54 protein-coding genes (1 of these 54 only partly in view) are annotated in these 56,229 nt (G+C 65.3%); 41 read left to right on the forward strand and 13 right to left on the reverse strand.

The features are described from left to right. Positions 1-28 precede the first annotated feature (28 nt). The 13 genes from pyrH to lpxB are packed head-to-tail and all read left to right on the forward strand — an operon-like array spanning position 29 to position 12,666. A complete protein-coding gene (pyrH, locus tag ABJO18_RS02525; RefSeq protein WP_348508659.1) occupies positions 29-823 on the forward strand; it encodes a UMP kinase in 795 nt (264 codons plus the stop codon). A 16-nt stretch (positions 824-839) separates the two neighbouring features. Next, complete coding sequence (gene frr, locus ABJO18_RS02530) at positions 840-1,406, forward strand: ribosome recycling factor (RefSeq protein ID WP_271186729.1); 567 nt, start codon at positions 840-842, stop codon at positions 1,404-1,406. Positions 1,407-1,430: 24 nt separating this feature from the next. Beyond that, positions 1,431-2,168 carry an isoprenyl transferase gene (locus ABJO18_RS02535; RefSeq protein WP_348508658.1) on the forward strand — a complete coding sequence of 246 codons (738 nt, stop codon included), beginning with the start codon at positions 1,431-1,433 and terminating at the stop codon, positions 2,166-2,168. Then, complete coding sequence (locus ABJO18_RS02540; RefSeq protein ID WP_348508657.1) at positions 2,152-2,955, forward strand: phosphatidate cytidylyltransferase; 804 nt, start codon at positions 2,152-2,154, stop codon at positions 2,953-2,955. The genes ABJO18_RS02535 and ABJO18_RS02540 overlap by 17 nt, the downstream gene beginning before the upstream one ends. Next, positions 2,952-4,166: a 1-deoxy-D-xylulose-5-phosphate reductoisomerase gene (gene dxr, locus ABJO18_RS02545; RefSeq protein WP_348515718.1), complete on the forward strand. Its 1,215-nt coding sequence runs from the start codon at positions 2,952-2,954 to the stop codon at positions 4,164-4,166. Before ABJO18_RS02540 ends, dxr begins: the two co-directional genes overlap by 4 nt. After that, entirely contained in the window at positions 4,163-5,341 is a 1,179-nt protein-coding gene (locus tag ABJO18_RS02550; RefSeq protein WP_348508520.1) for a M50 family metallopeptidase, read from the forward strand. The genes dxr and ABJO18_RS02550 overlap by 4 nt, the downstream gene beginning before the upstream one ends. A gap of 26 nt (positions 5,342-5,367) precedes the next feature. After that, the gene (bamA, locus tag ABJO18_RS02555; protein ID WP_348508521.1) at positions 5,368-7,749 is read left to right on the forward strand and encodes an outer membrane protein assembly factor BamA; all 2,382 of its coding nucleotides are present in this window, start codon (positions 5,368-5,370) and stop codon (positions 7,747-7,749) included. A 4-nt stretch (positions 7,750-7,753) separates the two neighbouring features. Next, positions 7,754-8,353, forward strand: coding sequence for an OmpH family outer membrane protein (locus ABJO18_RS02560; protein WP_348508522.1), 600 nt, complete (start codon positions 7,754-7,756; stop codon positions 8,351-8,353). A gap of 13 nt (positions 8,354-8,366) precedes the next feature. Then, positions 8,367-9,404, forward strand: a complete 1,038-nt coding sequence (gene lpxD, locus ABJO18_RS02565) for a UDP-3-O-(3-hydroxymyristoyl)glucosamine N-acyltransferase (RefSeq protein WP_348508523.1) — start codon at positions 8,367-8,369, stop codon at positions 9,402-9,404. Between the two features lie 5 nt (positions 9,405-9,409). Then, entirely contained in the window at positions 9,410-9,853 is a 444-nt protein-coding gene (fabZ, locus tag ABJO18_RS02570; RefSeq protein WP_291885747.1) for a 3-hydroxyacyl-ACP dehydratase FabZ, read from the forward strand. Then, positions 9,853-10,644, forward strand: a complete 792-nt coding sequence (lpxA, locus tag ABJO18_RS02575; RefSeq protein WP_348508524.1) for an acyl-ACP--UDP-N-acetylglucosamine O-acyltransferase — start codon at positions 9,853-9,855, stop codon at positions 10,642-10,644. The genes fabZ and lpxA overlap by 1 nt, the downstream gene beginning before the upstream one ends. Then, positions 10,637-11,494: a UDP-2,3-diacylglucosamine diphosphatase LpxI gene (gene lpxI / locus ABJO18_RS02580; protein ID WP_348508525.1), complete on the forward strand. Its 858-nt coding sequence runs from the start codon at positions 10,637-10,639 to the stop codon at positions 11,492-11,494. The genes lpxA and lpxI overlap by 8 nt, the downstream gene beginning before the upstream one ends. Further along, entirely contained in the window at positions 11,491-12,666 is a 1,176-nt protein-coding gene (gene lpxB, locus ABJO18_RS02585; protein ID WP_348508526.1) for a lipid-A-disaccharide synthase, read from the forward strand. The genes lpxI and lpxB overlap by 4 nt, the downstream gene beginning before the upstream one ends. Before the next feature lie 48 nt (positions 12,667-12,714). On the opposite strand, the gene gltA is transcribed toward lpxB, so the two are convergent. Together gltA and gltX are read right to left on the reverse strand one after the other, a co-directional pair. Continuing rightward, positions 12,715-14,019 carry a citrate synthase gene (gltA, locus tag ABJO18_RS02590; protein WP_348508527.1) on the reverse strand — a complete coding sequence of 435 codons (1,305 nt, stop codon included), beginning with the start codon at positions 14,017-14,019 and terminating at the stop codon, positions 12,715-12,717. A 27-nt stretch (positions 14,020-14,046) separates the two neighbouring features. Further along, positions 14,047-15,477: a glutamate--tRNA ligase gene (gene gltX, locus ABJO18_RS02595; RefSeq protein ID WP_348508528.1), complete on the reverse strand. Its 1,431-nt coding sequence runs from the start codon at positions 15,475-15,477 to the stop codon at positions 14,047-14,049. A gap of 130 nt (positions 15,478-15,607) precedes the next feature. On the opposite strand from gltX, the gene ABJO18_RS02600 reads away from it, so the two are divergent. Then, complete coding sequence (locus ABJO18_RS02600) at positions 15,608-17,659, forward strand: ComEC/Rec2 family competence protein (protein ID WP_348508529.1); 2,052 nt, start codon at positions 15,608-15,610, stop codon at positions 17,657-17,659. Positions 17,660-17,985: 326 nt separating this feature from the next. Here ABJO18_RS02600 and lexA read toward each other — a convergent pair whose 3' ends face one another. The 4 genes from lexA to ABJO18_RS02620 form a co-directional block, all read right to left on the reverse strand. Continuing rightward, a complete protein-coding gene (gene lexA, locus ABJO18_RS02605; RefSeq protein WP_348508530.1) occupies positions 17,986-18,681 on the reverse strand; it encodes a transcriptional repressor LexA in 696 nt (231 codons plus the stop codon). A gap of 93 nt (positions 18,682-18,774) precedes the next feature. Beyond that, positions 18,775-19,590, reverse strand: a complete 816-nt coding sequence (gene trpC, locus ABJO18_RS02610; RefSeq protein WP_348515719.1) for an indole-3-glycerol phosphate synthase TrpC — start codon at positions 19,588-19,590, stop codon at positions 18,775-18,777. 2 nt (positions 19,591-19,592) lie between these two features. Further along, positions 19,593-20,612, reverse strand: coding sequence for an anthranilate phosphoribosyltransferase (gene trpD, locus ABJO18_RS02615; RefSeq protein WP_348508548.1), 1,020 nt, complete (start codon positions 20,610-20,612; stop codon positions 19,593-19,595). 270 nt (positions 20,613-20,882) lie between these two features. Continuing rightward, positions 20,883-21,473: an aminodeoxychorismate/anthranilate synthase component II gene (locus ABJO18_RS02620; RefSeq protein ID WP_348508549.1), complete on the reverse strand. Its 591-nt coding sequence runs from the start codon at positions 21,471-21,473 to the stop codon at positions 20,883-20,885. Positions 21,474-21,573: 100 nt separating this feature from the next. Here ABJO18_RS02620 and ABJO18_RS02625 point away from each other — a divergent pair, with 100 nt between their 5' ends. Then, positions 21,574-22,581 carry a divergent polysaccharide deacetylase family protein gene (locus tag ABJO18_RS02625; RefSeq protein WP_348515720.1) on the forward strand — a complete coding sequence of 336 codons (1,008 nt, stop codon included), beginning with the start codon at positions 21,574-21,576 and terminating at the stop codon, positions 22,579-22,581. On the opposite strand, the gene trpE is transcribed toward ABJO18_RS02625, so the two are convergent. Both trpE and ABJO18_RS02635 read right to left on the reverse strand, forming a co-directional pair. Beyond that, complete coding sequence (gene trpE / locus ABJO18_RS02630; RefSeq protein ID WP_348509125.1) at positions 22,567-24,063, reverse strand: anthranilate synthase component I; 1,497 nt, start codon at positions 24,061-24,063, stop codon at positions 22,567-22,569. The two genes, ABJO18_RS02625 and trpE, sit on opposite strands and share 15 nt — an antisense overlap. After that, positions 24,060-25,997, reverse strand: a complete 1,938-nt coding sequence (locus ABJO18_RS02635; protein WP_348509126.1) for a peptidylprolyl isomerase — start codon at positions 25,995-25,997, stop codon at positions 24,060-24,062. Before ABJO18_RS02635 ends, trpE begins: the two co-directional genes overlap by 4 nt. A gap of 189 nt (positions 25,998-26,186) precedes the next feature. Here ABJO18_RS02635 and tpiA point away from each other — a divergent pair, with 189 nt between their 5' ends. The 5 genes from tpiA (at position 26,187) to ABJO18_RS02660 (ending at position 30,948) form a co-directional block, all read left to right on the forward strand. Next, positions 26,187-26,936, forward strand: a complete 750-nt coding sequence (gene tpiA / locus ABJO18_RS02640; RefSeq protein WP_348509127.1) for a triose-phosphate isomerase — start codon at positions 26,187-26,189, stop codon at positions 26,934-26,936. Between the two features lie 75 nt (positions 26,937-27,011). Beyond that, positions 27,012-28,079 (forward strand): response regulator receiver protein, encoded by a 1,068-nt coding sequence (locus ABJO18_RS02645; RefSeq protein WP_348509128.1) that lies wholly within the window; start codon positions 27,012-27,014, stop codon positions 28,077-28,079. A 116-nt stretch (positions 28,080-28,195) separates the two neighbouring features. Then, positions 28,196-28,522: a preprotein translocase subunit SecG gene (gene secG / locus ABJO18_RS02650; RefSeq protein ID WP_348509129.1), complete on the forward strand. Its 327-nt coding sequence runs from the start codon at positions 28,196-28,198 to the stop codon at positions 28,520-28,522. Between the two features lie 82 nt (positions 28,523-28,604). Further along, positions 28,605-30,233 (forward strand): CTP synthase, encoded by a 1,629-nt coding sequence (locus tag ABJO18_RS02655; protein WP_348509130.1) that lies wholly within the window; start codon positions 28,605-28,607, stop codon positions 30,231-30,233. Between the two features lie 73 nt (positions 30,234-30,306). Continuing rightward, the gene (locus ABJO18_RS02660; protein WP_348509131.1) at positions 30,307-30,948 is read left to right on the forward strand and encodes a glutathione S-transferase family protein; all 642 of its coding nucleotides are present in this window, start codon (positions 30,307-30,309) and stop codon (positions 30,946-30,948) included. A gap of 173 nt (positions 30,949-31,121) precedes the next feature. Here ABJO18_RS02660 and ABJO18_RS02665 read toward each other — a convergent pair whose 3' ends face one another. Further along, positions 31,122-32,525, reverse strand: a complete 1,404-nt coding sequence (locus tag ABJO18_RS02665) for a pyridoxal-dependent decarboxylase (protein WP_348509133.1) — start codon at positions 32,523-32,525, stop codon at positions 31,122-31,124. Positions 32,526-32,667: 142 nt separating this feature from the next. Between ABJO18_RS02665 and ABJO18_RS02670 the strand changes: the two genes are divergently transcribed. The 6 genes from ABJO18_RS02670 (at position 32,668) to ABJO18_RS02695 (ending at position 39,123) form a co-directional block, all read left to right on the forward strand. Further along, the gene (locus ABJO18_RS02670) at positions 32,668-33,303 is read left to right on the forward strand and encodes a head GIN domain-containing protein (RefSeq protein WP_348509132.1); all 636 of its coding nucleotides are present in this window, start codon (positions 32,668-32,670) and stop codon (positions 33,301-33,303) included. A gap of 141 nt (positions 33,304-33,444) precedes the next feature. Next, a complete protein-coding gene (rpmF, locus tag ABJO18_RS02675; protein ID WP_271186700.1) occupies positions 33,445-33,627 on the forward strand; it encodes a 50S ribosomal protein L32 in 183 nt (60 codons plus the stop codon). 112 nt (positions 33,628-33,739) lie between these two features. Then, positions 33,740-35,410, forward strand: coding sequence for a formate--tetrahydrofolate ligase (locus ABJO18_RS02680; RefSeq protein ID WP_348508487.1), 1,671 nt, complete (start codon positions 33,740-33,742; stop codon positions 35,408-35,410). A 125-nt stretch (positions 35,411-35,535) separates the two neighbouring features. Continuing rightward, positions 35,536-36,807: a phosphopyruvate hydratase gene (gene eno / locus ABJO18_RS02685; RefSeq protein ID WP_348508486.1), complete on the forward strand. Its 1,272-nt coding sequence runs from the start codon at positions 35,536-35,538 to the stop codon at positions 36,805-36,807. A gap of 81 nt (positions 36,808-36,888) precedes the next feature. Next, positions 36,889-38,508, forward strand: coding sequence for a HAMP domain-containing sensor histidine kinase (locus ABJO18_RS02690; RefSeq protein ID WP_348515721.1), 1,620 nt, complete (start codon positions 36,889-36,891; stop codon positions 38,506-38,508). A 9-nt stretch (positions 38,509-38,517) separates the two neighbouring features. Further along, positions 38,518-39,123, forward strand: coding sequence for a response regulator transcription factor (locus tag ABJO18_RS02695; protein WP_348508484.1), 606 nt, complete (start codon positions 38,518-38,520; stop codon positions 39,121-39,123). On the opposite strand, the gene nhaC is transcribed toward ABJO18_RS02695, so the two are convergent. Next, a complete protein-coding gene (gene nhaC, locus ABJO18_RS02700; protein ID WP_348508483.1) occupies positions 39,120-40,565 on the reverse strand; it encodes a Na+/H+ antiporter NhaC in 1,446 nt (481 codons plus the stop codon). The genes ABJO18_RS02695 and nhaC overlap by 4 nt on opposite strands. Then, positions 40,562-41,725 (reverse strand): aminotransferase class V-fold PLP-dependent enzyme, encoded by a 1,164-nt coding sequence (locus tag ABJO18_RS02705; protein WP_348508482.1) that lies wholly within the window; start codon positions 41,723-41,725, stop codon positions 40,562-40,564. The genes nhaC and ABJO18_RS02705 overlap by 4 nt, the downstream gene beginning before the upstream one ends. Positions 41,726-41,911: 186 nt before the next feature. Between ABJO18_RS02705 and ABJO18_RS02710 the strand changes: the two genes are divergently transcribed. From ABJO18_RS02710 to ABJO18_RS02750, 9 genes are all read left to right on the forward strand, one after another. Beyond that, positions 41,912-42,217 carry a septum formation initiator family protein gene (locus ABJO18_RS02710; RefSeq protein WP_348508481.1) on the forward strand — a complete coding sequence of 102 codons (306 nt, stop codon included), beginning with the start codon at positions 41,912-41,914 and terminating at the stop codon, positions 42,215-42,217. Positions 42,218-42,485: 268 nt separating this feature from the next. Then, the gene (pdhA, locus tag ABJO18_RS02715) at positions 42,486-43,502 is read left to right on the forward strand and encodes a pyruvate dehydrogenase (acetyl-transferring) E1 component subunit alpha (RefSeq protein ID WP_348508480.1); all 1,017 of its coding nucleotides are present in this window, start codon (positions 42,486-42,488) and stop codon (positions 43,500-43,502) included. Between the two features lie 94 nt (positions 43,503-43,596). Next, entirely contained in the window at positions 43,597-44,007 is a 411-nt protein-coding gene (locus tag ABJO18_RS02720) for a nuclear transport factor 2 family protein (protein WP_348508479.1), read from the forward strand. Next, positions 44,000-45,112: a serine hydrolase domain-containing protein gene (locus ABJO18_RS02725; protein WP_348515722.1), complete on the forward strand. Its 1,113-nt coding sequence runs from the start codon at positions 44,000-44,002 to the stop codon at positions 45,110-45,112. The genes ABJO18_RS02720 and ABJO18_RS02725 overlap by 8 nt, the downstream gene beginning before the upstream one ends. An 8-nt stretch (positions 45,113-45,120) precedes the next feature. After that, a complete protein-coding gene (locus tag ABJO18_RS02730; RefSeq protein ID WP_348509548.1) occupies positions 45,121-45,570 on the forward strand; it encodes an aldehyde-activating protein in 450 nt (149 codons plus the stop codon). Positions 45,571-45,582: 12 nt separating this feature from the next. Further along, entirely contained in the window at positions 45,583-46,995 is a 1,413-nt protein-coding gene (locus ABJO18_RS02735) for a pyruvate dehydrogenase complex E1 component subunit beta (protein ID WP_348515723.1), read from the forward strand. 5 nt (positions 46,996-47,000) lie between these two features. After that, positions 47,001-47,663 carry a hypothetical protein gene (locus tag ABJO18_RS02740; RefSeq protein WP_348508497.1) on the forward strand — a complete coding sequence of 221 codons (663 nt, stop codon included), beginning with the start codon at positions 47,001-47,003 and terminating at the stop codon, positions 47,661-47,663. Then, entirely contained in the window at positions 47,660-48,064 is a 405-nt protein-coding gene (locus ABJO18_RS02745) for a GFA family protein (RefSeq protein WP_348508498.1), read from the forward strand. Before ABJO18_RS02740 ends, ABJO18_RS02745 begins: the two co-directional genes overlap by 4 nt. Before the next feature lie 15 nt (positions 48,065-48,079). Continuing rightward, positions 48,080-49,411 (forward strand): pyruvate dehydrogenase complex dihydrolipoamide acetyltransferase, encoded by a 1,332-nt coding sequence (locus ABJO18_RS02750; protein WP_348508499.1) that lies wholly within the window; start codon positions 48,080-48,082, stop codon positions 49,409-49,411. A gap of 37 nt (positions 49,412-49,448) precedes the next feature. Here the strand turns inward: ABJO18_RS02750 and ABJO18_RS02755 are convergent, their stop codons facing one another. After that, positions 49,449-50,537, reverse strand: a complete 1,089-nt coding sequence (locus ABJO18_RS02755) for a serine hydrolase (RefSeq protein ID WP_348508500.1) — start codon at positions 50,535-50,537, stop codon at positions 49,449-49,451. A gap of 163 nt (positions 50,538-50,700) precedes the next feature. On the opposite strand from ABJO18_RS02755, the gene ABJO18_RS02760 reads away from it, so the two are divergent. The 3 genes from ABJO18_RS02760 (at position 50,701) to ABJO18_RS02770 (ending at position 53,806) form a co-directional block, all read left to right on the forward strand. Further along, the gene (locus tag ABJO18_RS02760; RefSeq protein WP_348508501.1) at positions 50,701-51,177 is read left to right on the forward strand and encodes a hypothetical protein; all 477 of its coding nucleotides are present in this window, start codon (positions 50,701-50,703) and stop codon (positions 51,175-51,177) included. Positions 51,178-51,366: 189 nt separating this feature from the next. Further along, the gene (locus tag ABJO18_RS02765; RefSeq protein WP_348508502.1) at positions 51,367-52,806 is read left to right on the forward strand and encodes an alpha/beta fold hydrolase; all 1,440 of its coding nucleotides are present in this window, start codon (positions 51,367-51,369) and stop codon (positions 52,804-52,806) included. Positions 52,807-53,017: 211 nt separating this feature from the next. Continuing rightward, entirely contained in the window at positions 53,018-53,806 is a 789-nt protein-coding gene (locus ABJO18_RS02770; protein WP_348508503.1) for a hotdog domain-containing protein, read from the forward strand. A gap of 109 nt (positions 53,807-53,915) precedes the next feature. On the opposite strand, the gene bamE is transcribed toward ABJO18_RS02770, so the two are convergent. Continuing rightward, entirely contained in the window at positions 53,916-54,410 is a 495-nt protein-coding gene (bamE, locus tag ABJO18_RS02775; RefSeq protein ID WP_348508504.1) for an outer membrane protein assembly factor BamE, read from the reverse strand. A gap of 119 nt (positions 54,411-54,529) precedes the next feature. Here bamE and ABJO18_RS02780 point away from each other — a divergent pair, with 119 nt between their 5' ends. The 3 genes from ABJO18_RS02780 to ABJO18_RS02790 all read left to right on the forward strand — a co-directional run. Further along, positions 54,530-55,066 (forward strand): ubiquinol-cytochrome C chaperone family protein, encoded by a 537-nt coding sequence (locus tag ABJO18_RS02780; RefSeq protein WP_348508505.1) that lies wholly within the window; start codon positions 54,530-54,532, stop codon positions 55,064-55,066. Positions 55,067-55,162: 96 nt separating this feature from the next. Next, a complete protein-coding gene (gene plsX / locus ABJO18_RS02785; RefSeq protein WP_348508506.1) occupies positions 55,163-56,218 on the forward strand; it encodes a phosphate acyltransferase PlsX in 1,056 nt (351 codons plus the stop codon). Continuing rightward, positions 56,215-56,229: the start of a beta-ketoacyl-ACP synthase III gene (locus ABJO18_RS02790; RefSeq protein WP_348508507.1), read on the forward strand. Its footprint extends 963 nt past the window's final position; the window shows 15 of its 978 coding nt (coding positions 1-15); it begins with the start codon at positions 56,215-56,217; its stop codon lies beyond the right edge, outside the window. The genes plsX and ABJO18_RS02790 overlap by 4 nt, the downstream gene beginning before the upstream one ends.

Raw genomic sequence — 56,229 nt, forward strand, 5'->3', positions numbered from 1 at the left:
GGCGCTTTAAAGCGCCGCCGCTTTCTATATGCTGCACGCCGTGACTGATTCATCTCCATCCGGGCCGGTTTCAGGCCAAGAGAACCCGCCGCAATTCCGGCGGGTTCTGCTCAAGATTTCCGGCGAAGCCCTGATGGGCGACCAGAATTACGGGATCGATATGCCGACGGCAGATCGCATCGCGTCAGAGGTCGCCGAGGCCGTGCGTGCCGGCACCGAAATCTGCCTGGTGATCGGCGGCGGGAATATCTTCCGCGGGCTCACCGGCGCCGCCAAGGGCATGGACCGGGCCGCTGCCGACTATATGGGCATGCTGGCGACCGTGATGAATGCGCTGGCCATGCAGACCGCGCTGGAACGCATCGGCGTCCAGACGCGCGTCCAGTCCGCCATTCCGATGACAACGGTGTGCGAGCCCTATATCCGGCGCCGCGCCACCCGCCATATGGAAAAGGGCCGGGTGGTGATCTTTGCCGCCGGCACGGGCAATCCCTTCTTCACAACCGATACCGCTGCCGCCCTGCGCGCGGCCGAGATGGGCTGCGACGCGCTGCTCAAGGGCACGCAGGTGGACGGTGTCTATTCCGACGATCCGCGCAAGAATCCGGACGCGGAACGCTATGATCAGCTCGACTATCTCGATGTGCTGACGCGCGATCTCAAGGTGATGGATGCCTCGGCGGTGACGCTGATGCGGGAAAACGCCATTCCGATCGTCGTCTTCAGTATTCACGACAAGGGCGGCCTGGCCCGCGTCCTGGCTGGCCAGGGCGTGTGCACCATGATCGGCAAGCCGCGGCCTGCACCGTCAGCTGGCAAATAACAGGAAAGAGCAAGCCATGAGCGACGATATCGATTTCGACGAAGCCGACCTCAAGCGGCGCATGGACGGGGCGATAGAGGCCCTGCGCAAGGAATTCGGCGGTCTGCGCACCGGCCGCGCCAGCGCCGGCCTGCTCGATCCGATCAAGGTCGAGGCCTATGGCACGCCGACGCCGATCAACCAGGTCGCCACGGTCTCGGTTCCCGAACCGCGCATGATCTCGGTCCAGGTGTGGGACCGGACCATGGTCGCCGCCGTGGACAAGGCAATCCGCAATTCCGGTATTGGCCTCAACCCGGTGATGGAAGGCCAGCTGCTGCGTATTCCGATCCCGCCGCTCAATGAGGAGCGTCGCGCCGAGATTGCCAAGCTGGCCGGCACCTATGCCGAGCATGCCCGTGTTGCCGTGCGCAATGTGCGCCGCGACGGCATGGATGCGCTCAAGAAGATGGAAAAGGATGGCGTGCTGTCCGAGGACGAGCACAAATCCTTTGCCGAGGATGTGCAGAAACTGACGGACGATGCGATCAAGCGGATCGATGAGAGCCTGAAGACCAAGCAAGAAGAAATCATGCAGGTCTGATCCCCCCGCTTGCGGAGCGAACCCATGACCGACGACGCTTCCGCTTCCCAGCCGGGGCCCGCCCATGTGGCGATCATCATGGACGGGAATGGCCGCTGGGCGAAATCCCGCGGCCGGCCGCGGGCCTTCGGGCACCGGCGCGGTGTCGAGACCGTGCGCAAGGCGGTCGAGACCGCCGGCGATCTCGGCGTGCGCTATCTGACACTGTTCTCGTTCTCGACGGAAAACTGGAACCGTCCGGCCGACGAGGTCGGGGCGCTGTTCCAGCTTATGAAGACCTATGTCGAGGCCGACCTCGAACAGCTGGCCGCACGCGGCGTGCGGATCCGCATCATCGGCCGGCGCGACAATCTGGGCGAGGACCTCAAGGCGATCATCGACCGCGCCGAAACACAAACCGCCGCAAACGACCGGTTTCACCTCACCATCGCCTTCAACTATGGCGGCCGTGACGAGCTGGTGCGCGCGGCGCGCACGCTGGCCCGGGCCGCGCGGGATGGCGGGATCGATCCCGACACCATTGACAATGCGGCCTTCGAGCAGGCGCTCGACACGCACGGTCTGCCCGATGTCGACCTGTTGATCCGCACCAGCGGGGAAGAGCGCATTTCCAACTTCCTGCTCTGGCAGCTGGCCTATGCGGAACTGCTCTTCCTCGATGTGCTGTGGCCGGACTTTTCGGCCCGGCATTTCGCCGAGGCGGTCGATGCCTTCAAGCAGCGCAGCCGGCGCTATGGTGGGCTCGATGCCGGCGCGGCGTGACCCTGTTTTCCGGCGCCGTCTGATCTCGGCGCTGCTGCTGGGACCGCTGGCGCTGGTCCTGTTGTGGATGGGCGGGCTGGTATTCACGGCCTGGGTGGCGGCCTTCGCGGCGGCCATGGCCTGGGAATGGACCCAGATGTCCGACCCCAAGGCGCCGCCTGTCGCCTATGCCATCGCCTGCGCCACAGCCTCCGGTGCCGTCCTGCTGGCCGGCGAGACCTCGACCCAGGATGCGCTGTTCTGGGGGGCGGCCGGCACGCTGGCAGCCGGTATCGAACGCTGGCGGCGCGGCTGGTCGATCGAGGTGCTGGGTGTGCTCTACGTGTCGCTGGCTGCGGGATTGCTCGCGTCCATGCGCGCCGAACCGGAGCACGGCCTGCAGATGGTGGTGCTGCTGTTTGCCATCGTTTGGGCTGCGGACAGTCTGGCGTATATTGCCGGGACCTGGCTGGGCGGTCCGAAACTCGTGCCCCAGGCCAGTCCCAACAAGACCTGGTCCGGCTTCATTGCCGGGCTTGCCGCCGGAACCGCTGCGGGCGTGGCTGTCGGCGCGGTCTTTGACCTCAACCTGCCGGTGGTGGCCGTTTTTGCGGCGGTCGTCGCCGTCGCATCCGTGCTGGGCGATCTGGCGATGTCCCTGTTCAAGCGCAGTTTCAACGTCAAGGATTCCGGAACGCTGATTCCGGGCCATGGCGGCGTGCTGGACCGTGTCGATGCGCTGATGCTGGCCGTGATCACCGCCGTGCTGTTCCAGCGTGTGATCCCGCTGGGCTGGGGGGCGGCATGACCGCGCCGCGCCGCATCAGCGTTCTCGGTGCCACCGGTTCGGTCGGACTGGCAACGCTCGACCTGGTCGCCCGGGCTGTGCCGGGGGCATTTGACGTGGTCGCTCTGACCGCGCGGACCAACGCCGTGGAACTGGCGCGTCAGGCGATCCGGCACCGCGCCTCGCATGTCGCGATCGCAGACCCCGCTGCCGCGCCTGAATTGCGCGAGGCCCTGGCCGGTCATCCCGGTATCGCGATCGGTGTCGGTGAGGACGCCGTATGCGAGGCGGCAGCAGTACCGGCTGACTGGACCATGGCCGCCATTGTCGGTGCCGCCGGCTTGCGGCCCACACTGGAAGCCGTCCGCCAGGGCGCAGCGCTGGCCTTTGCCAACAAGGAATGCCTGGTCTGCGCCGGTCCCTTGTTCATGCAGGAAGCGGCGCGCTGCGGCGCCACGCTGCTGCCGGTGGACAGCGAGCACAATGCCGTCTTCCAGGTGTTCAACGGGGCGCACAGATCCGCGATCCGCTCGATCACGCTGACCGCGTCCGGCGGACCGTTCCGCACCTGGCCGCTCGAACGCATGGCGGCGGCCAGCCGCACCGACGCGCTGACCCATCCGACCTGGTCGATGGGCGCCAAGATCACCATCGACAGCGCGTCGATGATGAATAAGGGGCTGGAGATCATCGAGGCCTGCTGGCTGTTCGATCTGCCGCCCGAACAAGTCGAGGTGGTGGTGCATCCCCAGTCCATCGTGCACGGCCTGGTCGAGTATGCCGACGGCAGTCTGCTGGCCCAGCTGGGCTCGCCGGACATGCGCACGCCGATTGCCAGCGCGCTGGCCTGGCCGGAGCGCATGGAGGCGCCGGTCGAGCGTCTCAGACTGGACCAGATTGCGCGGCTGGAGTTCGAGGCACCCGATCCTGTGCGGTTTCCGGCCATCCGCCTGGCCCGCGATGCGATCCGGGCAGGGGGGATTGCCCCCGCCGTGCTGAACGCCGCGAATGAAATTGCAGTCGAGGCTTTCCTGGCCGGGCGGATCGGCTTCCTTGACATCACGGCGAGTGTTGCAGAGGTTCTGGCGCTCGCTCAGGCGGATGCGGACATGCCGCGCGCGCTTGCGGCCTTCGAGGATGTGTTCGCCATCGACCGGCGGGCCCGCGAGCTGGCACGCGACTTGATTGGTGGCCTGTCAGTGGAAACGAGATCACGGAACACGATGTCATGAGCCTGATCGGCACCGGCTTTCTTACGATTTTCTCATTCGTCTTCCTGATCTCGATCGTCGTCGTGATCCACGAGCTCGGCCACTACTGGGCCGGCCGTATCTGCGGTGTGCATGCAGAGGCCTTCTCCATGGGGTTCGGCCCGACCATCGCCTCCTGGCGCGACAAGCGCGGCACGGTCTGGCGCATCGCGGCCTTTCCCCTTGGCGGTTATGTGAAATTCTTGGGCGATGCCGGCGCTGCCAGTGAGCCCGATACCGAAAAGCTCGAGGAAATCCGCAAGCGGATGGGGCCGGATGCCGACCGCTGCTATCACTTCAAACCGCTCTGGCAGCGCGCTTTCGTGACGGCAGCCGGGCCGATCGCGAACTTCATCCTGGCGATTTTCATCTTCGCCAGCCTTGCCCTGGCGCTGGGCGGCCCGGCCTACCAGCCGCCGGTCGTCGGAACCGTGGCCGAAGACAGCGCTGCTGCAGACGCCGGCTTCCAGGTCGGTGACCGCATTGTCGCGATCAACGGCACGGGCATCGATTCCTTCGATGACATCGTGACGGAAGTCGTCTGGCGGCCGGGTGAGGAGATGCGCTTCGATATCGAACGGGCCGGCGAGATGATGGTGCTCCGGGCTGCTCCGCGATCCACCGAGGTGGAAGACCGTTTCGGCGGCACACGCACGCTCGGACGGATCGGCCTGGGCTCGGTCACGACGCCGCCGCTGCGCGACAGCTACAACCCCATTACCGCCATCGGCTATGGTGTCGACCGGACCTGGACGGCGGTGTCGATGACGGCGCGCTATGTGATCCGGGTCGTCACGGGCCGGGTCTCGCCGGAATTGCTCAACGGCCCGGTGGGAATCGCAACGGCGGCCGGCCAGACCGCCGTGACGAGCGTGGAAGCGGGCGGAAACGCCGGCGAAAGCACTTTCTTGCTGCTTGTTAATCTCGTGCATCTGGCAGGCTTCCTGTCGGTTGGACTGGGTTTGGTGAATCTTCTACCGATCCCCATCCTCGACGGCGGCCATCTGGTGTATTACGCCTATGAGGCGGTTGCCCGGCGTCCGCTGAGCATGAAAGCGCAGGCCATCGGATTCCGGGTGGGACTTGCACTTGTGCTCGGTATGATGCTTGTAGCGACTTGGAATGACTTGAATTACCTGCTCGGGCAGATTTTCTGACCGGGCCCAGCAAGCGGCGATCTTCCATGGCGAGTGTTCTGCGTATTCTCTTCGCAGCCCTTTTGACTGTGACATTGCCGGCCATCGCGCCGGCCCAGCAATCCGGTGTGGAAGAGACTCCGCAAGCGGCCCCGGAAGCCGAGGCCCAGCCGGTGATCCGGCAGATCCTGGTTGAGGGCAATCAGCGGGTCGAAGCCGATACCGTTCTGTCCTACCTGCTGATCCAGCCGGGGCAGACCTTCGATACCCGCCTGGTGAACCTGTCGATCCAGACCCTGATGGCGACCGGCCTGTTTTCCGATGCGCAGTTCGAGAACCGCGGCGAGCAGGTTATCGTGCGTGTCCAGGAAAATCCGATCATCAACCGGGTGATCCTTGAGGGCAACAGCGCCATCGACGACGACAAGATCACCGACGAGATCGAGGCCCAGCCGCGCGCGATCTTCACGCGGGCGCGGGTCCAGTCGGACGTCCAGCGCATCATCGAGGTCTATCGCCGGTCCGGCCGTTTTGCGGCATCCGTGACGCCGAAGATCGTCGAGCAGCCGCAGAACCGCGTCGACCTGATCTTCGAGATTTCCGAAGGCCCGGTGACCGGCGTGCGCCGGATCAATTTCATCGGCAATGAAAGCTTCTCCGACCGCCGTCTGCGCCGCGAACTGGTGACGCGCGAATCGCGCTGGTGGCGGTTCTTCTCGTCGAACGACAATTACGATCCGGATCGTCTGGAATACGATCAGGAATTGCTGCGCCAGTTCTACATGAACCAGGGCTATGCCAATTTCCGGGTGCTTTCCGCGGTCGCCGAGCTGACGCCGGACCAGGAAAGCTTCTACATCACGATCACGATCGACGAGGGCGAGATCTTCAACTTCGGCGAAGTCACCGTGTCGACCGAGATCGAGGACCTCAACGAGGAATTCCTCGCCGCGACACTGCCGATCCGCGAAGGCGATCTCTATCGCGGTGAACTGATCGAGAGCGGGATCGACCAGCTGACCTTTGCGGCCGGTGCCGCGGGCTATGCCTTCGTCAACATTTCGCCGCGCACGACGCGCAATCGTGAAGACCGGACTGTGGATATCGAGTTCGTGATCGATGAGGGCCCGCGCGTCTATATCGAGCGCATCGATATCACCGGGAATACCCGCACGCTCGACCGCGTGATCCGCCGCGAGCTGGACATTGTCGAGGGCGACGCCTTCAACCAGGTCCTGATCGACCGGTCGCGCAACAATGTGCGGCGTCTGGGCTTCTTCGAGGACGTCGAAGTCAACGAGACGCCGGGATCCGCGCCGGACCGGGCGCGTGTCCAGGTGGCCGTGACCGAGCAGCCGACCGGCGAACTGGCCTTCGGCGCCGGCTTCTCCTCGACCGATGCCTTCCTGGTCGACCTGTCGATCTCGGAGCGGAACCTGCGCGGTCGCGGGCAGTTCCTGCGCTTCCGCATCTCGGCCAGCTCGAACCGCGAGTCGATCGATATCCGCTTCACCGAGCCGCGCTTCCTGGACCGCAATCTGGCCGCCGGCTTCGACCTGTTCCGCGTCAATTCGGACTTCCTGTCGGAAGCCTCCTTCCAGACGGAATCGACGGGCGCCAGCGTGCGTCTCGGCTTCCCGGTGACGGCGTCGACCAACCTGCAGCTGGGCTACACGCTGCGGACCGACAATGTGCTGGTCTATTCGTCGGCTTCGCAGGCGCTGCTCAACCAGGCCGGAGAGCGCAGGACGTCCGTGCTCACCTATACGCTCAACTGGTCGCGTCTGAATGACCCGATCGAGCCGAGCCGCGGCTATCGCCTGCAGTTCTCGCAAGGTTTTGCCGGTATTGGCGGGGATGTCCGCTATGTCCGGTCTGAAATCGAGGGTGCCATCTACCGGCCGGTTCTCCCGCGCCTGTTCGACAACAACATCATCGCGAGCTTCACGATGAATGGTGGTTTCGTTCAGCCGTGGGGCGGAGATACCGTCCGCATTAATGACCGCTTCTTCAAGGGCGGCAATTCGTTCCGGGGTTTCGAAGTGGCCGGTATCGGTCCGCGTATCGTGACCCGGGACGCAGAGACAGGCGAGCTTAACCGGGGCGATGCCCTGGGGGGCCGCCTGTACGCAGTCGGGGCGTTCGAGGTGTCCTTCCCGACCGGGTTGCCGGAGCAGTACGGGGTTCGAGCCAGTGTCTTCACCGAGTTCGGTACCCTGGGTCTACTGGATACTCCCGACCAGATCGACGAAGGGGCCGCCGGGACAGCTTTCACGATCGACGACATGGCCCTTCGGGCCTCCGCCGGCGTGAGCATTTTCTGGGATTCACCTTTCGGACCGGTGCGGTTTGACTTTGCCGAGGCCTTCATTCGCGAGGACTACGACAGGGCCGAATTCTTCCGGTTCAGCACGAGAACAGGGTTCTAAAGTTATGAAGTTTATCAAGTCTCTCCTTCTTCTTCCGGTGATGATCGCCGGGCTGGCCGCGCCGGTGCTGGCGCAACAGCCGAACATCGCGGTCATGAACGAGGAACGTGTCCTGCGCGAAAGCTCTGCCGGTCAGCACATCCAGACCCGCATGCAGGAAATCGCCCGGGAAATCGATGCCGAGCTGACCGCCATGGGTCAGCCGATCCAGCAGGAGACCGAGCGTCTGAACGCGGAAACCGCGTCCATGACGCCGCAGGCCATCCAGCAGCGCCCGGACCTGATGCAGCGCATCGAAGCACTCAATCAGCAGGCCCAGCAGTTCGAACTGGCCCGCCGCGCACGCCAGCAGGAAATCGTCCAGACCGAGCGTCAGGCGATGCGTCCGATCTATGATGCTCTGGGTCCGATCCTGGAAGCCGTCGTGGCCGAACGCGATATCGACATCCTGGTCGACCGCGCCAACCTCGTCTTCGCGTCGCCGGACGTCGACATTTCCGCCGATGTGATCAGCCGCCTCAATGCACAGGTGCCGACCGTGACCGTGACGCGCGTCCGCGTGTCTCAGGAAGCGGCGGCCGGGGCTGGCCAGCAACAGCAATAAGACGGCACGGACCATGGCCGATCCGCGTTTCTTCGACGGACTTGGACCGCTGACGCTCAACGAGATCGCCGCACTTTCGGGTGCGGCGATTTCCGATTCTGCCTCCGGTTCAGACACTGTGTCCGAGGTCGCACCGATCAGCGAAGCCCGTCCGGGGTGCCTGTGCTATCTGGAAAACGGGCGTCTTCTCAAAGCCCATCCGGACATCCGTCTGGACGATGTGGTGATCCTGGCACCGGCGAGCCTGACCGAGGCCCTGATGGAGCGCGGCGCCAAAGTGCTGGTGCACGCGCAGCCGCGTGCCGCATTCGGGCGCGCGGTTCCCGGTCTCTTCCGGCCGCGCGCGATGCCGATCGAGCATGCCATCGATCCATCCGCCCGCATCGCGCCCGGCGTCCGCCTGGGTGCGGGAGTGGTGGCCGGCGCGGATGTGCAGATCGGCGAGAATGTCTCGATCGGGCCGGGCAGTGTGATCGGGCCCGGCTGCCACATCGGTGCCGGCTGCCGTATCGGTCCCCGTGTGGTTATCCAGTGCGCGGATTTGGGCGAAAACTGCAACATTCTTTCAGGAGCCGTGATTGGCGAGGCGGGCTTCGGTGCCGCAGTATCCCACGAGGGTCTCGTGGACATGCCGCATCTGGGCACGGTCGAGATCGCGGCGTCGGTGACCATCGGTGCCAATAGCTGCGTTGATCGGGGCCTGTTCGGTCCAACGCGGATCGGGGAGGGCACCAAGATCGATAATCTCTGCCATATCGGTCACAACTGCCAGGTCGGCCGCAATGTCGCCATGGCGGCCTTTGCCGGCGTATCGGGCAGCTGCGTGATCGAGGATGATGTGATGTTCGGCGGCCGGGTCGGCCTGCAGGACCACATCACCGTGGGCAAGGGCGCGAGGATCGGCGGAAATTCGGCCCTCGCGGAAAGCGTGCCGGCCGGCGAAACCTGGATGGGCGACCCCGCCCAGCCGCTGCGCCAGTATCTGCGCCAGGTCTCCGAAGTGCGCCGCCTGGCCCGGCGCGACACAAGAACATCAAAAAAGAAGGACTGACCGGCGTGTCCGACCGGATTGAACACAACGAAATCCTCAAACTCCTGCCGCACCGTTATCCTTTTCTCCTCATCGACGCTGCCGAGGACTACCGCGCCGGCGAATCGATCGTGGGGCTGAAGGCCGTGACGGCGAACGAGCCCTTCTTTCCGGGCCATTTCCCCGGCAATCCGGTGATGCCCGGCGTGCTGATGATCGAGGCGATGGCCCAGGCCGGTGCCGTGCTGATGTACAAGACGCTGAAGGCCGCCCCCGATTCGGCGACGGTCTATTTCATGGGTGCCGACAAGGTGCGGTTCCGCTCGCCGGTCCGTCCCGGGATGATGCTGCGCATGCCGGTCTCGGTGACGGCGGCGCGCCACGGCGTCTTCAAGTTCAAGGGCGAGGTCTTTGCCGACGGCGTGCGCGCCGTGCAGGCGGAGTTCTCTGCCAAGGCGGTGGAACACTGATGAGCGCAACCATTCATCCCACAGCGATTGTCGACCCGGCCGCCCATCTGGGCGAGGGCGTCGAGATCGGTCCCTTCTCGATCATCGGTCCGAAAGTGAAGCTGGGCGATCGCGTGCGGCTGATGTCGCATGTCACGATTGCCGGCAATACGACGCTGGGCGAGGACTGCGTGCTCTATCCGGGCGTCCATCTGGGCCATCCGCCGCAGGACTTCAAATACCAGGGCGAGGACACGCGCCTGATCATCGGAAAGCGCAATATCATGCGCGAGAATGTCACCATGCACCCCGGGACCACATTCGCACGCAGCCAGACGGTTGTGGGCGATGACGGCTACTTCATGGTCGGCTCACACGTCGCGCATGACTGTATCGTCGGCGACCGGGTGGTGTTTGCCAATTGCGCGGCCATTGGCGGTGAAACCACGGTGGCCGATCACGTGATCCTGGGCGGCTATGCCGGCATTCACCAGAAAAGCCGGATCGGACGTCACGCCTTTGTCGGCGCGATGGCGATGGTGACGGCGGATGTCATCCCCTACGGCTCGGTGATCGGAAATCACGCCCATCTGGCGGGGCTGAACGTGGTCGGGCTCAAGCGCCGCGGCATGCCGCGCGAGACCCTGCGCGACCTGCGCGCCGCCTACCGGCTTCTGTTTGCCCAGGAAGGCACGTTCGAGGAACGGGTCGACGACGTTGCGCACCTCTATCGCGACAATGCGCCGGTGATGGAGATCATCGGCTTCATTCGCGAAGACGCAAAACGCTCCGTCTGCATGCCTCATGACTGACACGCAGAGCGCGGCATCCTGGACCCGTCTCGGCCTGATCGCCGGCGGTGGCGGGCTGCCGCGTGAAATCCTCAATGCGCTCGACCCGCAGTCGGTTCTGGTGATCCGGCTGAAAGGCTTTGCCGACGATCCCTTCGACGATATCGAACATGTCGAGCATTCGGTCGGCGAGATCGGGGCGATCACGCGCTCGCTCATATCGGCCGGGTGCGATGCGGTGTGCTTTGCCGGCTATGTCACACGGCCCGACTTCAAGGCGCTGCGCCTGGACGGGGCCGGGCTGAAACTCCTGCCGCGCGTGCTGGCGGCCGGCCGCAAGGGCGATGATGCGATCCTGCGCGTGGTGGTCGAGGCCTTCGAGCGCGAGGGCCTGACCGTTGTCGGTGCCGACAGCCTGCTCGCCCGGAACCGTCTGGAGGCGGGGCGTCTGGGGCGGATCGAGCCGGACGCCAATGCTCAAGCCGATGCCGACAAGGCGATGCATGTGGCCGCCGAGATCGGCCGGCTGGATATCGGTCAGGGCGCCGTCGTTGCCGACGGGCTGGTGCTGGCCGTCGAGGCCCAAGAGGGCACGAACGCCATGCTGGAGCGCGTTGCGGGGCTTCCGGCGGCGCTGCGCGGATCGCCGGATGAGCGCCGCGGTGTGCTTGCCAAACGGCCCAAGCCGATCCAGGAGCGACGCATCGACATGCCGGTCGTCGGCGTCGACACGGTGCGCCTGTGCGATGCGGCGGGACTGGCGGGGATCGTGCTGGAGGCGGGCGGTGCGCTGGTGGTGGACCGCGAGGCGGTGATCCGCGAGCTCGATGCGCGCGGTCTCTTCCTGGTGGTGAGGGACGCGGAGGCATGACCGGCACGCCGCTCATCTATGTCGTCGCGGTCGAACGCTCCGGCGATCTTCTGGGCGCTGCCCTGATGCGCTCCCTTCAGGCGAAGACCGGGGGCGAGGTCCGCTTTGCGGGCATTGGCGGCCGTGCCATGGCTGAGGAAGGCGTGAGCTCGGCGATCGATATCTCCGACCTCGCCATTTTCGGCTGGATCGACGGGTTGATGGCCTACAAGCGCGTGAAGGCGGCCGTGGCGGCCAGTGTCGAGGACATCCTGCGGGTCAAGCCCGATGCCGTCGTCCTGATCGACAGTTGGGGCTATACGCTGCGCGTGGCGCAGGGCGTGCGGGCGGCCGATCCGTCCATCCGGCTGATCAAATATGTCGGACCGCAGGTGTTTGCGACACGGCCCGGGCGGGCGGCAACCCTGGCGGCGGCGGTCGATCGGCTGCTGACCATTCTCGATTTCGATGCGCCCTATTACGAAGCCCACGGCCTGCCGGTGACCTTTGTCGGCAATCCCACGCTGGAACGCCTGGAAGCGGGCGACGGCGCGGCCTTCCGGGCCCGGCACGCCATCGCGGCCGATGCGCCGGTACTGACCGTGCTGTTCGGCAGCCGGACATCGGAGATCAGGCGCATGTTCGCGCCGTTTGCCCGGGCAGTTGCACGGCTGCGGCAGCGCTATCCCGGACTGTCGATCGTCATTCCCATCGCCGATCCGGTCGAGGCCGATCTGCGGGCGCGGCTGGAAAACGAGCGCTGTTTCGACGGTGCCGTCCTGCTCGAGGAGACCGAGAAGGCCGACGCCTTTGCCGCGGCGGACGCGGCGCTGGCCTGTTCCGGCACGGTGGTGACAGAGCTGGCGACGGCCGGTGTGCCCACCGTGGCGAGCTATCGACTGGGCTGGATCACCTGGGCGCTGGCCCGCGCCTTCAACCTGATGAAGGCGAAATATATCAGCCTGGTGAATATCTCGGCCGATGCGGAACTGGTACCCGAACTCGTCCAGACCCGCGCCACCGGCGCCAATCTGGCAGAGGCTGTCGGTGCCCTGATGGACGATGCCGGACGCCGGGAAACACTGTCCCGCAAACTCATCGAGACCACCGCCCGGATGCGCGGGGACGGCAAGGCCAGCGACCGGGCCGCCGATGCGGTGCTCGAGACGCTGGACGTGTCGACCGGATCATAAAAAAGGCCGCTCCGGAGAGCGGCCTTTTCTGTGTCGGAGTTCCAGCGTCTAGCGCTTGGAGAAATCCACATAGTCGCGCGGCGTGGCGCCGGTGAAGAGCTGGCGCGGACGGCCGATCTTCTGGGACGGATCCTCGACCATTTCGGTCCATTGCGCGATCCAGCCGACGGTGCGGGCCAGGGCGAACAGAACCGTGAACATCTCGGTCGGGAAGCCCATCGCCTTCAGTGTGATGCCCGAATAGAAGTCGATGTTCGGATAGAGCTTCTTCTCGACGAAGTAGTCGTCTTCCAGTGCGATGCGCTCCAGCTCCATGGCGACCTGCAGGGTCGGGTCGTTGCGCACGCCCAGCTCGTCGAGCACCTGGTGGCAGGTGTCGCGCATGACTTTGGCGCGCGGGTCGTAATTCTTGTAGACCCGGTGACCGAAGCCCATCAGGCGGAACGGGTCGTCCTTGTCCTTGGCGCGCTTCACATATTCCGGAATCTTGTCGACCGAGCCGATCTGGTTGAGCATGTTCAGTGCGGCTTCATTCGCGCCGCCATGCGCCGGGCCCCACAGCGAGGCGATGCCCGAAGCGATACAGGCGAACGGATTGGCGCCGGACGAACCGGCCAGGCGTACCGTGGAGGTCGACGCATTCTGCTCGTGGTCGGCGTGCAGGATGAAGATCTTGTCCATCGCCTTGGCGAGCACGTCGGAGCCCTTGTAGTCCTCGGCCGGCACAGCAAAGCACTGACGCAGGAAATTCCCCGCATAGTCCATGTCATTGCGCGGGCTGATGAAGGGCTGGCCGATGGAGTATTTGTAGGCGCGGGCCGCGATCGTCGGCATCTTGGCGATCATGCGATGCGAGGCGATGGTGCGCGCCTCCGGATCGTTGATGTCCGTCGAGTCATGGTAGAAGGCCGACAGCGCACCGACCGTACCGACCATGATGGCCATCGGGTGGGCGTCACGGCGGAAGCCGCGGAAGAACTGGTCGAACTGGTCGTGCAGCATGGAATGCCGGCGGATCGTCCAGTCGAAATCCTCGAACTCGTCGGCCTTGGGCAGCTCACCGTGCAGCAGCAGGTAGCAGACTTCCATGAAGTTGGAGCTCTCGGCCAGCTGGTCGATCGGGTAACCGCGGTAGAGCAGGGTGCCTTCGCCACCGTCGATATAGGTGATCTGGCTTTCACAGCTCGCCGTCGAGGTGAAGCCCGGGTCGAAGGTGAACAGGCCGGTTTCCGCATAGAGTTTGCGGATGTCGATCACATCCGGGCCGATCTCGCCGCTCAGCACCGGCAGGTCAACGGACTTGCCGTTATACGAGAGCGTGGCCGTCCCGTTCGGTTTGGCTTTGTTTTCCATCACGTCATCCCCTAGGTTCGCGGCCGCTTACGCGTCCGCCATCATCTGGTCCTTGATCCGATCGAGCGCTTCATCGCGGCCCAGATAGGCCATGACAAGCGACAGATCGGGGGCGGGGGCCCCGCCGGTCAGGGCCGCACGCAGCGGCTGCCCGACCTTGCCGAAACCGACCTCCTCGGCTTCGGCGAAATTCTTCAGTTCTGCGGCCAGCGCCTCGTCCGTCCAGCCATTCAGATCGCTCAGACGGGTGAAGAGCCGGTAAAGACGCTGCCGGGCCTCGTCGTCCAAGGGCTTGGCGGCCTTGCCTTCCAAGTGGAACGGGCGGGGTTTGAGCAAGAAATAGCTCTGCCGGGCGAGTTCTTCCAGTGTTGCCGCACGGGTCTTGAGCACCGGCATGGCGGCCAGAAGTCGCTCACGCGTTATCTGGGGATCGGCGATACGGTCTTCAAGCACATCGAGGAAGGGCATCACCAGTTCGACCAGCCGTGCGTCAGCCGCCCGGGCGATGTGGTGCCCGTTGATATGGTTCAGCTTGTCCAGGTCCATGCGGGCCGGCGCCTTGTTCAGACCGTCCAGCGTGAAGGCCGCAATCGCCTCCTCGTCGCTGAAGATTTCCTGGTCGCCATGGGCCCAGCCCAGGCGCAGCAGATAATTGCGCAGGCCTTCGGGCAGATAGCCCATGTCGCGATAGGCTTCCGCGCCCAGCGCGCCATGGCGTTTGGACAGTTTCTTGCCGTCCTGGCCGTGGATCAGCGGCACATGGGCAAAGACCGGACGGGCCCAGCCGAGCGCGTCATAGATCTGGCTCTGGCGGCCGCCATTCACCAGATGGTCGTCACCGCGCACGATGTGGGTGATGCCCATATCGTGATCGTCGACCACCACGGCAAGGTTGTAGGTCGGGCTGCCGTCCGAGCGCAGCAGGATCAGATCGTCGAATTCCTTCGCGGCCCAGCGCACCGTACCCTGGACGGCGTCTTCCAGCACGACATCGCTGTCCGGCGCACGGAAGCGCACCACGAAGGGCGTATCGGCGGGCGCATCGCTGGGCGGGCGGTCGCGCCAGGGCGAGCGCAGGGCGCGGCCCTCGGCGAACGCCTGGTCGCGCAGCGCCTGCACGTCTTCTGGCGTGCAATAGCATTTGAAGGCCTTGCCGGCGGCCAGCAGCTCGTCGACGACCTCGACATGGCGCGGGGCGCGTTCGAACTGGGAAACGACATCGCCGTCCCAGTCCAGACCCATCCAGGTCAGCCCCTCCAGGATCGCGTCGATCGCGGCCTGGGTCGAGCGGGCGCGGTCGGTATCCTCGATGCGAAGATAGAAGGCGCCGCCGTGATGGCGGGCGAAGAGCCAGTTGAAAAGCGCGGTACGGGCGCCGCCAATATGCAGGAAGCCCGTCGGCGACGGGGCGAAGCGGGTGCGGATGGGGTTGTCGTTGTTTTGCACGTGCGAATTCATGCTGCGCTGCGGGAAGGGAAAGTCGTGTTAGCATGAATATCAGCTTTTGCGATAGACCGAAGGCTGCTTCGTGCTTCATCTCGCCGCAAGCCTGCCCCGACCGGCGGCAGGCCGCTTTAAAAAACCGGTATTGAGCGCTGGGACTGAAAACTATTTCAGTCCTGCGATCCTCTTCGCGCTCGGGCTGGCAGCGGGAGCAATTCTCGCGCTTGTGACCCCGCTTTCCGCCGGCGTGCCGGCGATTGCCGGTGCTGTCCTGGTCGCAGGTATGGCTGCGACATGGCGCGGTCCGGACCGGTACCGGCGTTTCGCCCTGCTGACCGCTGTCCTCGCCGCGGGGCTTCTGGCGGGGCAGATGCGGACCGAGGCGCGGATCGCCGGCGCGGCGGCCATTCCAGCGATCGATACACGCGACGATGTCGTGCCGCTCACCGGCTGGCTGGGTGCGATCGAGCGCAGCGGCAGTGGCCGGCAAAGGCTGGTGATCCGGGTTCCGGCCGGGGATGAGATGCCTGGCTATTCGGTCCGGGTGCTTGGCGATCCAGGGAATTTGCGGCCCGGTGATCCGGTTTCGGTGGAGGCCGTGCTGTCGCCGCCACGTGCGGCTGCGATGCCCGGCGGCTATGATTTCGCCTTTCACGCCTTCTTCGCCCGTATCGCGGCAACCGGATACGCGGTCGCACCGGCGCAGCCGGGGCCGGATCTTGCGGCCGATGGCGTACAGCGCTGGATCGCGCAACTGCGCTGGCGGATGGCCGAACGTATTGCGCGGCAGGTTCCGGGCCGGTCCGGCGCGCTCGCGGCGGCCCTGCTGACGGGCGACCGTTCGCGGCTGGACCCGGCCGATGTCGACGCCCTGCGCAATGCGGGGCTGGGGCATATGCTGGCGATTTCCGGCATGCATATGGGCCTCTTCGCCGGTGGTGTGTTCTTTGCGGTGCGCATGATGGCGGCCGGGCTGGGCGGCTGGTCACGGCGCTACGATCCCGCCATCCCGGCCGCCCTCGCGGCCCTGATCGCGGCGGCGCTGTATCTGGCGGTATCCGGCGGGGCCATCCCGACCCAGCGCGCCTTCATCATGACGGTCTCGGCGCTGGGCGCGGTCCTGGCCCGGCGCCGGGTGCTCTCCTTCCACACGCTTGCCATCGCCATGACGGCCGTTCTCCTCCTGACGCCGGAAGCCGTCGTCACGCCGGGTTTCCAGATGTCCTTTGCCGCCGTGGCAGCCCTGATCGCTGCAGCGCAGATCTGGCAGGCGAAACGCCCGCCGCCCGCGCCGCTCGATCCTGGCCGGGGCCTGCGGCAATTTTTCGGCGGGCTGGGCATGACCAGCCTGGTCGCCGGTGTCGCGACATCGGGCTTTGCCGCCTTTCACTTTCACCGGATCGCGGCCTGGGGGCTGGTCGGCAATCTCATTGTCATGCCGGTCTTCACCCTGCTGGTGATGCCGGCCGGTGTGCTGGCGCTCTTCCTGATGCCGCTCGGCCTGGACGGCGTGCCGCTGACCGTCATGGGGTTCGGGCTCGACCTGGTTCTGACGCTGGCCCACATGGTGGCAGACTGGCCGGGTGCGGAACGGGCGATACCGTCCGCGCCGGGATGGGTGCTGGCGCTCTATGGCTGCGGATTTGCCATTGCCTGTGCCGCGCGGGGGCTCTGGCGGGCGCCGGGGATCGGCGTGATGTTGGTCGCCATGGCAATCTGGGCGGCCGGGCCGCGGCCGGACCTCTTCGTGACGCGAGACGGCGTCGTGCTGGCTCAGGATGAAGACGCGGAGGGCTGGGCGGTCAGCGACCGCCGGCGCAGCCGCTTTCCGGTGCGGGTCTTCCTGGAGGCCGAGGGCGAAGACGAACGGCCGGACCGGTTGGCACTGGCCTGCGACGATACAGGATGTGCCGGACGCACAGCGGGAGGGACCGTGTTCACCCTGCTCGAGGGCCTGGAGAGCCTGGCAGAAGACTGCCGGCTGGCGGGGCTGATCGTGACGCGGCTGACCATACCGGAACACCGTATACGCAGCTGCGCCGCCCGTGTGATCGACGGTGGTGTTCTGGCAAGGCAGGGCGGGGCACTGATCCGGGAGGCGGCAAGCGGCGAACTTGTCATCCGCCATGTCCTGCCGCGCGATCCCCGCTCGCCCTGGCATACACGCCGGACGACCCGTCCGGATCGCTCAAGATAGATAGGGGCAATTCAGGTAGAGTATGAAGGGCGCCCGACCGGCAAATGGCGCCTCAGCTCGCGCGATCCTGGCAGGCGGAGATTACCGCACACAGTGACCGGCCAGTACCCGAGATCATCCGACGACCAGCTTGCCCCGACGGCGTCCTTTGAAGTCCGGGATCGACTGACCTCGCAGCGCAACTGGCAGCCAACAACCGCAACTGTGGTCGAAAGCCTGACAAGCCGTCAGGCGCAGAAGATCAGCGCGTCAGACGGACCAGAGCACGTATACGACCGCATCCGGCAGTCAGCGCCCGGCACAGGCGCCAGAATCGGCGTCCGGTGTCAGTGATACTTGCGGATCAGGCCGACCAGCAAGCCCTGCACTTTGACGCGGTCAGGGCCGAAAATCCGGGTTTCGTATTCCGGATTGGCGGCTTCCAGGGCGATCGAGCCGCCCTTCTTGCGCAGGCGCTTCAGCGTGGCTTCCTCGTCATCGACCAGCGCTACGACGATGTCGCCGGTATTGGCGGATTCACAGCGACGGATCAGCACCGTATCGCCATCGAGAATGCCGGCCTCGATCATGGAATCGCCCTTGACCTCAAGCGCGAAATGTTCGCCGCCGCGGATCATGTCGGCCGGGATGGGCAGGCGGTCGGTCTCGTGCTGGATCGCGGAGATCGGTACGCCCGCCGCGATGCGTCCGAGAACCGGGATATCCACCGTGGTTTCGCGCTCGCTGTCTTCCGGCTTGTTGAAATTGGCGCGCACGACATTGGGGCCCAGATCGCCCGGCGGTACCGGCGCCTTGGCGCTGGCGGCGGATTCGGGGAGTTTGAGCACTTCCAGGGCGCGGGCCCGGTGCGGCAGGCGCCGGATGAAACCGCGCTCTTCCAGCGCCGTGATCAGCCGGTGCACGCCGGATTTCGAGGCCAGCTGCAGCGCCGCTTTCATCTCGTCGAAGGAGGGCGACACGCCCGTTTCCTTGATCCGCTTGTGGATGAAGAGCAGGAGTTCGTTCTGTTTCCGGGTCAGCACGGCAGGCCCTCGTCTGTACGAATCCCGACACGATTCACGCCGGGAACAAATCAGGAATTCTGCCGTTTGTTCTATAAGTGTTCCCGATGCGCGTCAAGCGTCACCGGGCGGGGTCATGAGGGCACGGGTCGCGGCCGCAACATCCTCCTGGCGCATCAGGCTCTCGCCGACCAGGAGCGCCCGGGCGCCGGCCCGCTGCAGGCGGCGCGCGTCCTCGGGCGTGAAGATGCCGCTTTCGCCAACCAGGAAACGCCCGGAGCCGACATGCGGGGCGAGGCGTTCGAAGGTTTCCAGCGAGGTCTCGAATGTGCGCAGATTGCGGTTGTTGATGCCAACCAGCGGCGCGTTGAGATCGAGTGCGCGCTCCATCTCGGCATCGTCATGGACCTCGACGAGGACATCCATGCCCCAGCGCTCGGCCTCATCGGAGAGGCGCCGGGCCGTGTCATCGTCGACGGCGGCAAGAATCACCAGAATCGCATCGGCGCCCAGCATGCGCGCTTCGGCGACCTGGTAGGTGTCATACATGAAATCCTTGCGCAGGGCGGGCAGGGCGACCGCTTCGCGGGCGGCGCCGAGAAAGGCATCGGCGCCCTGGAAGCTGGGACCGTCGGTAAGGACGGACAGGCAGGTCGCACCGCCGGCCTCATAGGCGCGGGCGAGGGCGGGCGGATCGAAGTCGGCGCGGATCAGCCCCTTGGACGGGCTCGCCTTCTTGATCTCGGCGATGAGGCCCAGCCCGTCCGTGCGGGCAGAGGTTTTCAGCGCGTCGAGAAAACCGCGCACGGGCGCGGCGTCACGGGCTTTCGCCTCGATCTCGGCAAGCGGGCGTTCGGCCTTGCAGGCCTCGATATGGGCGCGCTTGTAAGTGCCGATGCGGGCGAGGGTGTCGGGTGTGTCGGTGGTCATGATCAGGCGTCGCCCCGGGAAATGGCAATCATGCGGTCGAGCGTGGTGCGGGCGCGCCCGTCGTCAAGGGCTGCGGCTGCCAGGCCGGCGCCCTCGGCAATGGTCGCGGCCTTGCCCGCCACCAGAAGGGCGGCACCGGCATTGAGCACGACGATATCGCGGAACGGCCCGGTCTCGCCGTCGAGCAGGCGGTTGATCGCCGCAGCATTGTAGGCCGGGTCGCCGCCGCGCAGGTCTTCTTCGGACGCGAGCGCAATGCCGGCCTCGCCGGGATGGAAGTCGAACGTGTCGATCCGGCCCTGGCGCAATTCGGCGATATGGGTCGATGCAGTCGTGGTAATCTCGTCCATCCCGTCGGCACCGCAAATCACCAGCGCGTGTTCACAGCCCAGATCGCGCAGCGCCTCGGCCATGGGGACCAGCCAGCGGCGGTGATAGACGCCCAGCAATTGCCGCTTCACACCGGCCGGGTTGGAGAGCGGTCCGAGCAGGTTGAACACCGTGCGCACGCCCAGGGCCTGCCGGGCCGGGCCGACATGGCGGACGGCGGAATGGTGCGACGGAGCGAAGAGGAAGCCGGCGCCGGCCTCGTTCAGCGAGCGCTCGATCCGTTCCGTCCCGCAATCCAGATCGATCCCGAGGGCCGCCAGCACGTCGGACGAGCCGGATTTGGAGGAGGCGGCGCGATTGCCATGCTTTGCGACAATGGCGCCGGCACCGGCGGCCACGATCGCGGCGGCGGTGGAGATATTGTAGGCGCCCTTGCCATCGCCGCCCGTACCGCAGGTATCGATGGCGCCCTCCGGTGCGGTGATACGGGTCATGCGGGCGCGCATGACGCGGGCCCCGGCTGCGATATCGGCGGGGCTCTCGCCCTGGGCAGCCAGCCCCATCAGGAAGCCGGCAATGGCCGGATCGGAGGCTTCGCCATCCATCAGTTCGGCAAAGGCGCCGGCGATCGCGTCACGGGACGGGCGTTCGGCCCGGCTGAAAGCCTGGAGGCAGGTCGACAGAAAACGCATGGTGAACAGGATCCGGTTCGGAAGGTCTCGGGGCAGGGCGGGCAGTCGGTCAGGCCGATGTGCGCCAGCATCCCGTTGCGGCCGCCACGTATCGAACGCGCGCTCCGCACATCCACGCGCCGTTCACCGCGCGGGCGGCGGTGTGGACAGAAGCGGAGGATGTGGAACAGATCGGCATACGTGTTTGAAGACCGGTGATGAACTTCGCGAACCCGTTGCGAATAGCGTGCACAGGCGGGCGAGGCAATCGCCAGCCGCGCCGGAGCGCACCTAGGCCGCAGCCGCGTGCGGCTTGCGGGTCATCGCCAGGAAGTTGGCCAGGAGGTCATGACCGTATTCCGAGGCGATGGATTCCGGATGGAACTGCACGCCATGCACGGGCCGTTCGCGGTGGGCCAGCCCCATGATCTCGCCATCGCTTGTGCGCGCCGTGACGCGCAGCACATCCGGCACGCTGTCGGGCTTCACGGCGAGGGAATGATAGCGTGTCGCCGTGAAGGGATTGGCGAGGCCGGCAAACACGCCGGTTCCGTCATGCTCGATCGGGCTGGTCTTGCCATGCATGATTTCCATCGCCGAGACGACCTTGCCGCCGAAGACCTGGCCGATGGATTGATGGCCCAGGCAGACGCCCAGGATCGGCAGGTTGGCCGGCGCTTTCTCGATCAGTCCCAGACAGATGCCCGCGCGATCTGGATCGCAGGGTCCGGGCGAGAGCACGATCCCGTCCGGGGCGAGCGCCAGGGCTTCCTCGACCGATATTGCGTCATTGCGAATGACGCGAGTCGTGGCACCCAGTTCCTGGAAGTAGTGCACCAGGTTGAAGGTGAAGCTGTCATAATTGTCGACGATCAGAAGCATGGCTCTCTCCGGTTGGCGGAAATCTAGGCGGTCCGGCCCGTCGCGCCAATCCCGCGGGCTGTTTAACGCCGGTTTAAGCCCTTTGGAGCGTGGTTAACGCATGAAACCCGATCAGCGCCCCCTGATTCGCAGCGCGAGCTCTGCCGTGCCGGCCTTTGCCGGCGCGCTGGTGGCGTCTGCCTATCTCGTTGGCGCTGTGGTGTTTTCTCTCGCCAGCCAGTCCGGCGAAACGGATGCGGGCGTCGTGGAGCCGGTCATTGCCGTTGCAGGCACGACGGTCGCGATTCGCGAACCTGCCCATGCGCAGGGCGGTGCGAAGTCGGTTCGCACGTCTGAAACCGCGCGCACCCGCATCGCCCCGGCGACCGGCAATGTCGACGCCATCGACGCTTTCTTGCCCACCGGACCGCGTCTGGCCATCGTGATCGACGATGTCGGGCTGGATCTGGCGGCCGCGCGCCGCGTCATTGCGCTCGATGCCGGGATCAGCATCGCCGTTCTGCCCTATGCAGAAGCGGCCGCGACCGTGTCCTCGGAGGCCTCCGCTGGAGGTCATGATGTCCTGCTGCACATGCCGATGGAGCCGGTGGGGCTGGCCGATCCGGGACCGAACGCCCTGCGTCTGGGCATGAGCGACAGCGATCTTGAGGCCCGGATCCGCTGGGCGATGAACCGCGTGCCCGAGGCCGTGGGTCTGAACAATCACATGGGCAGCCGCTTCACCGCCGATCCGCGGGCGATGCGTGTGGCCCTGTCGGCCGTTGCCGACCGCCAGCCGCTGTTTCTCGATTCCCTGACAACGGGCGAGAGCCGCGGCCAGGCTGTGGCAGCGGGGCTGGGACTGAACGCGCTGCAGCGCGATATCTTCCTCGATCACGTCCAGACGCCGGCTGAGGTCACCGCAAGGCTCGACGAAGCCGAGGCGTTGGCCCGTTCGCGCGGCTGGGCGATTGCCATCGGCCATCCGCACGAGACCACGCTGGATGTGCTGGAAGCCTGGATCGCGGATGCGCGGGAGCGCGGCGTGGAGTTCGTCACCGTGACGACCCTGTCCGACCAGATTGCCCGCACCGTCACACCGACGGCCGACGCCTCAGCCCTGCAGTGAGTCTTCCGCGGCGCGGAACAGCGCGGCGGCCTTGTTGACGGTTTCCACCCGTTCCGATTCCGGATCGCTGTCGAGCACGACACCGGCACCGGCCTGGACGTGGATCCGTCCGTCCTTCACCACCGCCGTGCGCAGTGCGATACACGTATCCATGCCGCCATCGGCCGAGAAATAGCCCACCGCGCCGGAGTAGATGCCGCGGCGATGCGGCTCCAGCTCGTCGATGATCTCCATCGCCCGCACCTTCGGCGCGCCGGACACGGTCCCCGCGGGGAAGCCTGCGAAGAGGGCCGAGACAGCGTCCTCGCCCTCGGCCAGATCGCCTTCGACATTCGAGACGATGTGCATGACGTGGCTGTAGCGCTCGACGATTTCGCGCGAGGTTATGCGCACCGAGCCGGGCCTGGCGACACGGCCGACATCATTGCGGCCCAGATCGAGCAGCATGAGGTGTTCGGCGCGTTCCTTCGGATCGGCCAGCAAATCGGCTTCAAAGGCGTCATCCTCGGCCGGGGCCTTGCCGCGCGGCCGCGTGCCCGCGATCGGGCGGACGGTCACCGTGCCGTCGCGCAGCCGGACCAGGATTTCCGGGCTGGAGCCGACAATCTCGAAACCGTCAAAGCGGAAGAAGAACAGGAAAGGCGAGGGGTTCAGGCGCCGCAGCGAGCGGTAGAGCCAGAACGGGTCCGCGGGGTAATCGGCGGAGAAACGCTGGCTGGGCACGACCTGGAAGGCGTCGCCGGCACGGATATAACCACGCGCGCGGTCTACGGCCTCCCGATAGGTCGCATCGTCCTGGTTCGAGGTGCGCTCACCGAGCACACCGTCCGGGGCCGCCATTTCCGGCGTTGCGCCGGCCAGCGCATCCAGCGCCATCTGCATGCGCTCGACCGCAGCATCATAGACTTCGCGGGCGGAATACTCGCCGGGACGCACCGGGCTGTAGACCTGGATTTCCTGCTTCAGCGCATCAAACACGACCATGACACGCGGCCGCAGCAGGCAGCTTTCAGGCACGTCCAGCGGGTCCGGCGTAGCGTTTTCCGGCAGGCGTTCCAGATAGCGCACCATGTCATAGCCGACATAGCCGAACAGGCCGGAAGCCAGCGGTGGTGCGCCGTCGGGCAGGGGGCAGCGCGCATCCTCGATCACGCGGCGCAGCGCCTGCATGGGCGGTTCGTCGACGGGCGTGAATTCGCGGCGGGCCACGGCGAGCCCGCGCGCTTCGGACACCTGGCCGTTACGGCATTGCCAGATCAGGTCGGGATCGAGGCCGATCGCCGAATAGCGGCCGCGCCAGGCGCCGCCTTCCACCGATTCCAGCAGGAAGGTGTCGGCCCGGTTGCGGGCGAGCTTGAGATAGGCGGCGACCGGCGTCAGCAGATCGTCCACACGCCGGGCCTGGAGTACCGCGGTTTCGCCGCGTTCGAACGCGGCGGCGACGGTTTCGAAGTCCGGCGAGACCGTCGCGCGTACGGTCATGGCTGGGTCGTCTGGTCTTGCCCGAGGGCGCGGGCAAAGAGCTGGCGATCGACGGCGCCGTCATTCAGCCCGTATTCCTGCTGCAGGGCCTGTTGCAGGGCGATCAGCACGTCTTCGCCCATCTCGTTGGCGAGTTCTTCCTGCATCGTCGCCATCTCGCTCTCGGAGATCGCGCTGGTATCGGCCGGAATGATCTCGTCCACGCGGACCAGTGCATAGCTGCCGGTGCCGGTCTGGACACTGTCCCAGACGCCCGGATCGAGACCGAAGGCACGGCTGACGACATTGCGGCCGAAATTCGGGGCCGTGGCGCTGCGCGTCGTCGTGGTGCTCTCGGTGCGGCCGCCGGTTGTCAGGGCGACCACGTCGAGCGGTTCGCCGGCCTGCAGCTGTTCCAGCGCCTCGTCGGCGCGGGCGGAGAGTTGCGTGTCGACCTGGATCTCGCGCCAGCGGGCCTCGGCGACATCGCGGACATCGTCAAGCGCACGCGGAGCCGACGGGATGATCTCGTCGACGCGGACGGTGAAATAATCGGTCTCGTTGTACTGCTCGAGATCGATGGCAAAGCCCTGGGACTGCTGGAACGCTGTGGCCAGGATGTCGGGGCCCAGCTCGGTATAGCGCTGCATGTCGATTTCCAGGCTCTCATCGCGGCCATACTGGTCGAGCGGGACATAGACCTCGATCGGGGTGCCCGACTGGGCGGCGGCCTGTTCCAGCGTCGAACCGCTGGCGCGGGCTTCCTCGAAAGCGGCGATCTGGTCATAAAGCGCGTCCAGCGCGTCGGCGCGGGCGGCCTCCTCGCGCAGCTGCGGCAGCTGCTCCTCGAAAGTCGGCAGCTGTTCGTCTTCCGACATGGTCACGAGGACAGCATTCCAGCCGAACCGGCCCTCGACGGCGGCGGTCGCGCCTTCGCTCATGCCGAACACAGCCTCGGCGACCTGGCTGTCGGGAACCTCATAGGCTTCCACGTCTTCCAGCTCGACCGGTTCACCCAGGCCCATATCGGCTGCGATCGTTGCGGCGCTCTCGCCCGCTTCCAGGCGGGAGGCGACGGTCTGGGCGGTGGCTTCGTCGGCAGCGGTCAGCTGCACGAAGGAGCGGCGGGCCGGCGTGCCCAGCTGGCCGGTCTCGACCTGATAACCATAGGTCTCGCGCAGCATCGTCTCGTCGATCTCGATATCGCGCAGGAAGTCGGCGAGGCGGAAGCGGACCAGGGTGACGGCGCGGAATTCCGGTGCCGTGAAGACCGGCAGGCCGTTGCGGTCGGTCATGTCCTGGTTGCTGGCGATGAAGCTTTCCAGCTGTTCCTCGGTGGGGTCCTCGATCTCGTCGGCCGTCGAGGCGTCCAGCAGCAGTGCCGTGATCCGGCGGCGCTCGCGGCGCACTTCATAGCGGGTCTCGGCGAGGAACTCCGGCGCCGGAACAGAGCCGGCGAGGGCAAAGATCAGCTGCTGACGCAGAAGATCGCCTTCCAGCTCGGAGCGGAATTGCGCTTCGGTCATGCCGTTATTCTGCAGCACGCTGATCATGGTGTTGTAGTCGAACCGGTCGGTGACCGGGTTGCGGAAGGCCGTCTGGCGCGCCGCTTCTTCGACTAGCGCGTCCGGTGAGATGGCGAGACCCAGCTCGCTCGCTTTCGCTTCCAGCGCCGCGAAGGTCGTCAGGCGCTGCAGAACCTGCTCACCCAGACCGAATTCCAGGGCCTGTTCGCGCGTGATGTCGGGATTTTCCGTCTGGACGCGCTGCAGCTCGCGTTCGAAGGCCTGCGCGACCTCGCGCACCGAAACCTGCTGATTGCCGGCGACCACGACCGCGGTCCCGCTGCCGGTGAAGATGCCGCCCACGCCTGTAAATGCAAAGGCGAGCACGATGAGAAGGATGATCACCAGGGCAAACGGCGATTTGGCGAAGGACCGGAATAGGGTCAGCATGGTCAGCAGGGCCTCAGATCAATGTCGCGCGGAAGGTAACGGGGCGGATTCAGGGTCGCAAGCGCCAGTCGCGGTTGCAGCGCTTGCAGCGCAGCCATCGGGCGCAGGCGCGGTTATTGCCCCGGGCGCCGGAGCCGACTAATCCTCGGCAGGCTCGGGGCGGAGCTGAAGACAGGCATGGGAGGGGTTATGCCGAGACAGAAACTGATCGCCGGCAACTGGAAAATGAACGGTCTGGCGGCCGATCTGGAATTTCTCGACGCAATCGGACCGGCCGCAGCGGCAGCGGATGCCGAGGTGCTGATCTGCCCGCCGGCGACACTGCTGGCAGAGGCCGCGCGCCGGGCAGGGGCTCACGGGATCAAGGTGGGCGGGCAGGACTGCCATGCCGCCGTGTCGGGCGCCCATACCGGTGATGTTTCCGCCCCGATGCTGCGCGATGCCGGCGCCAGTCATGTGATTGTCGGTCATTCGGAGCGCCGTTGCGATCACGGCGAGAGCGACAGTATCGTGCGCGCCAAGGCCGTTGCGGCGCTCGAGGCCGGGTTGGTGCCCGTGATCTGCGTCGGCGAAACGCAACAAGAGCGTGAAGCCGGCCGTGAAGAGGCCGTGATCGCGGCGCAGCTCGCCGGATCCCTGCCGGAAAACCCGGATCAGCGGGAATTGGTCATAGCTTATGAGCCGGTCTGGGCGATCGGCACCGGGCTGACGGCGGAGCCGGAGGATGTCCAGGCCATGCATGCCTTCATCCGCAGCCGGCTGCCCGACCCTGCCAACACACGGATTTTGTACGGTGGATCGGTGAAGCCGGACAATGCATCGACGCTGCTCGAATTGCCGGATGTCGATGGCGCGCTGGTGGGCGGCGCGTCCCTGAAAGCCGATGATTTTATACCGATTATTCAGGCCGGCTGTCGCGAATCACAACTATTCCGGTAAGCGGATCGAAACTTCTTTCTGCGCAGTGTTCCGGTTCGACGATACCTGTCCGCCGAACCGGGAGCTTCTCAGCGCATGGCCGAAACCGACTACGCCCGAGCGTCCGTCCTGCTTTTCGACCCGGTTCACGTGAACCAGCGGACGACGCGCTATGCCCTGTTCGAAATCGGCTTCCGGCAGATCGAGTGCGTCTCCTCGCTGCGGGAGTTCAAGTCGACGCTGGCGGAAACGGCGCCGGCGCTCGTGGTGGCCGAAACCAGCGCGACCGATACGGACATCTTCAATCTTGTGCGCTCGGTGCGCCGCGGCGATCTGGGCAATAACCCGTTCTCCGTGATGCTGCTGACGACCTGGAGTCGCGACACCTCGCATATCCGCAAGGCCATCGAGTGCGGCGCCGACGACGTGATCGTACGGCCGTTCTCCACCATGTTTGCGGAAGAGCGGGTCAAGACGCTGATCAAGAACCGCAAGGAATTCATCGTCACCAGCGACTATATCGGCCCTGACCGCCGCAAGGACAGCGAGCGCTCGTCGGACGCGCCGCCGCTGAAAGTGCCGAACTTCCTGCAGGCAACGGTCGAGAATGACTACGAGGCGCTGAACAACGCCAATCAGTGGATCCGCGAAGCGCGCGAGACCGTGACGGCCGAGCGCCTGCGCCGTCTGGCGATGCGGATCGTGATCACGGTGGAGCTGCAGCTGTCCAAGGCCGGTGCCGGTGACAACCCGCTGGTCAGGCTGGATGTGGCGGATCTCGGCCGCTCGGCCCGCGAGCTGAAAGCGCAGCTGATCAAGGCCAATCGCCGAGAGGCCGCCGAGGTCGCCGAGGCGCTGATCGACCAGATTCGCGCCATGGGCGACGGTTCCAGTGTGCCGGCGAGTTCGCTGCGCCTGATCAAGGAATTGTCGATGGGCGCCTATGCCGCCTTTGCCAATGGCGAGACGCTGGAACGTTCCAAGGACGAGATCGGCCGGACCGTCACCAATCTGCGCAAACGGCTGCAGGCGAAGGCCGAACTGGCCCAGCGCCGGGCCGAGCTGGCCGCCGAGCAGGCGGCGACATCCGGCGAGGGTGAGGACCCAACCGCAGACGATGCTGGCCAAGACCAGAACGCTGGTATAAAACGCGCCGCGATGTAGCCGGGCTTGGGTTCGCCGATGAGCGGTCCCATATGCATTCCGGGTGATATGCATTTGTGTGTCGATCACATGTGTGTGGAGCCAGACCGGCAGGTTCCGAAACGACGGCGGTATTCATGACGACAGTCCTCCTGATCATCCAGCTCCTGGTTGCGGCCGGTCTTGTCGGCGTGATCCTGATGCAGCGTTCCGAAGGCGGAGCCCTCGGGATCGGCGGCGGCGGCGGTGGCATGATGTCCAGCCGCGGTGCCGCCAATGTGCTGACGCGCACGACGATGCTGCTTGGTGCGGTGTTCATCGCCAATTCCATCCTGCTGGCCGTCGTTGCCAGCGTCGATGCGGATGGCCGCAGCGTGTTCGACCGCGCCGTCGAGGAGAACCCGGCGATCGGTGTTCTCGACGAGACGGAAGAGCCGAACACAGGCGTTCCCACCGACGGCTAGACCGCCGGCTTCCACGCTTTTCACATCAAATCTTGCAGTCGCGTCTTTCGGGGCGTCCGAATCTCGGATAATCAGACGGCCCATGCCGCGATATATTTTCATCACCGGCGGCGTGGTCTCCTCTCTTGGAAAAGGCCTCGCTTCAGCCGCTATCGGAGCTTTGCTTCAAGCGCGTGGATACAAGGTCCGCCTGCGCAAGCTCGATCCCTATCTGAATGTCGATCCGGGCACGATGTCGCCCTACCAGCACGGCGAATGCTACGTCACCGATGACGGGGCAGAGACCGATCTGGATCTGGGTCATTACGAGCGCTTCACCGGCGTTCCGGCGAGCCAGGCCGACAATATCACCACGGGCCGGATCTATTCCCGCATCATCGAGCGAGAGCGCCGCGGCGATTATCTCGGCGCGACGGTGCAGGTGATTCCGCACGTCACCGACCAGATCAAGCAATTCGTCCTCTCCGACGCGGGCGACGTGGATTTCGTCCTGTGCGAGATCGGCGGCACGGTCGGCGATATCGAGGGGTTGCCCTTCTTCGAGGCGATCCGCCAGCTCGGCCAGGAGCTGGGCGAGGGCAATGCGGTCTTCCTGCACGTCACGCTGCTGCCTTTCATCAAGGTGGCCGGCGAGATGAAGACCAAGCCGACCCAGCACTCGGTCAAGGAGCTGCGCTCGATCGGTATCCAGCCGGACATCCTTCTGTGCCGCTGCGAGATCCCGATCCCGCCGGGCGACAAGCGCAAGATCGCGCTGTTCTGCAATGTTCGCGAAAGCGCCGTGATCGAGGGGCGCGATGCCGCCTCGCTCTACGATGTGCCGATGGAATACCACCGCCAGGGCCTGGACACGGAAATCCTCCACTGCTTCGGCATCGACGACGCGCCGGAGCCCGACCTGTCGCGCTGGCAGCAAATCTCCGACACGATCCACAATCCCGACGGCGAAGTCACGATCGGTGTGGTTGGCAAGTATGTCGGCCTGCTGGATGCCTATAAATCCCTGATCGAGGCCCTCAATCATGGCGGCATCGCCAATGGGGTGAAGGTCCGCCTGAAATGGCTCGACTCGGAGCAGTTCGAGAAGGACGATCCGTTCGAACCGCTGGAAGACGTGCACGGTGTGCTCGTACCGGGCGGGTTCGGCGAGCGGGGCGTGGAAGGCAAGATCGCGGCGGCGAAGTTCGCCCGCGAGCGCAAGGTACCGTTTTTCGGCATCTGCTACGGCATGCAGATGGCGGTGCTGGAAGCGGCGCGCAATCTGGCCGGCGTGCCCGATGCGGTTTCCTCGGAATTTTCCAGCGAAGGCGAACCGGTTGTCGGTCTTCTCACCGAGTGGACGCGCGGCAATGAGGTCGAGACCCGCTCGGCCGCGGGCGATCTGGGCGGCACGATGCGTCTGGGCGCCTATCCGGCCGTTCTCAAGGAGGGCAGCCGCGTGCGCGAGATCTATGGCGCCGCCCATATCGAGGAACGCCACCGTCACCGCTATGAGGTGAATGTGGCCTGGAAGGAAAAGCTGGAAGCCTGCGGGCTGACCTTCTCCGGCCTGTCGCCGGACGGCATCCTGCCCGAGATCGTCGAGATCGAGGACCATCCCTGGTTCGTCGGCGTGCAATTTCACCCGGAACTGAAGTCGCGCCCCTTCGAACCGCACCCGCTGTTCGCCAGCTTCATCGCCGCAGCGCTGCACCAGAGCCGGATGGTTTAGGTTCGCGCTTCATCCTTCCCCATCCGGGGGAAGGATGACACAACGTCTCCTCAGCAAAACTGCGGAGATGTCCATGTCCGATCTCGTCCTGACGACCTATGACTGGGTGCCGGAAACGCCGCGCGGTCATGTGCGCGACCTGCGTATCCGCTGGGCGCTGGAAGAGGCGGGGCTGGCCTATCGGGTCGAGAGCACGCCCTTCCATGACCGGAGCGATGCTCACTACGCCAACCAGCCCTTCGGCCAGGTGCCCTGGCTGACCGATGGCGGCACGCCGGTTTTCGAAAGTGGGGCCATTCTCCTCTATCTGGCCGAGCGCAGCGAAACGCTGATGCCCGCGGACCCGGACGGGCGGACCGAGACGATCGAATGGCTGATCGCCGGGCTCAACTCGATCGAGATGGCCAGCGTGCCCTGGTCGATATTCAAATTCATGGGCGATACCGAAGAGACGCCGGGCCGGCAGGCGCTGGATGCATTCGTGGCGTCACGCCTGGAAAATCTCGAACGCGTTCTGAAAGGCCGGGAGTGGCTGGCCGCAGGGCGTTTCACTGTCGCCGACATCCTGATGGTCGACGCGCTGCGCTTGGTCGACCGGTTCGGCGCGCTGGCCGATCACCCCGCCTGCCGGGCCTATATCGCCCGCGCGACGGCCCGGCCGGCCTTCATCAAGGCCCATGCCGACCAGCTGGCCCATTTCGCCAAGGCGGATTGATTCTCGCCAAACCCGCTTTCCCCGGCCTTGTGCCGGGACCTGGCATGAAGATCTAGGTTTTCGTGTGCCCATGAGAGCGTATTTTCGGATTTTCCTGGGCCCCCGGCACGAGGCCGGGGAAAACAAGAAACACGCGGGGGCAAGGAGAGAGACGAGAAAGCGAGGGAGTGGCGTCATACTCCGTCGGCCAGCTCCCCGATCACCTCCACCGCCGTCATCACATCCTCGCGCGTACAGTTGAACTGTCCGACCTGGAAGCGGATGACGTATTGGCCCTCATGCCGCGTCTGGGTGAGATAGGTGCGGCCGTCGGCATTGATGCGCTCCAGCAGCGCGGCCGTGGCGGCGTCTGCGTCCTCGCCGGCTGGCTCGAAGCGGAAGGTGAACAGGCTGAACCGGCCCTCCGTGACGATGCGGAAGCCTGGCAGGGCGGCGATGGCGGCCTCGGCCTCGCGTGACCAGGCGATGTGATTGCGGATGCGCTGGCGCAGCCCGTCCAGCCCGTAGGCGCGGATCAGGAACCAGAGCTTCAGCGCCCGGAAGCGCCGCCCCAGCGGAATGGTCCATTCGGAGTAATTCACCACCTCGTCAAAGCCCGGCGTCTCCAGATAATCAGGCCGCAGGGTGAGGGATCTGAGCTGTTCGGCCGGGTTTTTCAGAAACTGGATCGAACAGTCGAACTGGGCGCCGAGCCATTTGTGTGGATTGAAGACGATTGAGTCGGCCTGCTCCGCGCCGGTCCAGATTTCCCTTAACTCTTTGCAAATCATGGCGGAACCGGCCCAGGCTGCATCGATATGCGTGTATAAACCCTCCTTTTCTGCCACGCTCATGATTTCCGCCACGGGGTCGCAGGCGCCGATCGAGGTGCCGCCAACACAGATCACGATCCCTGCAGGCCGGTGTCCGGCGCCCCGGTCGGCGGCGATGGCGGTGCGCAGGGCGTCCGGATCCATGCCGTGATCCGTCCGGGTCGGGATTTTCACCAGATTGTCCTGCCCGATGCCGGCCACCCAGCAGGCCTTGTCGACCGAGGAATGGGTCTGCGCGGAGGCATAGATGCGCGGGGCGGCTTCACCGGCCAGGCCCGAACGGATGCCGCGCCAGTCGAGCGCGCGTTCGCGCATGGTCATGATCGCCGAGAGCGTGGCCGAGGAGGCGCTGTCCTGGATCACCCCGCGCCAGCCTTCAGGCAGGCCGACGGCCTGGCGCATCCAGTCGATCATGCGCGTTTCCATCTCGGTCGCAGCCGGCGAGGTCTGCCAGAGCATGCATTGTGCCGCCATCGTGTTGGCGAGCTGCTCGGCGAGCATCGAGGCGGGGGCGGCATTGGCCGGGAAATAGGCGAAGAAGCGCGGATGCTGCCAGTGGGTCATCGCGTCCGGCACGATGCGTTCGAAATCGGCGAAGATGCGCGCCATCGGCTCGGCACTCTCGGGGGGCGAGACGGGCAGGGCGGCGATTACATCGCCCGGCGCCGTGCGCGGCCGGACCGGCCGGTCCCGCAAGGAGCGCAGATAATCGGCCGACCAGTCGGCGATGCGCTTCGACCAGGCCGTGAATTCCACCAGATCCATTGTGACACCCTCCATGCGGTCCCGCCCGGCAATTTCAGGCAGCTGGGACGCATCCAATAGCCTTCCCGCGTGCATCTCGTACACATCCCGGTATCATGTCGATGCTTCATGACGCCGGGGGGCGAAACGGGAGTAACGGGATATGACGAAATACATTCTGGCAGCCCTGGGTGGCGCCGCGATGCTGGCCGGGTCCGGCTGGGCACAGGATAGCCGCGATATCGAGGTGGGCGCGTTCGACCGGGTCGAGGCCCGCGGCGGCCTGCGGATCGAGATCGTGCGCGGTGACAATCCGGGCGTCCGGCTGGAAGGCAATGGCAGCGATTTCGACGATATCGAGGTCGCGGTGCAGGGCGACGAGCTGCGGATCCGCCAGGATACCGGCTGGTTCATGCGCAACCGCCAGCTCGACGTTGTCGTGCACGTCACCATGAGTGATTTCGAATCGCTGGATTTCAGCCGCGGCATTTCGGCCCGCGTGACGGATATCCAGGCCGGGCATCTCGATGTCGATATCAATACCGGTGCCGCCGCGCGCCTGTCCGGCACGTGCGAGACGCTTGTCATCGGCCTGTCGACCGGCGTGTCGCTGAATGCGCGGGACCTGGTGTGCGAGGATGTGGATCTGGAAGCGTCCACGGGCGCTGATGCCAGTGTCCATGCGACATCGCGGATCGAGGCCCGGGCCTCCATGGGCGCGGACATCGATGTCTACGGCTCGCCGGGCGAGCGCGATGTCAACGTGTCGATGGGCGGTGACATCTCCTTCCGGAACTGACCCGGCACTTCGGCAGGCCACCGGGGCTGCCGATAACGGAAGCCCGCGCTTGCGCCATGTGCATTGAACCTGTATACGGCGCGGCTCGAACGGATGGCGTGGGCCGTCCGGAGCATGATTCAAAGAATTGCGGAGAGCCCGATGGCCGTCCCTAAGAGAAAAACCACGCCGAGCAAGCGCGGCATGCGCCGGGCCCACGACAAGCTGGCCAGCCCGGTCTACATCGAAGACAAGGACAGCGGTGAACTGCGCCGTCCGCACCATGTCGACCTGAAGTCGGGCATGTATCGCGGCCGCCAGATCCTGGAGCCGAAGGACGACTGATCCGTCCTGACGGTATTGCCGTTTCCAAAGCGCGCCTGGTGAAAACCGGGCGCGTTTTCGTTGGGGATGCCGGTACTGCGCGCCTGCAGGTCCGGCGAAAAGGGGACCGCCCATGGCCAGTGATATCGAGATTGCCCGCGCCGCCACGCTCAAGCCGATGCCGGAGATCGCCGCGGCGCTGGATATCCCGGCCGATGCGCTGGAACCCTATGGCAAGACCAAGGCGAAACTGTCCGGCGATTATATCGCCACGCTGAAGGACCGTCCGCGCGGCAAGCTGATCCTGGTTACCGCGATCAGCCCGACACCGGCCGGCGAAGGCAAGACCACGACCACGGTGGGGCTGGGCGACGGTCTGGCGCGGATCGGACGCAAGGTCGCGATCTGCCTGCGCGAGCCCTCCTTGGGGCCCTGTTTCGGCATGAAGGGCGGCGCCGCTGGCGGCGGCCGCGCCCAGGCTGTGCCGATGGATGATATCAATCTCCACTTCACCGGCGATTTCCACGCCATCACGGCCGCGCACAACCTGCTCGCAGCCATGCTGGACAATCATATCCACTGGGGCAATGAGCTGCGCATCGATACGCGCCGCATCGCCCTGCGCCGGGTGCTGGACGTCAATGACCGCTCCCTGCGCGAGGTGGTGACCGGGCTGGGCGGTCCGGCCAACGGCACGCCGCGCGAGGCCGGGTTCGACATCACGGTCGCCTCCGAGGTGATGGCCATCCTGTGCCTGGCCAGTGATCTGGAAGACCTGCAGCGGCGCCTGGGCAATATCGTGGTTGGCGAGCGGGTCGACCGCTCCCTGGTCACCGCCCGCGAACTGGGCGCCGACGGCGCGATGACCGTGCTGCTGAAGGATGCCTTCCAGCCCAATTTCGTGCAGACGCTGGAACACACGCCCGCCTTCATCCATGGCGGCCCCTTCGCCAATATCGCCCATGGCTGCAACTCGCTAATCGCCACCGATACCGCCCTGCGGCTGGCCGACTACGTGGTGACGGAAGCCGGGTTCGGTGCCGATCTGGGCGCCGAGAAGTTCTTCGACATCAAGTGCCGCAAGGGCGGCCTCTCGCCCTCGGCGGCGGTTCTGGTCGCGACCGTGCGGGCGCTGAAGATGAATGGCGGTGTGCAGAAGGGCGATCTGGGCGCGGAGAATGTCGGGGCCGTCGAGCGCGGCTGCGCGAATCTTGGCCGGCATATCGACAATCTGAAGCAGTTCGGCGTGCCGCTGGTCGTTGCGATCAATCACTTCACCGCCGACACCGAGGCCGAACTGGCTGCGGTGAAGGCCTTCTGCGCCCAACGCGGTGTCGAGGCTGTCCTGGCGACGCACTGGGCCGATGGCGGGGCCGGCACGGAAGCGCTCGCGCGCAGCGTTACTGCGCTCGCTGACAGCGATGAGGCCGACTTTGCGCCGCTCTATGGCGATGAGCTTTCCCTGGTGGAGAAGATCGAGACCGTGGCGCGCAAGATCTACCGCGCCGGCGAGGTCGATATCGACAAGGCCGCGCGGGTTCAGCTGGAACGCTGGCAGGAGGCCGGCCATGGCCGTCTGCCGGTGTGCATGGCCAAGACGCAGTATTCCTTCTCCTCGGATCCGGAGCAGCTGGGCGCACCGGAGGGCCATGTGCTCAAGGTGCGCGAGGTTCGCCTTTCGGCCGGGGCCGGCTTCGTCGTGGCGATCTGCGGCAGCATCATGACGATGCCGGGCTTGCCCCGTCATCCGGCTGCACTGGACATCCGGCTCAATGAGGATGGCGAGATCGAAGGCCTGTTCTAGGCCGGATTTTCGCTTTCATACCGCTTGTTCGCGGTAACACGGGGCTTCCCGGCAGCCGCAGGCTTGCGTCGCCGCGCGCCTTGGTTATGAAGCGCGCAACACGCTTTTTGCCGAAGAGAGTCGCCATGACCGCCATTATCGACATTGTCGCCCGTGAAATCCTCGACAGCCGCGGCAATCCGACCGTCGAGGTCGATGTGCTGCTGGAGGACGGCTCGCTGGGCCGTGCCGCCGTGCCGTCCGGTGCCTCCACCGGCGCTCACGAGGCGGTCGAGATGCGCGATGGCGACGAACGCTATGGCGGCAAGGGCGTCTACAAGGCCTGCGCAGCCGTCGAGGGCGAGATCTTCGAGGCGATCGCCGGCATGGATGCCGAAGATCAGCGCCGCATCGACGAAGCCATGATCGAGCTGGACGGCACCGCCAACAAGTCGCGCCTCGGCGCCAATGCCATGCTGGGTGTGTCGCTCGCCGTGGCCAAGGCCGCAGCCGACGTCCAGGGCCAGCCGCTCTTCCGCTATGTCGGCGGCATGAATGCACGCGTCCTGCCGGCCCCGATGATGAATATCATCAATGGCGGCGCCCACGCCGACAATCCGATCGACTTCCAGGAATTCATGATCATGCCGGTCGGCCTGCCGACCTTCTCCGAAGCCCTGCGCTGCGGCGCCGAGGTGTTTCATGCGCTCAAATCGCGCCTCAAGGCGGACGGGCTGAACACCAATGTTGGCGATGAGGGCGGTTTTGCCCCCAACCTCAACTCCGCCGAACAGGCGCTCGACGTGATCATGGCGGCCATCGAGGCGGCCGGCTACAAGCCGGGCGAGGACGTCGCCCTGGCGCTCGACGTGGCCTCCACAGAATTCTTCAAGGACGGCAAGTATGTGATGGCCGGTGCCGGCGTCACGCACGACTCTGCCGGCTTTGCCCAGTATCTGGAAGAACTGGTCGGCAAGTATCCGATCGTCTCCATCGAGGACGGCATGGCCGAGGACGACTGGGACGGCTGGAAACAGCTGACCGAACGCGTCGGCGAGCGCTGCCAGCTGGTCGGCGACGATCTCTTCGTCACCAATCCGGAACGTCTGGTGCACGGTATCGAGACCGGTGCTGCCAACGCCATCCTGGTGAAGGTCAACCAGATCGGCACGCTGTCGGAAACGCTCGACGCCGTCGATATCGCCCTGCGCTCGGGCTATGGCGCGGTGATGTCGCACCGTTCCGGCGAGACCGAGGATGCGACGATCGCCGATCTGGCCGTCGCCACCAATTGCGGGCAGATCAAGACCGGCTCGCTGGCCCGCTCCGACCGCACGGCCAAGTACAACCAGCTGCTGCGCATCGAGAGTCTGCTGGGCGACACCGCGATCTATGCCGGCGACAGCGGCCTGGCCTGACCTGCTACATCTGTAGGCGTGCCGCGCCGGCTGTTTCTCCGCTAAGCTTCCGGCGGAAGCGGGGGATACGCGTCTATGCCGATGCGGGACACATGGTCTGACGGGCTGTCGCCCGATGAAATCCTGGTGCGTGCGGGCCGTATCGGCTGGCTGGTCCATGCCGTCGTGGTCGGGCTCGCCGCGCTTGGCCTCAATGCGCTGGACATGCCGCAGATTGCCCTCGGCCTGGCGGCGACCGGCATCCCGCTCAGCCTCGTCATCGCGGCGATCATGTTCCGTGGTTTCAATCTGCGCGCCTATTTCGTCCTGACCGGGCTGGCCGGGATAATGTGGGGCGCGCTTGCACTTGCTGTGGCGCCGTCCGGGCTGGGCGAGGCGACGCTCTTCGTCACCCTGGTGATCGGCGGTACAGCCGCAGCGGCGATCGCGATCCAGTTTCCGCGCCCCTGGCTGGTGGCGACCTCGCTGGCGCCGGCCCTCAGCGGCCTGACAATCGCCCATCTCCTGCCGGCCACGCCCCTGGGCCTCTCCATCGCGCCCATGGTGCTGATCTACGGTCTGCTTCTGGCCCTGCTGGCGCGTTATATGCGCGAGATCTTCAACGCCAATCTGCGGCTGACGGCGCAGCTCTCCGAACAGGTCAATGCGCTGGGCCGGGCGGTCGAGGAACGCGACCGGGCCATGGCGGTCAAGCAGCGCCTCCTGCGTCACACCGGACACGACATGCGCCAGGCGTTGCATGCGGTGAAATTCGTGCTGCACTTCCTGCGCGACCAGCGCCTGTCGGACGAAACCCGTGAACTCGTCACGCGCGGCCAGCGCTCGCTGGATGTGCTGGGCGGGCTGTTCCAGTCGATCCAGGATATCAGCCAGATCCAGTCCGAGCGTATCGAGGTGCGCTGCGAACCGGTCGTCCTGGGCAGCCTGTTGCGCCGGGCGACATCGACCCTGGCCGGTGAGGCCCGCCAGCGCGAGATCGCCCTTCATGTCATTCCCGGCACGGCGCGGGTCGAGACCGATCCGCTGCTTCTCCAGCGCATCGTGCAGAATATCGCGGCGAATGCCGTGAAGTTCGCCACCAGCCGCGTCGTGATCGGCGTGCGCCGCCGCGCGGGGCGGTTCACCATCGAGATCCTCGATGACGGGCCGGGCATTCCGTGCGAGCGCCAGGACGAGATATTCGAGGAATTCACCCAGCTGCAGCCCGGCACCGGCGAGGCGCCGGGTCTCGGACTGGGCCTTGCCATCGTGCGCGAACTGTCCGGCAAGCTGGGGCTGGAGGTTTCGGTCGACAGCCGTCTGGGGGCAGGAACGCGCTTCTCGATTGACGGCTGGCCCGTGCAGGGCGCCGACCTGCCGGCGAACGGGCCGGCGGCGACCTGTGCCCTGGTGTATCGCGGCGAGCCCGGTCCGGATCTGCGCCGCGCGGCAAGACTGACCGGCGAATGGGGCTATCGCGTCGTCGAGATCGACAGCGCGGCTGAGGCGTCGTCGGTGCCCGAACCGGACATCGCGCTCGTCGCGCCCGATGTCGACCTCGCCCAGGCGCTGGCCCTGACCGGTGGGCGGGCCGGGCGCAGCATCGTTCTGGGCGGACCGGTTACGGCGGATGATTCCAGGCTGGCGCTGCATCTGGCCGAGGGCTGGCGGCCGGCGCAGCTGCGCTCGGCGATGATGTCCTGCCTGCGGGCACCGGGCTAGGATGGGGCGATGCAGGAGCGGCTGAACATCCTCATTGTCGACGACCACCCGTTGTTCCGTGACGGCATGAAGCGCGTGGCGATCAAGGCGTTTCCGGCAGCGCGGCTGAACGAGGCGGATCGCGCAGACGTGTTGTGGACGCAAACGGACATGCCGCCGGACATCCTCCTGCTCGATCTGGTTTTCCCCGGTTTCGAGGCCGAGCGCGATTTTGCGCGCCTGCGGCAGGCCATGCCGCTGACCACGATCATTGTCGTGTCGATGACCGACGATCTGCAGACGGTGAATGCGATGATGGAAGCCGGTGCCAACGGCTTTCTGTCCAAGGCCGTTTCGCCTGCCGGTATGGGACGAGCCCTGGCCGAGATACAGGCGGGCGGGCAGTGCGTGCTGCTGGAATCGCGCGATGACGACATCCGCCCGACCGAATTGTCGCCGCGCCAGCTCGATGTGCTGCGCGGGCTGGCCCAGGGTGCGACCAACAAGGAGATCGCGCGGGATCTGGGCATCTCGCCCTTCACGGTCCGGGTGCATGTCTCGGCGATCCTGCGCGCTTTCGACGTTGCGACCCGCTCGGCGGCGATTGCGGCGGCGGTGGACGAGGGGCTGGTCTAGCTGAGATCCGGTTCCGGAAGACGCCGGATACCCTTGCCCCAGACCCCCGCAAGCGCCGCGATCAGCAGCGAGAAGACCGGTCCGCCAAGGCAGAACAGCGCCCAGGGGGCATAGTCCAGCGTCGGCACGCCCAGCGTGGTGGCCATGAACAGCGCCGAGACGGTCCAGGGCAGGAGGGGTTCGACCAGCGTCACTGAATCCTCGATCGAGCGCGACAGGTTCTCGCCCGCCAGCCCGCGGTCGCGATAGGCGGGGCGGAAGAGCTCACCGACGATCAGCGCCGTCACGCCGGCATGGGAGGTGATGGCGACGAAGGTCGCCCCGGCTGCCAGGGTTGCTGCGACGAGGCTGAAGGTGGAGCGTACTGCACTCAGCAGCGCCTGCATCAGGCGGGCGAGGGCGCCGGAGGTCTCCATCGCACCGGCCAGCACGAAGGCCGTGATGATGAAGATCAGCGTCTGCCCCATCGAGGCCAGGCCGCCGCGATTGAGCAGGCCGGGCAGGGCGGCAGGGAGCGTATCCGGTGCGGTGCCGGTCATTGAGACGTCGAACCCGCCCATCACGACGCGGACAGCATCGCCAGCCGCCCAGCCCTGGGCAGCAACGCCAAGAACAAGCGCCAGCGCCGAGCTCGCCAGGATCACCAGCGCTGGCGGCTGGCGGAAGGCGATACCGCCGATGGCCAGCGCGACCGGCAGCAGGGCGAGCGCATCAAGCCGGAACAGGCCTGCCAGGGCCGCGGAGGTCGCCGCGGCCGTCTCCGGCGTGGCGGTATCGCCGCCGCTGCCGAACAGGCCGGCGAGCGCGTAGACCAGTCCGGCGAGGATGAAGGACGGAACGGCCGTCCACAGCATGTGCCGGATGTGGCTGAAGACCGGAACATGGGCCGCAATGGCGGCGACATTGGTCGTGTCGGAGAGCGGTGACAGCTTGTCGCCGAAATAGGCGCCGGAGACGACGGCGCCCGCGACCGGGGCCAGCGGCAGACCCATGGCTTCGGCGGTCGCGATAAAAGCGACGCCCAGCGTGCCGGCCGAGCCCCAGGACGTGCCGGTCATGATCGACATCAGCGCCGTGCCGATGAAGGCTGTCAGGACGATATAGCCCGGATCGATGAGGGCGATACCGGTCACCACCATCAGCGGAATCGTGCCGGAAAACATCCAGGCGCCCAGCAGCACACCGATCGAGAGCAGGATCAGTATGGCGGGCAGGACGTCGGCGATCTTGGCACCGGCGGCCGTCTGGATCGCCTCCCAGCCGGCGCCGCGGCTGCGGGCGATCAGGCCCGCGCAAAGCGCGGCCAGCGCCATGGCGACGATCAGGATCTCGCCGCCGAAGCCCGACAGCGCTACGCCGCCCGCTATGGCGGTCAGCAGGACGGCGAGGGGCAGAAGGGCGAGGAGCAGCGGCAGGTCTGTTTGTCTGGATGTAGAGGTCATTGGCCGAGTGCCTGGTCGAGATCGTCAAGCAGCCTGTCCGGGCCTTCCAGCCCGACCGACAGGCGGACAAGGTTGAAGGGGCGGCGCGCATCGCGGCCATCGGCCCGGCCTGCCGGGATGACGAGGCTTTCGACACCGCCCCAGCTGACTGCGCGGCCGAACAGTTTGAGCCGGTCGAGACAGGCGCAGACACGGTCGAAATCCGGAGCGTCGATCTCGATGGAGAAGAGGCCGGAATGTCCGCGCATCTGGCGTTCGAACAGGTCAGCTGACCCGTCATCGAGTGCTGGATGGAAGACCCGGCGCACGCGCGGATGCTCGGCCAGGGCCCGCGCGAGCGTCTCGCCATCGGCCTGGTGCTGCTTCAGCCGGGCGGGCAGGGTCATCAGCCCGCGCGTGAGCAGAAAGGCGTCCAGCGGTGCCTGGATGCCGCCCAGCAGCATATAACCGCGTTCGAAGATGCGCTGGACCAGGTCTTCGGACGCCATCACGGCGCCGCCGATCACGTCGGAATGGCCGCCGATATATTTCGAGCAGGAATGCAGCACGATGTCGAAACCGAGCGTGACCGGTTTCTGCAACAGCGGCGTGGCGACGGTATTGTCGATGGCTGTGAGGATGTTGCGGCTGTGCGCCAGGCGGGCGATGGCCTCGAGGGGTAGGAGGCCGAACAGCATGGTGCCCGGACTTTCAACGAAGATCAGCCGGGTTGCCGGTGTCAGCGCGGCCTCAATCGTGTCCAGGGCGGTTTCGCCTTCGGGGAAGACCTGGCTGTGGGTGATTCCGAACCGTTCGAGCTGCGTGGCAAGCTGCAGGGTCGGTCCGTAGATATCGCCGGCGAACAGGATGTGATCGCCGCTGTCGAGAATCGCGAACAGTGTGGCGGCGATGGCGGCCATGCCCGATCCGAAACAGCGGCAGTCGCCGGCACGTTCCAGGGCGGCCAGGCTGGTCTCCAGGGCGCGCACGCCGGGATTCGTGCCGCGGGAATAGACCGTGCGGCGGCTTTCATGGGCGAGCCCGTCCATAAGGTCGGCGGTGCGTGCATGGCGGAAGAGCGAAGCCTGGACGATCGGCGGCAGTACCGGTTCGGCACCGGCCTGCGGCTGTCCTCCGGCCCGCAGGCAGATCAGTTCATCGTGTGAATCCAGTCCCCTCATGGCGGAGACCATGGCCGATTTCGGCAAGCCATGCCAGCACTTGCGCGAGACGGCACGCCTCAATCCGACCCAATCTCTTACCCAGTCCTGAATCCGGGATTCACCGTTCCTAAAGCCTGCTCGTGTTGAATCACTGGCAGGATATGAAGCCGGTGCGGGACAACCGGCCAGTTACAGGTGGTGGATTTGGACGCGATCAAGCGTTTCGGGACGAGTGCCTTTCTTGCGGTGGCGATTGCCTATTTCGGCTATCACGCGCTCACCGGCGAGCAGGGCGTTCTGAACTGGATTGTCGTCAAGAACGAGATTGGCGCCGCCGAGGCCGAACTCGCCATCGCCGTTTCCGAACGTGAACAGCTTGAAGAGACAGCGGCGCGCCTGCGCTCGGACAGTCTCGACCTCGACTATGTCGAGGAACGCGCCCGCGACATCCTCAATGTCGCCCATCCCCGCGAATTCATCGTCGAAATCGAACCCGCGCCGCAGCGCTAGGGTAGGTTTCACATGCTGCCACTTCCCCCGGACCCTTTCCGGGGTCTGGCATGCATGCGCGTTCGTGGCTGACAGCTAAAAATCCCTCCTTTTGCCGGGCCCCGGAACACGTCCGGGGAAAACATCCAGTTTGGCTTGTTGAGCCCCACCCGAACGCGCCTGCAGCATGCCCTTTTTTGGCCATGGAGCTTGCCGTTGGCGTCATCCATCTGATATGCGGCAGTGACCGTCAGATGGGAGCGCGAAGCTTTATTTCGCGTGCGAAGAAATGGCTGCCAAGCGTACGACCAAGACCACCGCATCGAAATCCTCGGCCAAGTCCGCCGGAAAAGACGAGCTTCTCCAGTACTATCGCGACATGCTGCTGATGCGGCGTTTCGAGGAAAAGGCCGGCCAGCTTTACGGCATGGGCCTGATCGCGGGCTTCTGTCACCTCTATATCGGCCAGGAAGCGGTCGTCACGGGGATCCAGGCGGCGCTGGAAGAGGGCGATCAGGTGATCACGGGCTATCGCGATCACGCCCACATGCTGGCCTGCGGCATGGACCCGAACGGTGTCATGGCCGAGCTGACCGGCCGCGAGGGCGGGTATTCGCGCGGCAAGGGCGGCTCGATGCACATGTTCTCCCGCGAGAAGCAATTCTATGGCGGCCACGGCATCGTCGGCGCCCAGGTCTCGCTCGGCACAGGCCTGGCCTTCGCCGACCGCTACAAGGAAAACAAGAAGGTCGCCGTGACCTATTTCGGTGACGGTGCGGCCAATCAGGGCCAGGTCTATGAGAGCTTCAACATGGCCAAGCTCTGGGATCTGCCGGTCATCTATGTGATCGAGAACAACCAGTACGCCATGGGCACCGCGGTCAAGCGCGCCTCGTCGGAAACCGCGCTGCACAAGCGCGGCCTCTCCTTCGGCATTCCCGGCGAGGAAGTCGACGGCATGGATGTCGAGGCGGTGAAGGCGGCGGCAGCCAAGGCCGTCAAACACGCTCGCGACGGCAACGGCCCCTATATTCTGGAAATGAAGACCTACCGCTATCGCGGCCACTCCATGTCCGACCCGGCGAAATACCGCACGCGCGAGGAAGTCGACGATATCCGCTCGCACCACGACCCGATCGATCTCGTCAAGAAGCGTCTCATCGAGGGCAAGCATGCCACCGAGGAGGAGCTGAAGGAGATCGACAAGGAGGTGAAGAAGGTCGTCAACGACGCCGCCCAGTTCGCCAAGGACAGCCCCGAGCCGGATCCGTCCGAGCTCTACACGGATGTGCTGGTGGAGGTGTAGGTTTGGCCTTGTCGGCCCATAGCTACGCTGTACGCGGGACTCGCCTGCCGGGCGAGCCTGTGCGCGACTGTGGTCCTGACAAGGGAGGACGATCATGACACCGCAAGTGAAGCACTTTCTCGATACCTGGCACCGCGCCGTTGAAACGCGCGACGAGACGCTGCTGGCGTCGATCATCGCGGAGGGCTGCGAGCTGCATTCGCCGGTGGTCTGGAAGCCGTCGGCCGACACGCACTATCTGCTGCACATCCTGATGGGCGTGATCACCACGGTCGAGGGCTTTGCCTATCGCCAGCAATGGGTGGACGGCAATGAGATCATCCTGGAATTCACCGGTACGGTGGACGGCAAGGGTCTGGTGGGAATCGACAAGATTTCGCTCGACGATGCCGGTCACATGAACCGGATCGAGGTGCTGATCCGGCCGATGAACACGCTGCTGGAATTCGCCACACGCATGCGCGAGCACGCGTTGCGCTACAAGCCGGAGGCCGCCAATGGCTAGCCGGCTGGGCCTTCTGATCGCAAGCGTCGCCATGCTGGCGGCGGGCGGCTGCACGGACAGCGCCGGGCCGGCCGTCGAGACGGTCGAGGCGGCCGTTCCGGGCTATCTGGAGCGTCTTGACGCTCCGGGCATGGCCGTGGCTGTGATCCGCAATGGTGAACTGGTCTGGGCCGAAGGCTTCGGCAGGACGGGTGTCGAGGCGGACAGCGCGCCTGTTACCCATCGCACCGTTTTCGAATTTGCTTCCCTGTCCAAACCGGTCTTCGCGGCGATTGCCGCCGGTCAGGCGCAGGAAGGTGTCTACGATCTGGACGGCGATCTCGGACCGGCGTCCGACTTTCCCCGCATCGCCGACGCCGAAGCTTTCGCCGGCGTGACCCCGCGCATGATCCTGTCGCACGGTACGACGCTGCCCAACTGGGCAGACGAGGCGGGCGGCCCGCTGGAGTTTTCCGGCACGCCGGGGTCTCGCTTCCGCTATTCCGGCGAAGCCTACGGCCTGCTGCAGTCGATGCTGGAACAGCGCACCGGGAAAAGCCTGGAAGCGCTGTTCGCGCCGCTGGCGGCCCGAGCGGGGATGACGGACAGCCATTATGCAGCCGGTTCTGCGGATCCGGTGATGGCGGTCAATCGCGACGGTTCGGTTCGCCCGCGCCGCGATGCGGTCGATGGACATGCCGCGGCCTCGCTTACCGCCAGCGTGTTCGATTATGGGCGTTTCGTCGCCTGGCTGCTCGATGATGATCAGGACGATCTGCGCGAGACCCTGTTCACTCCGACCCAGCCGGTGGCGTGGGACGCGTTCGGCCGGGAGGGCGAAATGTCCGAAGGCGCCGGGATCGACTGGGGGCTGGGCTGGGGGCTCTATCGCGAGAACGGCCGCCGGATCGCCTTCCACTGGGGCGATAATGGCGCTTTCAAATCCTTTGTCGCCATCGATGTCGACCGGCGCGACGCCATTATCTATGCCGCCAATGGCTGGGACGGTCTGTGCGTCGCCGTGCCGCTGGCCGAACCTGTCGTCGGCGATGTCGGCACGATCATGGACTGGCTGAACTACAGCCGTATCGACAGCGGCTCGCCCGTCTGTCCGGACCGGGAGTAGCGGCGATCATGCACTATTCCGGACACTGTCATTGCGGCGCCGTGAAGGCGCGTTTCCAGAGCGAGCGTACGCCGGCCGAGCTGGGCGTGCGCACCTGCCAGTGCGATTTCTGCCGCCGCCAGGGCGCCGTGAACATTTCCGACCCGGCCGGCGCGATCGAGATCGATTGCAGTCCGGACGACATCCATCGCTACCGCTTTGCCCTGCGCACGGCGGACTTTCTGATCTGCAGGACCTGCGGCACCTATGTGGCCGCCGTGATGGGCGAGGGCGCGCGTATCGTCTCGACCATCAATGTGGTGGGCCTGCGCATGACGGACTTTCTCGACATCGAGGAAGCCCCCGCCGACTTTGCCGCCGAGACAACCGAGGCCCGCATCGCCCGGCGTTTCGACAAGTGGACGCCCACACGTTTCACGAACCCACAGCTTGCCGCATCCAATTTCGGCCCTCACTGAACGGAAGATACCATGCCTATCCCCATTCTCATGCCGGCCCTTTCGCCCACGATGGAAGAGGGCACGCTGGCCAAATGGCTGATCAAGGAAGGTGACAGCGTCGAGAGCGGCGATGTCATTGCCGAGATCGAGACCGACAAGGCGACGATGGAAGTCGAAGCCGTCGAGGAGGGCGTGGTCGCCAAACTCCTGGTCGAGGAGGGCACCGAGGGCGTGAAGGTGAATTCGCCGATCGCCATGCTGGCCGAAGAGGGCGAGAACCCCGACGAGATCGAGGCGCCCGAAGCCGGCAGCGAAAGCGCTGCGGCCTCCAGTGCGTCCGATGAGGACGGTTCGGACGAGGCGCAGGACGAGACGCCGGATGCGCCGGAAGGCGAGCCGGTCTTTGTCGATCATTCTGCGCCGGACGCCTCGGATCCGGACCTGCCGGAAGGCACGAAAATGGTCGAGACCACGGTGCGCGACGCGCTGCGTGACGCCATGGCCGAGGAAATGCGCCGCGACGAGACGGTCTTCGTGATGGGCGAGGAAGTCGCCGAATACGAAGGCGCCTACAAGGTGACGCGCGGCCTGCTGGCCGAATTCGGTCCCAAGCGCGTGGTCGACACGCCGATCACCGAGCACGGCTTTGCCGGCCTGGGCGTCGGCGCGGCCTTCAACGGCCTCAAGCCGATCGTCGAGTTCATGACCTTCAACTTCGCCATGCAGGCGATCGACCAGATCATCAACTCCGCTGCCAAGACGCTCTACATGTCCGGCGGCCAGATGGGCTGTCCCATCGTCTTCCGCGGTCCCAACTCGGCGGCCAGCCGCGTCGGCGCCCAGCACTCCCAGGACTATTCCGCCTGGTATGCCAATGTGCCCGGCCTCAAGGTGATCGCGCCCTATGATGCGGCCGATGCCAAGGGGCTCTTGAAAGCCGCCATCCGCGACCCGAACCCGGTGGTCTTCCTGGAACACGAGCTGATCTACGGCGAAACCTTCGACGTGCCGGACACGGATGACTGGGTGCTGCCGATCGGCAAGGCCAAGATCCGCCGCACCGGCAAGGACGTCACCATCACTGCCCATTCCCGCATGGTCGGCTTTGCCCTCGAGGCTGCCGAGAAGCTGGCGGAAGAGGGGATCGACGCCGAGGTGATCGACCTGCGCACCCTGCGTCCGCTGGATACCGAGACCGTGGTCAATTCGGTGAAAAAGACCAATCGTATCGTCTGCGCCGAGGAAGGCTGGGGCCGCATGGGCGTCGGCGCGGAAATCGCCGCTGTCGTTACCGCCGAGGCCTTCGACTATCTCGACGCCCCACCCGCCCGCGTCCACCAGGCCGACGTGCCGCTGCCCTATGCCGGCAATCTGGAAAAACTCTCCCTGCCGGGCGTGGAGGATATCGTGAAGGCGGCGAAGGCTGTCTGCTACGCGGAGTAGGGTGGATGAATATAGAAAAGCTCTTGACCGCTTTACCTCAGGATGAATTGGAGGCGATGTTCGAGTTTTGTCGGCGTGTCGAAGCTGAAGGCCTTATTGAGGAGCTTCCTCAGACAACAGCCAACAGGCTAAACAACATCATAAACGCGATGCTTGAGCGTAATGGGTATGAGAGAATAGCGCGCCCGTATCGGAATGATGCGAACGACACGCTCATTGGTACCTTGAATGTTATTTCCGGATTAGAAGCTGATTATAAAGTCGGCTCTCTGTTCGAAAGTATTTCTGAAAATCGCGATCCCCTAGGTGTCGTTGAGCTAAACGCTGACGAGAAATCTATGATGCGTGATAAGTTGAATGATATCAGAGGTATGATAGACGATTCTGAATTGTCAGATCGCAAGAAGAATGCCCTCTATAGAAGAATTGGCGATCTGGAGAAGGAAATCGATATGGTTTCCACTCGAACTGATCGATTTTTTTCCTTCTTGGGTGATTTGGCGTTCACCGCAGGCGAAATGGCGGAAAAATCAAAGCCTGTCGCAGATCGATTTTCGGAAATTATGGAGGTGATTCTGCGTCGCCGGGCGGAGTCCGAAAACGTCTCTCTCCCGAAGCGAATGGAAAAACTCCTCTCCGATGCGCGTTCGGAGAAGGAGGAAGAATGACCACACCCACCAAATCCTGGCGTTCCGGCGGCTGCCATTGCGGGGCCGTGCGCTTCGAGGCGAATGTGACCGATCAGGTCGTGGCGATCTCGTGCAATTGCTCGCTGTGCGCCAAGACCGGCTTCATCCATCTGGTGGTGGACGATGCCGATTTCCGCGTCACCCAGGGCGAAGAGAATATCGACGAGTATTCCTTTCACACGCACACGGCCAAGCATCGTTCGTGCAGGACCTGCCACGTGACCACGCACCACACCATGCGCTCGCGCCCGGACGGGATGTCCGTCAATCTGCGCTGCCTGGATCCCGATGCGAACCTGCAGCTGCGCTTTCAGGAATTCGACGGCGCCAGCTGGAACGAAGACGACGATATGCCCACGACTGCGGCCAATCAGGCCTGAACGAGGAAAAGACCCATGGCGATTGAAATCCTGATGCCCGCCCTGTCGCCCACGATGGAAGAGGGCACGCTGGCCAAATGGCATGTCAAAAAGGGCGATACCGTCGAGAGTGGTGACGTCATTGCCGAGATCGAGACCGACAAGGCGACCATGGAAGTGGAAGCCGTGGACGAGGGCGTCGTCGGCGAAATCCGGGTCTCCGAAGGCACGGAAGGTGTGAAGGTCAACGCCGTCATCGCCATCCTGCTGGAAGAGGGCGAGGACGAAAGCGCGCTCAAGGACGCCGGCAAGGGCGACGACAACGCCGAGGCGAAATCGGACGACAAGGCGGAAGCCAAATCGGAATCCAAGTCGCAGACATCTTCCGGCGCGTCCGGCACGCGCAAGCTTGAAGACGTGCCGGCCGGGAGCAAGGCCCCGCCGCCGCCGTCCCGGGATGGCGACCGGATCAAGGCCAGCCCGCTGGCGCGCCGCATCGCGGGCGACAAGGGTCTGGACCTGAAAACCATCGAGGGTTCGGGGCCTTATGGCCGTATCGTCAAGCGTGACGTCGAGAAGGCCCAGCCGTCGGCCGCGCCGTCCAAGGCTGCCGAAGCTCCGGCTGCGGCTCCGGTCGACATGGACGATCCGCTCAAGGCCTATGGCATCGCCCGCGACCGCTACGAGGTCGAGAAGGCCGACAATATCACCAGGATCTCGGCGAAGCGCCTGTCCGAGAGCTTCCGCGATATCCCGCACTTCCCGCTCAACGTGGATTGCCGGATCGATGCGCTGCTGGACTTCCGCAAGCGGGTGAATGCGGTCGCCGAGAAGGATGGCGACAAGGTCTCCGTCAACGACATCCTGATCAAGGCGTCCGGCCTGGCGCTGAAGAAGGTGCCGGCGGCGAATTCCTCCTGGATCGAGGGCGGGCATATCGCCCGGCACAAGCATGCCGATATCTCGGTCGCTGTCGCGATCGAAGGCGGTCTGATCACGCCGATCGTCAAGGATGCCGATCTGAAGGGCCTGGTCGAGATCTCCCGCGAGATGAAGGATCTGGCTGCCCGCGCCCGCGAGAAGAAGCTGAAGCCCGAGGAATTCCAGGGCGGCACGTTCTCGCTCTCAAATCTGGGCATGTTCGGGATCGACAGCTTCGCCTCCATCATCAACCCGCCCCAGGGCATGATCCTGTCTGTCGGGGCCGGCGAAGAACGCCCGGTCGTCAAGGACGGGGCGCTGGCGATCGCGACGGTGATGACGGTGACGCTGACCTGCGATCACCGCGTGGTCGATGGCGCCACCGGCGCGAAATGGCTGCAGGCGTTCAAGACTTTCGTCGAAGACCCGATGACGATGCTGATGTAGCCACGGGTCTCCGACGTCCGACGTACAGGCGGGCCGGTCAGTCCGGCTCGCCGAGCGCCAGGATCTCGGCCAGCAATTCGCCGTAGGCTGTCATCCCCAGGCGCGGTGTGCCGGGCTGGTCGGTATCCATGCGGTGGACGATGACCATATCGCGGCTGGGAATGACGGTCAGATAATGTCCGCCAGCGCCGGCGCCGGTATACATGTCCGGTGCCAGGCCAGCCGCTTCTGCGCTCGCGTCATCTGCCGGTTTCCACCACATATAGCCATAGCCGCCCGCCCAGGCGCCCGGCCATTCGGTCTGCGAGTGCGTGGCGGTGCTGTCGGCGACCCAGTCGGCTGAAATCAGCTGTTCGCCATTCCACTGCCCGTCCTGCAGGAAGAGCTGGCCGAACAGTGCCAGATCGCGGGCCGAGATGCGCAGGTGATAGGCCGGGAAGGCCGTGCCCGGCGCGTAGAAGCGGTAGGAGCCGAAAGCGTTCCAGTCTTGCATGCACATGGGTTCGGCGAACATGCGCTGGAAGGCACCATTATAGGTGCGATGCGATACGCGCTCGAAGATATGCCCTGCAACATTGAAGTCCCAGTTGTTATAATACCAGTGCTCGCCGGGCGCATAGGCGCCGCGCTCCGGCCGGGAATCGGCCATGGCCTGCGTCTCGGCGGCCGAGGCGATGTAGACGCCTGAGCGGGCGGTGATGATGTCGCGCACGGTCGCGCTGCGTTCGGTCTCGGTCAGCCCGGGCAGATCATCGATTTCCAGCTCGGCAAGTGTTGTGTCCAGCGTGATCGCGCCATTGTCGACCAGCACGCCGATCATCGCGCTCATCACGGATTTGCGCAGCGAGTGCAGCAGGAAGGGACGTTCGATCTCGCCCCGGCTGTACACAATCTCGCCACCCTGCACGATCATCAGCGCGGCCGAGCCGAGCTCTTCGGCGCGTGCATCCAGCGCTGCGAGATCGCTCCCGCTCCAGCCGAGCGCGGCCGGATCGGCGGCGCTTGCCAGCGGATAGACGCTGCAGTCCGGCACGCCCTGCGCCAGCGCCGTGCCGGACAGAACAGCCAGGCTGGTCGCGGCCGCAACGGAAATCCGCGTCAGAAACGCGGTGTGATGATTGAACATGAAATCCCCCAGTTCAGTGGCCGGTTGTCCGGCGTGCGGGATCTTTCTTGGCGATGCCGCCCCATCCGGAGTGTGACCGGCAGATGTCGATCTGTTCAGATGCGCCGCCGCGTCCCCCGAACCGGGGAGGGCGGCATGCGCCCGCAGCAGGCACACTGCCCGCATGTCCTGTGTTTCGATCCTCTTTCTGGGCCTGGCCCTGCAGGCCCCGGCCAGTGTCCATCCGGACCTCGCGGTCCTGGCGCCCTATGAGGGCCTGTGGCAGAGCGAGGACGGTGCGCGGGCGCTGCATGTCGAGATCGCCGGAGAGACCGCCGCCCGCCTGCGCTACGGCGTCTGGCAGGGTGACGCCTGGTACTGGCAGCCGGCCTGGCGGATCGAGGTCAGCCCCCATGGCGGCTGGCCGAAGGGCTGGCAGCCCCACGAGGTCCGCAACGACCCGCCGCTGGAACTGCACGATGACACCGATCCCGGCATCGAGTGGCACCGCGATTCCGGCGCCTACGGTATGGGCCATATCGTCGAGATCGATATCTGGGACGAACCGCAGGACGGCCGCTTCACCTGGCTGCGCCTGCATTCACGCCGCAATGGCGCGGACCGTGTCGGCGCGGGCGTGTGGATCGCGGTAACCGGGTAGAACCATTTCATCGGCCTCAATGGCGATGAAATGGTTCTGGCTTTTTGAGTGGTCGCATTTTCGAACCGCAAAACCGGTTCCCACTTTTGCTAAAAATGCTCTGACTGCACACAGACTGCATCCACTGGCGCCGCTGCTTGCATCCCGGACTTGAAGCGTGATTTTGCGATTTGAGTCCGGGAGTTGAGTTTGAAACATCTTGTTGCCGCCGGTGTCATCCTGTCCGCCATGCTGGGCGCCTGCGCCACCACGCCAACCGGCGGGCAGGACGCCTTCGGTGCCTGTCCGCAGGAAGACGGGCATCCCGAGCTCGCCGGCAGTGTCTGCACCGTCCAGAGCGTCGCACTGAACCAGACCGCGCCCGAGGGAGAGCGGATCGGTCTTTTCGTGCGCAAATTCCCGGCCCGGGCCGAGCGCGCGGGCGAAATCTGGATGCTGGCCGGCGGGCCGGGCGAGGCGGGCACGAGCTTCTACACGAAGATCGCGGACTTCCGGGCGCGTTTTCCCGGCTTTGACATCCTGATCCCGGATCATCGCGGCACCGGCCGCTCGGCGCACCTGTGTTCGGGCGAAACCCTGCAGAGCGAAGCGGGGACGGCGCTGGCCGGCAGCGAGTTCGGGCCCTGTTTCGGCGAGATCTGGGCTCAGTCAGAGCGCACCATGCAGTTCTCCATGACGCATGCCGCGCACGATCTCGACACGCTGATCGCCCGCCTGGGCGGCGAGGGCGAGCGCTGGGTCTATGCCGTGTCCTACGGGACGGGTCTGGCCCTGCGCTTCGGCCAATTGCACGAGGCCTCAGTAGACGGGTTGATCCTCGATTCCCTCGTACCCGCGCTCGACGATACGCAGTACGACCTCTCGCACCGCTCCCACACCGTCGATCTCGTCGGCCGGCGTGTGCTGGCGGCCTGCGCTGCCGACCCGGCGTGCAATGGCCGTTTCGAGGGCGGCATTGAAGCCGAATATGCCCGCCTGCTGGCGGACATCGCGGCGGGCCATCGCGACGACATCGCCGAGACCCTGCCCGGCGGCAATCTGCGCCACACGCTGGGCACCATGCTGGACGTGCCGGCAGCGCGTGCCCTGATCCCGGAGATGATCGATATCGCGATCGACCGGCCGCAGGCGCTGGGTGCTTTCTACACCGGTGAGGTCGTGCCCGCCTTCGCCGCGCTGTCCGCCGTGTCGGACTACGAGGGGTCGGCCTTCTCCATCACCCTGGCGGGCCTGATCGGCGTCTCCGAGACCAATCGCCGTCCGGAGATGACGGCCGATGCCGTCGCGGCGGAAGAGGCCGGGCTGTGGTTCACCTCGCCGCTGACCCAATTGCAGACCCGCACCTCCATGCCCGCCTATCCCCGAGACGAATGGTTCGACGCCCCCTATGCCGATCTGCCGCCCGTCCTGGTGGTGCACGGCACGCTCGACCCCAAGACAACGCTCGAAGGGGCAGAGCGCCATATCGCGGCGCTTGAGGCAGGCGGCACGGATATCACCCTGGTGACCGTGGAGCGTGCGCCCCATGCCAGCTGGTTCTTCGCGCCGGACTGTCTCTATGACTCGATGGAGGATTTCATCGAAGGCGATGCGGTGGCGGAGCGCTGCACGCCTGCCTCTATGCAGTAAAGCCGGTGCAGCGCCGTCAAAAATCTCTACTGTCATCCCGGATGGATGCCCGGCCTCAAGCCGGGCGCAAGTCCGGGACCCATAATCCCGGTGCTTGTCCAGCTGTCTTCGCTATAGACCCTGCTTTTGGCCAATAGCGAGTGTATGGATCCCGGCGCTCCACCCCGCCTTCGCGGGGTATCCGGCCGGGATGACAGGAGAGGAAGATCCCGTGACATCCCAGCCCGCCCATCTCGCCGAAATCCGCCATACCGATCTGGTGTTTCCGCACCAGACCAATCACCAGGGCAGCTATTTCGGCGGTGCCGCCATGGCCGAGATGGACAAGGTCGCCTTCCTTGTCGCGGCGCGGCATGCGCGGCGGCCCTTCGTGACGGCGTCCTGCGACAAGCTGGATTTCGTTGCACCGGCCCATGTCGGCGATCTGGTCGAGCTGACCGGCCAGGTCCGCATGGTCGGGCGGCATTCGATGATCGTCGATGTCGAGCTGGCTGCGGAGAACCTGCTGACCGGCGTGCGCCATATCTGCACCCGCGGCGCCTTCACCATGGTGGCCGCCGACCGCAAGTCCAATCCGGATCGCCTGCCGCCGGCCCCCGATTCTCGGCCGGATTTCGCGCCCAGCCCGGCGGGTTATGCGCGCACGCTGCAGCTCGTCTTTCCGGGCGACACCAATCATCTGGGGCAATTGTTCGGCGGCAATGCCATGTCGCTGATGGGCAAGGCGGCCTATATCGCCGCCTCGCGCCATACGCGCTGCAATGTCGGCATGGCTGCTTCCGACAAGATCGACTTCATCGCCCCGACGAAAGAGGGCGAGCTTCTGGACGTGATCGCGGATGTGGTGTCGGTCGGCCGCACCTCGATGCAGGTCGCGGTGCGCGCAGAAGCCGAGGATCTGATGAGCGGCGAGCGCCGTCTCGTCGGCGAGGCAAGCTATGTCATGGTGGCGCTGGACGGGGAGGGGCAGCCGACCCCGGCATCGCCTCTGAAAGTCTAGCGCAACTTCATCGTCATTGAGGCAGATGAACTTGCTTCGGATTTTTGAGTGGTCGCATTTTCGAACCGCAAAACCGGTTCCCACTTTTGCAGAAAATGCTCCGGCCGGGTTACTGGTCCCGGCGCGGACCGCCGGCACCGCCCGGCAGGTTCTGTTCGCCGCCGAACTGTTCGGACGGCAGACGGCCGACATTGCCCAGCAGCTGCTCCAGGAAGCTCAGCTCGCGGCCACGGGTCGGGGTTTCGCGATCGGCATAGGCGACGATGCGGCCATCCTGCAGCGAGTATTCATTCACCGTGGCGACCGTGCCGGCTTCGTCGAAGCTGACAGCGATGATACGGCGGTCGCGCGTGGCCGGACGCAGATAGGCCAGGCTCTCGCGGGTCGAGGAGATGTAATACCAGGTGTCGTCCTCGAACGTGCCCGTGGTTGAAGGATTGCCCAGACGCGCCAGAACGCTGTCGCGGGTGTCCTCGGCCGGAACGATATTCGGCTCCTCGGTAACGGTGTAGCGATAGCCATGGGAGCGGAGCACCGGGTTGCAGGCGGATACGCCGGCAGCACTGACGGCAACCAGAAGGGCAAGGCTGAGGTGACGCTTCATGGACTTTCAAAACTCCCTGGCACACGACGGGCGGGCGCAAAGCGTCCCTGTTGCCGTGTCTTGACCTAACCAAGGGTGAGCTTAGCTTCAAGCGCGAATTGATGGGAGCCCGCAATCGCATGCTGCGCCGCCTGTTTGCACCCAAGCCGGAAAAACAGACCGCTCAAACACTCTATCGCGCCATTGTGGATGCCGCGCGCCAGCCTGCCCTGTATGGCGAGGCGGGCGTGGCCGACACGCTGGAAGGGCGTTTCGAGCTGGTCGTGCTGCACACGGCCCTGGTCATGCTGGAGCTGCGTACATCGCAGGACGAGAAGGCCAAGGCCGTCAGCCAGGCCCTGTTCGATGTCATGTTTGACGATTTCGACGCCGGCATGCGCGAGCTCGGTGTGGGAGATTCGGCCGTCGGCAAGAAGATCCGCTTCATGGCGGAGGGCTTTTACGGCCGCGCCCAGGCCCTCCAGACGGCTTTGGAAGCAGACGATTCAGGCCGGGAATTGCAGCAGGTTCTCGCCCGCAATCTGCTCGGGTTCGAGACCCCGGATGCACGCGCAGAACGCCTTGCCCTATACGTCAACTCGGCCGCTGCCGCACTGCGCGGGCAGGGGGCTGAACCGCTTGTGGCCGGCGAGCGTCCGGCCTTTCCCGCGGCGTGACAGCGGGCCTGCCGTCTTGCATCTCGACAATCATGGTCTAAGTTCCGCGGGCTCCGGCGCCACGCCACCCTTGCGAAGGATTGAATATCGCGGCTCATGACAGCTATCCCCACGATTTCCGTTGACGCCATGGGGGGCGATCTGGGTCCCCAGGCGGTCGTCGAGGGTATTGGCCATGCGCTCAAACGCTGGCCGGACCGCAAGGTGAGATACCTCCTGCACGGCGACGAAGCCCTGCTGGCGCCGCTTCTGGCCGCCAATCCCAAGGTCGCTGCCGTCTGCGAATTGCGGCACACCGACACGCTCGTCCAGATGACCGACAAGCCTTCCGAGGCCGTGCGCCGGGCGCGCGGATCCTCGATGTGGAACGCCATCCAGTCCGTGAAGGCCGAGGAGGCCGGCGCCATCGTGTCGTCCGGCAATACCGGTGCGCTGATGGCCATCGCCAAGGTCATCCTGCGCATGAAGAAGGGCGTGCACCGCCCGGCGATCTCGGCCAACTGGCCGACGCCGAAAGGCCATACCGTCGTGCTCGACGTTGGCGCCAATGTGCAGTGCGGTGCGACCCAGCTCGTGGAATTTGCGATTCTCGGCGAGGCCTATCACCGCGCCGTGTTTGGCGGCGAAGCGCCCACCGTGGGCCTGCTGAATGTCGGCCAGGAAGAACTCAAGGGGAATGATATCGTTCGCGAGGCGGACCAGCTGATCCGCTCCTCCGGTCTCGATATCGCCTATCAGGGCTTCATCGAGGGCAATGATATCTCCGGCGGTAGCATTGACGTCGTGGTGACGGACGGCTTCACGGGCAATATCGCCCTGAAGACCGCCGAGGGCACGGCGCGGCTGGTGGCGGGCTGGGTCCGCGAAGCGCTGACCAGCTCTCTGCTCAGCAAGATCGCCGCCGGCCTCCTGTCGCTCGGCGCGCTCGACCGGCTGCGCCAGCGCATGGATCCGCGCTACATCAATGGCGGTGTGTTGCTGGGTCTCAAGGGCATCGTGGTGAAGAGCCATGGCGGTGCCGATGGCGAAGGTTTCGCCTCTGCGCTGGGCCTCGCCTATGTCATGGCCCAGAGTGATTTCATGTCCGAGATCCGCAAGAATCTCGACAAGTTCGCCCAATCCGAAGAACAGGGTGTCGCTGCGGCCTCATGACCGACAGACTT

The sequence above is a fragment of the Maricaulis sp. genome (assembly GCF_039978735.1).
Classification (GTDB): Bacteria; Pseudomonadota; Alphaproteobacteria; order Caulobacterales; family Maricaulaceae; genus Maricaulis.

Excerpts from the sequence above, each read along its gene's own strand:
- trpC (WP_348515719.1), bottom strand. The coding sequence starts at position 19,590 with ATGACCACCGACACACCCGACACCCTCGCCCGCATCGGCACTTACAAG.
- pdhA (WP_348508480.1), top strand. The coding sequence starts at position 42,486 with ATGGCTGCCAAGCGTACGACCAAGACCACCGCATCGAAATCCTCGGCC.
- bamA (WP_348508521.1), top strand. The coding sequence starts at position 5,368 with ATGGCGAGTGTTCTGCGTATTCTCTTCGCAGCCCTTTTGACTGTGACA.
- eno (WP_348508486.1), top strand. The coding sequence starts at position 35,536 with ATGACCGCCATTATCGACATTGTCGCCCGTGAAATCCTCGACAGCCGC.
- ABJO18_RS02690 (WP_348515721.1), top strand. The coding sequence starts at position 36,889 with ATGCGGGACACATGGTCTGACGGGCTGTCGCCCGATGAAATCCTGGTG.
- ABJO18_RS02740 (WP_348508497.1), top strand. The coding sequence starts at position 47,001 with ATGAATATAGAAAAGCTCTTGACCGCTTTACCTCAGGATGAATTGGAG.
- ABJO18_RS02725 (WP_348515722.1), top strand. The coding sequence starts at position 44,000 with ATGGCTAGCCGGCTGGGCCTTCTGATCGCAAGCGTCGCCATGCTGGCG.
- ABJO18_RS02750 (WP_348508499.1), top strand. The coding sequence starts at position 48,080 with ATGGCGATTGAAATCCTGATGCCCGCCCTGTCGCCCACGATGGAAGAG.
- lpxI (WP_348508525.1), top strand. The coding sequence starts at position 10,637 with ATGACTGACACGCAGAGCGCGGCATCCTGGACCCGTCTCGGCCTGATC.
- lpxA (WP_348508524.1), top strand. The coding sequence starts at position 9,853 with ATGAGCGCAACCATTCATCCCACAGCGATTGTCGACCCGGCCGCCCAT.
- ABJO18_RS02680 (WP_348508487.1), top strand. The coding sequence starts at position 33,740 with ATGGCCAGTGATATCGAGATTGCCCGCGCCGCCACGCTCAAGCCGATG.
- plsX (WP_348508506.1), top strand. The coding sequence starts at position 55,163 with ATGACAGCTATCCCCACGATTTCCGTTGACGCCATGGGGGGCGATCTG.
- ABJO18_RS02780 (WP_348508505.1), top strand. The coding sequence starts at position 54,530 with ATGCTGCGCCGCCTGTTTGCACCCAAGCCGGAAAAACAGACCGCTCAA.
- lpxB (WP_348508526.1), top strand. The coding sequence starts at position 11,491 with ATGACCGGCACGCCGCTCATCTATGTCGTCGCGGTCGAACGCTCCGGC.
- frr (WP_271186729.1), top strand. The coding sequence starts at position 840 with ATGAGCGACGATATCGATTTCGACGAAGCCGACCTCAAGCGGCGCATG.
- bamE (WP_348508504.1), bottom strand. The coding sequence starts at position 54,410 with ATGAAGCGTCACCTCAGCCTTGCCCTTCTGGTTGCCGTCAGTGCTGCC.
- tpiA (WP_348509127.1), top strand. The coding sequence starts at position 26,187 with ATGCCGAGACAGAAACTGATCGCCGGCAACTGGAAAATGAACGGTCTG.
- rpmF (WP_271186700.1), top strand. The coding sequence starts at position 33,445 with ATGGCCGTCCCTAAGAGAAAAACCACGCCGAGCAAGCGCGGCATGCGC.
- ABJO18_RS02625 (WP_348515720.1), top strand. The coding sequence starts at position 21,574 with ATGAAACCCGATCAGCGCCCCCTGATTCGCAGCGCGAGCTCTGCCGTG.
- ABJO18_RS02665 (WP_348509133.1), bottom strand. The coding sequence starts at position 32,525 with ATGGATCTGGTGGAATTCACGGCCTGGTCGAAGCGCATCGCCGACTGG.
- ABJO18_RS02745 (WP_348508498.1), top strand. The coding sequence starts at position 47,660 with ATGACCACACCCACCAAATCCTGGCGTTCCGGCGGCTGCCATTGCGGG.
- ABJO18_RS02670 (WP_348509132.1), top strand. The coding sequence starts at position 32,668 with ATGACGAAATACATTCTGGCAGCCCTGGGTGGCGCCGCGATGCTGGCC.
- ABJO18_RS02635 (WP_348509126.1), bottom strand. The coding sequence starts at position 25,997 with ATGCTGACCCTATTCCGGTCCTTCGCCAAATCGCCGTTTGCCCTGGTG.
- lpxD (WP_348508523.1), top strand. The coding sequence starts at position 8,367 with ATGGCCGATCCGCGTTTCTTCGACGGACTTGGACCGCTGACGCTCAAC.
- ABJO18_RS02550 (WP_348508520.1), top strand. The coding sequence starts at position 4,163 with ATGAGCCTGATCGGCACCGGCTTTCTTACGATTTTCTCATTCGTCTTC.
- ABJO18_RS02760 (WP_348508501.1), top strand. The coding sequence starts at position 50,701 with ATGTCCTGTGTTTCGATCCTCTTTCTGGGCCTGGCCCTGCAGGCCCCG.
- ABJO18_RS02535 (WP_348508658.1), top strand. The coding sequence starts at position 1,431 with ATGACCGACGACGCTTCCGCTTCCCAGCCGGGGCCCGCCCATGTGGCG.
- ABJO18_RS02755 (WP_348508500.1), bottom strand. The coding sequence starts at position 50,537 with ATGTTCAATCATCACACCGCGTTTCTGACGCGGATTTCCGTTGCGGCC.
- ABJO18_RS02735 (WP_348515723.1), top strand. The coding sequence starts at position 45,583 with ATGCCTATCCCCATTCTCATGCCGGCCCTTTCGCCCACGATGGAAGAG.
- ABJO18_RS02560 (WP_348508522.1), top strand. The coding sequence starts at position 7,754 with ATGAAGTTTATCAAGTCTCTCCTTCTTCTTCCGGTGATGATCGCCGGG.
- ABJO18_RS02705 (WP_348508482.1), bottom strand. The coding sequence starts at position 41,725 with ATGAGGGGACTGGATTCACACGATGAACTGATCTGCCTGCGGGCCGGA.
- trpD (WP_348508548.1), bottom strand. The coding sequence starts at position 20,612 with ATGCGTTTTCTGTCGACCTGCCTCCAGGCTTTCAGCCGGGCCGAACGC.
- ABJO18_RS02720 (WP_348508479.1), top strand. The coding sequence starts at position 43,597 with ATGACACCGCAAGTGAAGCACTTTCTCGATACCTGGCACCGCGCCGTT.
- ABJO18_RS02730 (WP_348509548.1), top strand. The coding sequence starts at position 45,121 with ATGCACTATTCCGGACACTGTCATTGCGGCGCCGTGAAGGCGCGTTTC.
- ABJO18_RS02620 (WP_348508549.1), bottom strand. The coding sequence starts at position 21,473 with ATGCTTCTGATCGTCGACAATTATGACAGCTTCACCTTCAACCTGGTG.
- ABJO18_RS02645 (WP_348509128.1), top strand. The coding sequence starts at position 27,012 with ATGGCCGAAACCGACTACGCCCGAGCGTCCGTCCTGCTTTTCGACCCG.
- secG (WP_348509129.1), top strand. The coding sequence starts at position 28,196 with ATGACGACAGTCCTCCTGATCATCCAGCTCCTGGTTGCGGCCGGTCTT.
- ABJO18_RS02655 (WP_348509130.1), top strand. The coding sequence starts at position 28,605 with ATGCCGCGATATATTTTCATCACCGGCGGCGTGGTCTCCTCTCTTGGA.
- ABJO18_RS02695 (WP_348508484.1), top strand. The coding sequence starts at position 38,518 with ATGCAGGAGCGGCTGAACATCCTCATTGTCGACGACCACCCGTTGTTC.
- trpE (WP_348509125.1), bottom strand. The coding sequence starts at position 24,063 with ATGACCGTACGCGCGACGGTCTCGCCGGACTTCGAAACCGTCGCCGCC.
- pyrH (WP_348508659.1), top strand. The coding sequence starts at position 29 with ATGCTGCACGCCGTGACTGATTCATCTCCATCCGGGCCGGTTTCAGGC.
- gltX (WP_348508528.1), bottom strand. The coding sequence starts at position 15,477 with ATGAATTCGCACGTGCAAAACAACGACAACCCCATCCGCACCCGCTTC.
- nhaC (WP_348508483.1), bottom strand. The coding sequence starts at position 40,565 with ATGACCTCTACATCCAGACAAACAGACCTGCCGCTGCTCCTCGCCCTT.
- ABJO18_RS02660 (WP_348509131.1), top strand. The coding sequence starts at position 30,307 with ATGTCCGATCTCGTCCTGACGACCTATGACTGGGTGCCGGAAACGCCG.
- gltA (WP_348508527.1), bottom strand. The coding sequence starts at position 14,019 with ATGGAAAACAAAGCCAAACCGAACGGGACGGCCACGCTCTCGTATAAC.
- dxr (WP_348515718.1), top strand. The coding sequence starts at position 2,952 with ATGACCGCGCCGCGCCGCATCAGCGTTCTCGGTGCCACCGGTTCGGTC.
- ABJO18_RS02540 (WP_348508657.1), top strand. The coding sequence starts at position 2,152 with ATGCCGGCGCGGCGTGACCCTGTTTTCCGGCGCCGTCTGATCTCGGCG.